General features: G+C 52.3%; 50 protein-coding genes (1 of these 50 running past the window's edge). 26 read left to right on the top strand and 24 right to left on the bottom strand.

All coding sequences use genetic code 11. The features are described 5' to 3' along the window. Positions 1-253, top strand: partial view of a LysR family transcriptional regulator gene (locus RTX30_RS18895; RefSeq protein WP_312691702.1) — the 3' portion only. It extends 674 nt beyond the left edge of the window; 253 of the gene's 927 nt are visible here — the last part of the coding sequence; its start codon lies off the left edge, out of view; its stop codon occupies positions 251-253. On the opposite strand, the gene RTX30_RS18890 is transcribed toward RTX30_RS18895, so the two are convergent. Continuing rightward, positions 250-942 (bottom strand): aspartate/glutamate racemase, encoded by a 693-nt coding sequence (locus RTX30_RS18890; protein ID WP_312691701.1) that lies wholly within the window; start codon positions 940-942, stop codon positions 250-252. The genes RTX30_RS18895 and RTX30_RS18890 overlap by 4 nt on opposite strands. A 147-nt stretch (positions 943-1,089) precedes the next feature. Between RTX30_RS18890 and RTX30_RS18885 the strand changes: the two genes are divergently transcribed. From RTX30_RS18885 to RTX30_RS18855, 7 genes are all read left to right on the top strand, one after another. Beyond that, positions 1,090-1,416, top strand: a complete 327-nt coding sequence (locus RTX30_RS18885) for a cupin domain-containing protein (RefSeq protein ID WP_312691700.1) — start codon at positions 1,090-1,092, stop codon at positions 1,414-1,416. Positions 1,417-1,918: 502 nt separating this feature from the next. Next, entirely contained in the window at positions 1,919-2,809 is an 891-nt protein-coding gene (locus RTX30_RS18880; RefSeq protein ID WP_061493306.1) for a carbohydrate ABC transporter permease, read from the top strand. Further along, the gene (locus RTX30_RS18875; protein ID WP_312691699.1) at positions 2,802-3,704 is read left to right on the top strand and encodes a carbohydrate ABC transporter permease; all 903 of its coding nucleotides are present in this window, start codon (positions 2,802-2,804) and stop codon (positions 3,702-3,704) included. The genes RTX30_RS18880 and RTX30_RS18875 overlap by 8 nt, the downstream gene beginning before the upstream one ends. 12 nt (positions 3,705-3,716) lie before the next feature. Next, on the top strand, positions 3,717-4,844 hold the full coding sequence (locus RTX30_RS18870) for an ABC transporter ATP-binding protein (RefSeq protein ID WP_312691698.1): 1,128 nt from the start codon (positions 3,717-3,719) through the stop codon (positions 4,842-4,844). A 20-nt stretch (positions 4,845-4,864) separates the two neighbouring features. Further along, positions 4,865-6,154: an ABC transporter substrate-binding protein gene (locus RTX30_RS18865; RefSeq protein ID WP_312691697.1), complete on the top strand. Its 1,290-nt coding sequence runs from the start codon at positions 4,865-4,867 to the stop codon at positions 6,152-6,154. A gap of 67 nt (positions 6,155-6,221) precedes the next feature. Next, positions 6,222-7,352, top strand: a complete 1,131-nt coding sequence (locus RTX30_RS18860) for an oligogalacturonate lyase family protein (RefSeq protein WP_312691696.1) — start codon at positions 6,222-6,224, stop codon at positions 7,350-7,352. A 313-nt stretch (positions 7,353-7,665) separates the two neighbouring features. Further along, complete coding sequence (locus RTX30_RS18855) at positions 7,666-8,877, top strand: colicin-like pore-forming protein (RefSeq protein WP_312691695.1); 1,212 nt, start codon at positions 7,666-7,668, stop codon at positions 8,875-8,877. A 20-nt stretch (positions 8,878-8,897) separates the two neighbouring features. Here RTX30_RS18855 and RTX30_RS18850 read toward each other — a convergent pair whose 3' ends face one another. The 4 genes from RTX30_RS18850 to kduI all read right to left on the bottom strand — a co-directional run bounded on the left by RTX30_RS18850 (position 8,898) and on the right by kduI (position 12,750). Beyond that, positions 8,898-9,233 carry a colicin E1 family microcin immunity protein gene (locus RTX30_RS18850; protein ID WP_312691694.1) on the bottom strand — a complete coding sequence of 112 codons (336 nt, stop codon included), beginning with the start codon at positions 9,231-9,233 and terminating at the stop codon, positions 8,898-8,900. A gap of 124 nt (positions 9,234-9,357) precedes the next feature. Further along, on the bottom strand, positions 9,358-10,776 hold the full coding sequence (locus tag RTX30_RS18845; RefSeq protein WP_312691693.1) for a sugar porter family MFS transporter: 1,419 nt from the start codon (positions 10,774-10,776) through the stop codon (positions 9,358-9,360). 315 nt (positions 10,777-11,091) lie between these two features. Then, the gene (gene kduD / locus RTX30_RS18840; RefSeq protein ID WP_312691692.1) at positions 11,092-11,853 is read right to left on the bottom strand and encodes a 2-dehydro-3-deoxy-D-gluconate 5-dehydrogenase KduD; all 762 of its coding nucleotides are present in this window, start codon (positions 11,851-11,853) and stop codon (positions 11,092-11,094) included. A gap of 60 nt (positions 11,854-11,913) precedes the next feature. Further along, a complete protein-coding gene (gene kduI, locus RTX30_RS18835; protein ID WP_312691691.1) occupies positions 11,914-12,750 on the bottom strand; it encodes a 5-dehydro-4-deoxy-D-glucuronate isomerase in 837 nt (278 codons plus the stop codon). 488 nt (positions 12,751-13,238) lie between these two features. On the opposite strand from kduI, the gene RTX30_RS18830 reads away from it, so the two are divergent. Further along, positions 13,239-14,414: an oligogalacturonate lyase family protein gene (locus RTX30_RS18830; RefSeq protein ID WP_312691690.1), complete on the top strand. Its 1,176-nt coding sequence runs from the start codon at positions 13,239-13,241 to the stop codon at positions 14,412-14,414. 263 nt (positions 14,415-14,677) lie between these two features. Here the strand turns inward: RTX30_RS18830 and RTX30_RS18825 are convergent, their stop codons facing one another. From RTX30_RS18825 to RTX30_RS18805, 5 genes are all read right to left on the bottom strand, one after another. Then, positions 14,678-15,358: an oligogalacturonate-specific porin KdgM family protein gene (locus tag RTX30_RS18825; protein ID WP_312691689.1), complete on the bottom strand. Its 681-nt coding sequence runs from the start codon at positions 15,356-15,358 to the stop codon at positions 14,678-14,680. Between the two features lie 476 nt (positions 15,359-15,834). Beyond that, a complete protein-coding gene (locus RTX30_RS18820; RefSeq protein WP_312691688.1) occupies positions 15,835-17,016 on the bottom strand; it encodes an acetyl-CoA C-acetyltransferase in 1,182 nt (393 codons plus the stop codon). Positions 17,017-17,172: 156 nt separating this feature from the next. Beyond that, the gene (locus RTX30_RS18815) at positions 17,173-17,985 is read right to left on the bottom strand and encodes a MetQ/NlpA family ABC transporter substrate-binding protein (RefSeq protein ID WP_312691687.1); all 813 of its coding nucleotides are present in this window, start codon (positions 17,983-17,985) and stop codon (positions 17,173-17,175) included. Positions 17,986-18,003: 18 nt separating this feature from the next. Continuing rightward, positions 18,004-18,672 carry a methionine ABC transporter permease gene (locus tag RTX30_RS18810; protein WP_312691686.1) on the bottom strand — a complete coding sequence of 223 codons (669 nt, stop codon included), beginning with the start codon at positions 18,670-18,672 and terminating at the stop codon, positions 18,004-18,006. Further along, on the bottom strand, positions 18,665-19,687 hold the full coding sequence (locus tag RTX30_RS18805; RefSeq protein ID WP_312691685.1) for an ATP-binding cassette domain-containing protein: 1,023 nt from the start codon (positions 19,685-19,687) through the stop codon (positions 18,665-18,667). Before RTX30_RS18805 ends, RTX30_RS18810 begins: the two co-directional genes overlap by 8 nt. A gap of 395 nt (positions 19,688-20,082) precedes the next feature. Between RTX30_RS18805 and RTX30_RS18800 the strand changes: the two genes are divergently transcribed. Both RTX30_RS18800 and RTX30_RS18795 read left to right on the top strand, forming a co-directional pair. Further along, complete coding sequence (locus tag RTX30_RS18800; RefSeq protein ID WP_312691684.1) at positions 20,083-21,453, top strand: cystathionine beta-synthase; 1,371 nt, start codon at positions 20,083-20,085, stop codon at positions 21,451-21,453. A gap of 10 nt (positions 21,454-21,463) precedes the next feature. Continuing rightward, positions 21,464-22,609, top strand: a complete 1,146-nt coding sequence (locus RTX30_RS18795) for a PLP-dependent aspartate aminotransferase family protein (RefSeq protein WP_312691683.1) — start codon at positions 21,464-21,466, stop codon at positions 22,607-22,609. A gap of 53 nt (positions 22,610-22,662) precedes the next feature. Here the strand turns inward: RTX30_RS18795 and RTX30_RS18790 are convergent, their stop codons facing one another. Both RTX30_RS18790 and RTX30_RS18785 read right to left on the bottom strand, forming a co-directional pair. After that, the gene (locus RTX30_RS18790; protein WP_312691682.1) at positions 22,663-23,985 is read right to left on the bottom strand and encodes a diguanylate cyclase; all 1,323 of its coding nucleotides are present in this window, start codon (positions 23,983-23,985) and stop codon (positions 22,663-22,665) included. A gap of 1,001 nt (positions 23,986-24,986) precedes the next feature. Then, positions 24,987-26,636, bottom strand: a complete 1,650-nt coding sequence (locus tag RTX30_RS18785; RefSeq protein ID WP_312691681.1) for an EAL domain-containing protein — start codon at positions 26,634-26,636, stop codon at positions 24,987-24,989. A 566-nt stretch (positions 26,637-27,202) separates the two neighbouring features. On the opposite strand from RTX30_RS18785, the gene RTX30_RS18780 reads away from it, so the two are divergent. The 9 genes from RTX30_RS18780 (at position 27,203) to oxyR (ending at position 40,717) form a co-directional block, all read left to right on the top strand. Beyond that, positions 27,203-27,598, top strand: a complete 396-nt coding sequence (locus RTX30_RS18780; protein ID WP_312691680.1) for a hypothetical protein — start codon at positions 27,203-27,205, stop codon at positions 27,596-27,598. A gap of 190 nt (positions 27,599-27,788) precedes the next feature. Continuing rightward, positions 27,789-29,906: a UDP-forming cellulose synthase catalytic subunit gene (bcsA, locus tag RTX30_RS18775; protein WP_312691679.1), complete on the top strand. Its 2,118-nt coding sequence runs from the start codon at positions 27,789-27,791 to the stop codon at positions 29,904-29,906. Beyond that, positions 29,896-32,217, top strand: coding sequence for a cellulose biosynthesis cyclic di-GMP-binding regulatory protein BcsB (gene bcsB / locus RTX30_RS18770; protein WP_312691678.1), 2,322 nt, complete (start codon positions 29,896-29,898; stop codon positions 32,215-32,217). The genes bcsA and bcsB overlap by 11 nt, the downstream gene beginning before the upstream one ends. Further along, positions 32,214-35,915 carry a cellulose synthase subunit BcsC-related outer membrane protein gene (locus RTX30_RS18765; RefSeq protein WP_312691677.1) on the top strand — a complete coding sequence of 1,234 codons (3,702 nt, stop codon included), beginning with the start codon at positions 32,214-32,216 and terminating at the stop codon, positions 35,913-35,915. Before bcsB ends, RTX30_RS18765 begins: the two co-directional genes overlap by 4 nt. Before the next feature lie 12 nt (positions 35,916-35,927). Next, positions 35,928-36,389, top strand: a complete 462-nt coding sequence (gene bcsD / locus RTX30_RS18760) for a cellulose biosynthesis protein BcsD (protein WP_312691676.1) — start codon at positions 35,928-35,930, stop codon at positions 36,387-36,389. A gap of 46 nt (positions 36,390-36,435) precedes the next feature. Continuing rightward, entirely contained in the window at positions 36,436-37,395 is a 960-nt protein-coding gene (locus RTX30_RS18755) for a sensor domain-containing diguanylate cyclase (protein ID WP_312691675.1), read from the top strand. A gap of 50 nt (positions 37,396-37,445) precedes the next feature. After that, positions 37,446-38,375: a UTP--glucose-1-phosphate uridylyltransferase GalU gene (galU, locus tag RTX30_RS18750; RefSeq protein WP_312691674.1), complete on the top strand. Its 930-nt coding sequence runs from the start codon at positions 37,446-37,448 to the stop codon at positions 38,373-38,375. 54 nt (positions 38,376-38,429) lie between these two features. Continuing rightward, the gene (locus tag RTX30_RS18745) at positions 38,430-39,440 is read left to right on the top strand and encodes a glycosyl hydrolase family 8 (RefSeq protein WP_312691673.1); all 1,011 of its coding nucleotides are present in this window, start codon (positions 38,430-38,432) and stop codon (positions 39,438-39,440) included. Positions 39,441-39,799: 359 nt separating this feature from the next. Further along, positions 39,800-40,717, top strand: coding sequence for a DNA-binding transcriptional regulator OxyR (gene oxyR, locus RTX30_RS18740; protein ID WP_312691672.1), 918 nt, complete (start codon positions 39,800-39,802; stop codon positions 40,715-40,717). Between the two features lie 23 nt (positions 40,718-40,740). On the opposite strand, the gene RTX30_RS18735 is transcribed toward oxyR, so the two are convergent. Next, complete coding sequence (locus tag RTX30_RS18735) at positions 40,741-41,151, bottom strand: hypothetical protein (protein WP_312691671.1); 411 nt, start codon at positions 41,149-41,151, stop codon at positions 40,741-40,743. Positions 41,152-41,739: 588 nt separating this feature from the next. Here RTX30_RS18735 and RTX30_RS18730 point away from each other — a divergent pair. After that, a complete protein-coding gene (locus RTX30_RS18730) occupies positions 41,740-42,456 on the top strand; it encodes a nitroreductase family protein (RefSeq protein ID WP_312691670.1) in 717 nt (238 codons plus the stop codon). Between the two features lie 174 nt (positions 42,457-42,630). Here RTX30_RS18730 and RTX30_RS18725 read toward each other — a convergent pair whose 3' ends face one another. Next, the gene (locus tag RTX30_RS18725) at positions 42,631-43,749 is read right to left on the bottom strand and encodes a cupin domain-containing protein (protein ID WP_312691669.1); all 1,119 of its coding nucleotides are present in this window, start codon (positions 43,747-43,749) and stop codon (positions 42,631-42,633) included. A 65-nt stretch (positions 43,750-43,814) separates the two neighbouring features. After that, the gene (locus RTX30_RS18720; protein WP_312691668.1) at positions 43,815-44,747 is read right to left on the bottom strand and encodes a LysR family transcriptional regulator; all 933 of its coding nucleotides are present in this window, start codon (positions 44,745-44,747) and stop codon (positions 43,815-43,817) included. 102 nt (positions 44,748-44,849) lie between these two features. Here RTX30_RS18720 and RTX30_RS18715 point away from each other — a divergent pair, with 102 nt between their 5' ends. Beyond that, positions 44,850-45,917: an SDR family oxidoreductase gene (locus tag RTX30_RS18715; protein ID WP_312691667.1), complete on the top strand. Its 1,068-nt coding sequence runs from the start codon at positions 44,850-44,852 to the stop codon at positions 45,915-45,917. A gap of 39 nt (positions 45,918-45,956) precedes the next feature. On the opposite strand, the gene RTX30_RS18710 is transcribed toward RTX30_RS18715, so the two are convergent. Together RTX30_RS18710 and RTX30_RS18705 are read right to left on the bottom strand one after the other, a co-directional pair. Further along, positions 45,957-47,285: a glycosyl hydrolase family 28 protein gene (locus RTX30_RS18710; RefSeq protein WP_312691666.1), complete on the bottom strand. Its 1,329-nt coding sequence runs from the start codon at positions 47,283-47,285 to the stop codon at positions 45,957-45,959. A 178-nt stretch (positions 47,286-47,463) separates the two neighbouring features. Then, positions 47,464-48,225 (bottom strand): methyltransferase domain-containing protein, encoded by a 762-nt coding sequence (locus RTX30_RS18705; RefSeq protein WP_312691665.1) that lies wholly within the window; start codon positions 48,223-48,225, stop codon positions 47,464-47,466. A gap of 110 nt (positions 48,226-48,335) precedes the next feature. On the opposite strand from RTX30_RS18705, the gene RTX30_RS18700 reads away from it, so the two are divergent. Beyond that, complete coding sequence (locus RTX30_RS18700) at positions 48,336-49,115, top strand: helix-turn-helix transcriptional regulator (RefSeq protein ID WP_312691664.1); 780 nt, start codon at positions 48,336-48,338, stop codon at positions 49,113-49,115. A 113-nt stretch (positions 49,116-49,228) separates the two neighbouring features. On the opposite strand, the gene RTX30_RS18695 is transcribed toward RTX30_RS18700, so the two are convergent. From RTX30_RS18695 to RTX30_RS18665, 7 genes are all read right to left on the bottom strand, one after another. Further along, complete coding sequence (locus RTX30_RS18695) at positions 49,229-49,471, bottom strand: cold-shock protein (RefSeq protein ID WP_409429832.1); 243 nt, start codon at positions 49,469-49,471, stop codon at positions 49,229-49,231. Then, on the bottom strand, positions 49,428-49,640 hold the full coding sequence (cspA, locus tag RTX30_RS18690; RefSeq protein ID WP_312691663.1) for an RNA chaperone/antiterminator CspA: 213 nt from the start codon (positions 49,638-49,640) through the stop codon (positions 49,428-49,430). The genes RTX30_RS18695 and cspA overlap by 44 nt, the downstream gene beginning before the upstream one ends. A gap of 354 nt (positions 49,641-49,994) precedes the next feature. Next, on the bottom strand, positions 49,995-50,267 hold the full coding sequence (locus RTX30_RS18685) for a GNAT family N-acetyltransferase (protein WP_312691730.1): 273 nt from the start codon (positions 50,265-50,267) through the stop codon (positions 49,995-49,997). Between the two features lie 11 nt (positions 50,268-50,278). Then, complete coding sequence (yjdI, locus tag RTX30_RS18680) at positions 50,279-50,509, bottom strand: 4Fe-4S mono-cluster protein YjdI (RefSeq protein ID WP_312691662.1); 231 nt, start codon at positions 50,507-50,509, stop codon at positions 50,279-50,281. Between the two features lie 74 nt (positions 50,510-50,583). Continuing rightward, a complete protein-coding gene (locus RTX30_RS18675) occupies positions 50,584-51,081 on the bottom strand; it encodes an ATP-binding protein (RefSeq protein ID WP_312691661.1) in 498 nt (165 codons plus the stop codon). A 193-nt stretch (positions 51,082-51,274) separates the two neighbouring features. Continuing rightward, the gene (locus RTX30_RS18670; protein ID WP_312691660.1) at positions 51,275-52,168 is read right to left on the bottom strand and encodes an oxidoreductase; all 894 of its coding nucleotides are present in this window, start codon (positions 52,166-52,168) and stop codon (positions 51,275-51,277) included. Between the two features lie 182 nt (positions 52,169-52,350). Next, on the bottom strand, positions 52,351-53,895 hold the full coding sequence (locus RTX30_RS18665) for a methyl-accepting chemotaxis protein (RefSeq protein WP_312691659.1): 1,545 nt from the start codon (positions 53,893-53,895) through the stop codon (positions 52,351-52,353). Between the two features lie 411 nt (positions 53,896-54,306). On the opposite strand from RTX30_RS18665, the gene RTX30_RS18660 reads away from it, so the two are divergent. From RTX30_RS18660 to RTX30_RS18650, 3 genes are all read left to right on the top strand, one after another. Beyond that, on the top strand, positions 54,307-55,443 hold the full coding sequence (locus RTX30_RS18660) for a PAAR domain-containing protein (protein ID WP_312691658.1): 1,137 nt from the start codon (positions 54,307-54,309) through the stop codon (positions 55,441-55,443). 695 nt (positions 55,444-56,138) lie between these two features. Further along, positions 56,139-57,275 (top strand): PAAR domain-containing protein, encoded by a 1,137-nt coding sequence (locus RTX30_RS18655; RefSeq protein WP_312691657.1) that lies wholly within the window; start codon positions 56,139-56,141, stop codon positions 57,273-57,275. Between the two features lie 28 nt (positions 57,276-57,303). After that, the gene (locus tag RTX30_RS18650) at positions 57,304-57,531 is read left to right on the top strand and encodes a hypothetical protein (RefSeq protein ID WP_312691656.1); all 228 of its coding nucleotides are present in this window, start codon (positions 57,304-57,306) and stop codon (positions 57,529-57,531) included. Positions 57,532-57,671 lie beyond the last annotated feature (140 nt).

The following is a 57,671-nucleotide window of genomic DNA, read 5'->3' as shown; positions in this document are numbered from 1 at the left end:
CAGTGCCGCCTCGGTCTGTGCGATGGTGCGTGCTGGCGTAGGTATTTCCGTGGTGAACCCGTTAACCGCGCTGGATTATGCCGCCAGCGGCGTGGCAGTGCGGCGGTTCAGCATTGATGTGCCGTTTACCGTCAGCCTCATCCGCCCGCTGCATCGCCCGGCATCGGCACTGGTCGAGGCTTTTACCCGCCATTTGCAGGCAGCCATGCCGCTGATCGCTCAGCCGTTGGCTGCCATGCTCACCGCACGTTAAGAGAGCATAAAGTTGACCGCATCGGCAGCATGCAGTGCCGCCGTGTCAAAGACCTTAATCGGGCAGTGTGTCTCCGGCAAAAGCAGGCCAATTTCGGTGCAGCCAAAAATCACCCCATCCGCGCCTTCTGCGGCCATCTGTTTGATCAGATTCAAAAAGTAATAGCGCGACTCGTCGGTAAAAGTGCCAAGGCACAGCTCATCGAAGATGATCTCATTGACGCGCTCGCGATCTTCCGGGCCTGGCACGCACGTTTTGATGCCGAACTGTTTTTCCAGACGCCCGCGATAGAAATCCTGCTCCATGGTGTAACGCGTGCCCAGCAGGGCGACATTGTGCAGCCCGGCGTTTTCAATCGCCCGTCCCGTGGCATCGGCAATATGAAGAAAAGGAATATGGCAGCGTTCCTCGATTTGCCCCGCGACTTTGTGCATGGTGTTGGTGCACAACACGATCGCCTGCGCGCCTGCCTGCTCAAGGCCTGCCGCCGCCTGGGCAAGAATTTCACCCGCTTTATGCCACTGCGCCGTGGCCTGGCAAGTCTCAATCTCGTGGAAATCCACGCTGTGCAACAGCAAACTGGCGGAGTGTAAGCCACCCAGGCGCGCTTTGACGCCCTCATTGATCAGGCGATAGTAGGGAACGGTCGATTCCCAGCTCATGCCGCCCAGCAATCCTATTGTTTTCATCGTGTCTCTCCGTCGGGTTTTGCACCCAGTCAATCAAAGTTGTGATCAGCTTTCAACTTCTCTGGCCTGCCATTTATTTTTACGCGAGCCTGAGATAAATTATTTGAAACGTTGTTTCATCATTTAATACCACTACAGGACAGCCCGATGTTTATCTTTCATAAAGACACACAACTTGACGATCTGGGCAACGGTGTCAGCCGCCGTATTCTGGCCCATGACGGCAAAATGATGGCCGTCGAGGTCAATTTTGAACAAGGCGCCGTCGGCCCAATGCATAACCATCCTCATGAACAACTCACTTATGTTTTATCCGGTGAATTCGAATTTACCATCGGTGATGAGAAACATATCGTCACGGCAGGCGATACTCTTTATAAGCAACCGCACATTATGCACGGCTGCGTATGTCTGAAAGCCGGCACCCTGCTGGATACCTTCACCCCGGTGCGCGAAGATTTTTTAAAATCCTGATCCCCAACTGAACAACGCCCTCATTTTTGAGGGCGTTTTTCTTCATATGACCGTCATACAATACTTCGCCCGATAATCATTTAAGATTTAAATGATTTCATTTTGCGATATTTTATCAGCGTTTCCTTTCTTATCCCGCGGCCATTTATTTCTGGTGAAACCCGTGTTTTATCGGCAAAAATGACACCCACCTCACCTTATTGAAACATCGTTTCGACTTTGATCACATTTCACGAATTAATCGAATGACGGAAAATTAAAACTCAATAAAATATTTTAAAACGATGTTTTACAAATCAAGAATGTCAGTTCGCAGCATTTTAAAACCCGGAAATTTGCTAATGATTTCGGGCAGTTAAAGATTCATATCACATTGATTACGCGAAACATTGTGATCAAGCGCACACGCAGAACCTGTTTTTACCCCTGTACGCCCAGGCGGCGGGGGAAAGAAGTTAATCTCCGAATCCGTATTACACCATTGTTCGCCAGGTAGGTATGTATGAATGAAAACAGACTACTGGGATTGGCCTGGATATCGCCTTACGTTATTGGGCTGATAGTCTTTACGGCATTCCCATTCATCTCATCGTTCTTCCTCAGTTTTACTGAGTATGATCTGATGAGCCCGCCGGTATTTAACGGCATCGAAAACTACCGCTACATGTTTACCGAAGACACCCTCTTCTGGAAATCAATGGGCGTCACGTTTGCGTATGTATTTTTGACCATCCCGCTGAAGCTCGCCTTTGCGCTGGGTATTGCCTTTGTTCTGAACTTTAAATTGCGCGGTATCGGCTTTTTCCGTACCGCTTACTACATTCCTTCAATTCTTGGGAGCTCAGTGGCGATCGCCGTGCTGTGGCGCGCGTTGTTTGCTATTGATGGCTTGCTGAACAGCTTTATCGGTGTGTTCGGCCTTGATCCGGTTAACTGGCTGGGCGAACCGTCACTGGCCCTGATGTCAGTAACATTACTGCGTGTGTGGCAGTTTGGTTCGGCGATGGTCATCTTCCTTGCTGCGTTGCAAAACGTGCCGCAATCGCAGTACGAAGCAGCCATGATCGACGGTGCCAGTAAATGGCAGATGTTTATGAAAGTTACCGTACCGCTGATTACGCCGGTGATTTTCTTCAACTTCATCATGCAGACCACGCAGGCGTTCCAGGAATTTACCGGCCCGTATGTCATTACAGGCGGCGGCCCGACCTATTACACCTATCTGTTCTCGCTCTATATCTACGACACAGCCTTCAAGTACTTCGATATGGGCTACGGCGCAGCGCTGGCCTGGGTTCTGTTCCTGGTGGTGGCGGTCTTCGCCTCTATCGCCTTTAAGTCGTCGAAATACTGGGTGTTCTACTCTGCCGATAAGGGAGGCAAAAATGGCTGATATCCAACACGTCACGCCGGGCATGCAGGAAGCTGAGCGTGAAGTGGCGCGTACCCTGCGCCGCGAGAAAGTGAGCGCGTGGATCCGCTATGTGATCCTGCTGTTTGTCGGCTTGTTGATGCTCTACCCACTGGCATGGATGTTCTCGGCATCGTTCAAACCGAACCACGAGATCTTTACCACGCTGGGCTTGTGGCCAGAGCACGCCACCTGGGATGGTTTTATCAACGGCTGGAAAACCGGCACGGAATACACCTTTGGCCATTACATGCTGAACACCTTCAAGTATGTGATCCCGAAAGTGATCCTGACCATTATCTCTTCCACCATTGTGGCGTACGGTTTTGCCCGCTTTGAGATCCCGTGGAAGAACTTCTGGTTCGGTACGCTTATCGCCACCATGCTGCTGCCCAGCACCGTGCTGCTGATCCCGCAGTACCTGATGTTCCGTGAAATGGGCATGCTCAACAGCTATATGCCGCTGTATCTGCCGACGGCGTTCGCTACTCACGGGTTCTTCGTCTTTATGTTGATTCAGTTCCTGCGCGGTGTACCGCGTGACATGGAAGAAGCCGCGCAGATCGACGGCTGTAACTCCTGGCAGGTGCTGTGGTACGTGGTGGTGCCAATCCTGAAACCGGCGATTATCTCGGTGGCGCTGTTCCAGTTTATGTGGTCGATGAACGACTTTATCGGCCCGCTGATTTATGTCTACAGCGTGGATAAGTACCCCATCGCACTGGCGCTGAAAATGTCCATCGACGTGACCGAAGGCGCACCGTGGAACGAAATTCTGGCAATGGCGAGTATCTCCATTCTGCCGTCCATCATTGTCTTCTTCCTGGCACAGCGCTACTTCGTACAGGGCGTGACCAGCAGCGGAATTAAAGGTTAAGAGGGAAATATCATGGCTGAAGTTATTTTCAACAAACTGGAAAAGGTGTACTCCAACGGCTTCAAAGCGGTACATGGTATCGACCTGAAAATCGCCGACGGTGAATTTATGGTCATTGTCGGCCCGTCTGGCTGCGCCAAATCCACTACCCTGCGTATGCTCGCAGGTCTGGAAACCATCAGCGGCGGCGAAGTGCGCATCGGCGAAAAGATCGTCAACAACCTCGCGCCAAAATCGCGCGGAATCGCGATGGTGTTCCAGAACTATGCGCTCTATCCGCATATGACCGTGCGCGAAAACCTCGCGTTTGGCCTCAAGCTCAGCAAGATGCCGAAAGACGAAATCAACAAACAAGTGGATGAAGCGGCAAAAATCCTTGAGCTGGAAGAGTTGATGGATCGTCTGCCACGCCAGCTTTCGGGTGGTCAGGCACAGCGTGTGGCGGTAGGTCGCGCAATTGTGAAAAAACCGGACGTCTTCCTGTTTGATGAACCGCTTTCCAACCTCGACGCCAAACTGCGCGCCTCAATGCGCATCCGTATTTCTGACCTGCATAAGCAGTTGAAGAAATCCGGTAAACCGGCAACCACCGTTTACGTCACGCACGATCAGACCGAAGCGATGACCATGGGCGACCGTATCTGCGTGATGAAACTTGGCCATATCATGCAGGTAGATACCCCGGATAATCTCTATCACTTCCCGAAAAACATGTTCGTGGCGGGCTTTATTGGCGCGCCGGAAATGAACATCAAACCGGCGAAGATAGTGAAAAAAGACGACCAGTTACACATCACGGTCGGTCACGACACGCTGGCGCTGAATGCCCGGCAGCAGGAAAAAGTTGCGGATTATGAAGGCAAAGAGGTGTTCTTTGGCGTGCGTCCGGAGTTCGTCTCCGTCGCCGATCAACCTTTTGCTGATGACTGCGGCTCAGGCGATCTGGTGCGAGTAGAAAACATGGGACACGAGTTCTTTGTTTACCTGAAAGTGGGCGACTACGAGCTGACTGCCCGAATCCCTTCTGATGAAGCTAAGCCTATGATTGAAAAAGGACTTCACCGGAAAGTGTACTTTAAGTTTGATATGAATAAGTGTCATATTTTTGACGCCAAAACGGAACAGAACATCTCTCTGTAAATAAAAACTGGAGTATAAAAATGAAAAAAGTGCTATTAGGCGCCGTTATCTCCGCAACCCTGGGCATGTGCGCTGTACCCGCAACCGCCGCTGATAATGTAGACCTGCGTATGTCCTGGTGGGGGGGCAACGGTCGTCATCAGGTGACATTAAAAGCGTTGGAAGAATTCCATCAACAGCATCCAAATATTACGGTCAAATCTGAGTACACCGGCTGGGACGGGCACCTCTCCCGTCTGACCACGCAGATCGCGGGCGGTACCGAGCCGGACGTGATGCAGACCAACTGGAACTGGCTGCCGATCTTCTCAAAATCCGGTGACGGTTTTTACGACCTTAACCAGGTGAAAGACATCATCGATTTGAGCCAGTTCGACGCAAAAGAGCTGAAATCCACCACCGTGGACGGCAAGCTGAACGGTATTCCCATTTCCGTGACCGCACGCGTGTTCTACTTTAACGATGAGCAGTGGAAAAAAGCCGGTGTCGCCTTCCCGAAAACCTGGGACGATCTGTTAGCTGCGGGCAAAACCTTCGAGAGCAAACTCGGCAAACAGTACTACCCGGTTGTCCTGGAACACCAGGATACACTGGCGCTGCTGAACTCCTACATGGTGCAGAAATACAACATTCCTGCCGTGGACGAGAAAGCGAAGAAATTCAGCTACACCAATGAGCAGTGGGTGGAATTCTTCCAGATGTATAAAAAACTGGTCGACAGCCACGTAATGCCGGACTCGAAATACTATGCCTCGTTCGGCAAGAGCAACATGTATGAAATGAAACCGTGGATCGAAGGTGAGTGGGCCGGTACCTATATGTGGAACTCCACCATCACCAAATATTCCGACAACCTGAAGCCGCCAGCCAAACTGGTGCTGGGTGATTACCCAATGCTGCCAGGAGCAACGGATGCGGGTCTGTTCTTCAAACCGGCGCAGATGCTGTCGATTGGTAAATCCACCAAGCACCCGAAAGAAGCGGCGCAGGTGATTAACTTCCTGCTGAACAGCAAAGAAGGCGCAGAAACGCTGGGGCTGGAACGTGGCGTTCCGCTGAGCAAAGCCGCGGTGAAAACGCTGACCGACAACGGGGCGATCAAAGATGGCGATCCGGCTGTTGCGGGCCTGCGTCTGGCGCAATCACTGCCGACCAAGCTCTCGGTTTCGCCGTACTTTGACGATCCGCAGATTGTGGCCCAGTTCGGCACCGCGATTCAGTACATCGACTACGGCCAGAAAACGGTAGAAGAAACCGCTGCCGACTTCCAGCGCCAGGCTGAACGTATCCTGAAACGCGCCATGCGCTAACGTTTTACCGTCACACCATACCCTGCCCATTTGGGCGGGGTATTTTTTTATCTAAGGAGAGAACGTCATGGCAAAAGGCAAAATCATCCCGCTCACCTTTCGTAGCCGAAAAGATACGAAAACCGGGCACGAAGTCATCCGGATGACGCCTCCACATGTGATTTGTCACCGTAATTACTTCTATCAAAAATGCTTCACCCGCGATGGCGGGAAACTGATTTTCGGCGGCGCATTTGAAGGCCACTGGAATTACTACTTGCTGGATATTGCCCGTAGCCAGGCGACACAGCTCACTGAGGGTGCCGGCGATAATACATTCGGCGGCTTTTTATCTGCCGACGATAGCGCGCTCTGGTACGTGAAAAACACCCGCGAATTACGCCGTGTCGATCTGGCCTCGCTTGAAGAACACATTGTTTATGAGGTCGATGACGAATGGGTGGCTTACGGTACATGGGTCGCTAATTCTGACTGCACGAAACTGGTCGGGATTGAGATAAAAAAAAGTGACTGGCAACCACTGACTGACTGGCAAAAATTCCGCGATTTCTACTTCACCAACCCGGAATGTCGGTTGATCCGCATCGATCTACAGAGCGGCAAGCGCGAAACACTGCTGCAAGAGAAACGCTGGCTTGGTCACCCCATTTACCGCCCGTTTGATGACACTACCGTGGCGTTTTGCCATGAAGGCCCGCGCGATGCGATTGATGCACGCATGTGGCTGATTAACGAAGACGGCAGCAACTTGCGTAAGGTGCGACAGCACAACACGGGCGAAAGTTTTACCCACGAATTTTGGGTGCCGGACGGGTCCGCGCTCTATTATGTGGCGCACCAGGAAAACGATGCGAAACGCTATCTGTTCAGTGCCGATCCGGCCACGCTGGAAAACCGCCAGTTAATGGCCATACCGCCCTGCTCTCACCTGATGAGCAATCACGACGGTAGCCTGATAGTCGGTGATGGCGCACCACACCATACCGGCGATATTCACCTTAATGATCCGTTTATCTGGGTATTTGACGTTAACAGCGGCGAGCAAAAAGCCATTTGCGAGCATAACAGCAGCTGGAAAGTACTCGACGGCGACCGCCAGGTTACGCATCCGCACCCGTCATTCTCGCCGGATAATCAGTGGGTGCTCTACACGTCTGATGCCGAAGGCATGCCCGCGCTCTATTTAGCCCAGGTCTGAGTTATCCCTCCGCCCTCTCCGCTGCGATGAGGGCATTTTGATGTTTATTTGCGCATTTTTCACCTCTCGTTTTATGCCGTTTTCCAGCCTTTCATGTTTACCCAAAAACCACACAACTCATTGTTATTATTATATTTTTTATTTATTCCAGCCTATTGACGGGGTGAATATCTCAGGCGTAGCATCGCCCTTGCTGTAGCAAAATACCTGTTTTTATATACAGCACTTTCGGTGCAAAAGACGTTCTCTGATTTCAAAGATGCGCACCGGATTTCTCAACCCACAATCAAAAATGACAAACGAGGAAAACAATATGCCTGGATTTAACTATGGCGGTGGCGCTGGTGATGGGACCAACTGGAGTTCAGAACGCGGCTCTGAGCCGTCGCCTGGCGGCGGTTCCAACGGACATGGTGGCGATCGTGATAACGGCGGCTCGGCAAACGCCACGCCAGCCCAAAAACAGTTATCTGCCATCCAGAATGATCAGGCGCTTCGCCAGAAGCTGGCGAACCTGATCCTGGCAGCCCGTACCATTAACCCCTTATCCAAACTGAAAATTGAACAAGTGAAACCCAATGGCATGCTCAGCATTTCTGCGGAAGGGTTAACTGCCGATCAGGCAACGGACATTGGTTTGTCTGGCCTGGTGATGGGCCTGCAGAGTAATGGCGTAACGGTCGCCATTGGCGATTTCAACTCTGGCCATCCGCTACAAGGCAGCCAGCCGAAGAATGGTAAAGGCGGGTTCAATGCTGATGCAATCGCCGCATCATCGGTAGGCCAGTTTGTTACGGTGTTGCAGGGTGTATTGCCTTCTGGCTACTGGCTGAATAACGGCAAAGTGATGACCAAAGTTCGCCGGGAGATCACCACAGGCGGCGGCGGGAAAAACGGCAATGAGCATACCCGAATTGTAACCGTTGAAGTAGAAGTCCCCGCCCTGACCCAGGCGTATAAACAGGGTGAAACCCAACGGGCGGACGTGAAAGATGCGGTGAAATTTACCGCCGATTTCTACAAAGAGGTCACGGCGAAATTTAGCGAACAGTCGGCTAAAGTTGCTCAGGAACTGGCCGCGGCCGCGAAAGGCAAGAAGATCCGCAACGTTGAACAGGCACTGGCCGCTTTTGAACGTTATCAGGGGGTGCTGGAAAGTAAGTACAGCGTGGCCGACCGCGAAGCGATTGCAAAAGCGCTGGAGTCTGTCAACCGCGCCAACATGGCCAACAGCCTGGCAAAATTCAGCAAAGGCTTTGGTTATGTGGGGAAAGCCATCGATGCGTATGATGCGATTCTGGTCGAACTGCCGAAAGCGATCCGCACCAAAAACTGGCGTCCGTTCTTTGTGAAGGTGGAAGCCATCGCGGCAGGTAACGCAGCAACTGCGCTGACCGCGTTTGCCTTCAGCGCCATTACAGGTAGCGCGCTCGGTATCCTTGGGTTTGCCCTGATGATGGCCCTCGTCGGCGCGCTGGTTGATGAAGCCTTTGTCACCAAAGCGAATGCGCTGTTAGGCGTATAAAAGCAAGCAAAAGGCCGGTATTAACCGGCCTTTTTATTCAGCAATAAATAGAGCAAGTAACCCAGTCCGAGCGGGATAGCAAACAAAAAGCACGCGCCGTAATACAAGGCATAGAGGCCGTTTTTGCCAGGCGTCTCTGTAAAATACCCCCGCTGCCAGAACGCGCGCGTCGTAAATCTCAGCGCCAGGGTTTCAACCCCTTTTTTGGCAAACGGGTACAGCGGGCAACTCAAAAGCGACAGCACAAAAAAGTATTGTGAAACGCGATCCTGCATATCCTGGCTCCATGCCCAGGCAAAACCAGCCAGGAAAAAGAGCCCCCAAAAAATATTTTTGCAGTAGTATTTCGCGGTCATAACGCGCCAGATCCCAATGATGTACCAACCGTAACTGATTAATATCACCATAAAAAGCGGCAACGATGCACGTGCTTTTCACCCGCAATGTGAGCGTGACACCCGTCAGCGCCACGCTCCTGGTTTATACGCCGATATTGCGCAGTTTTTCTCCCGCCATCAGTCGGCGTTCAATATGCTCGAGCGTCACGTTTTTCGTTTCCGGGATCAGCCAGAACGTTACGCCGACAAAGGCCAGGTTCAGCGCGGTGTACAACCAGAAGGTTCCCGCGGCACCAATCGCATCCAGCAAGGTCAGGAACGTCGCGCCGATGATCATATTCGACACCCAGTTGGTTGTGGTTGAACAGGTGATGCCAAAGTCACGGCATTTTAAAGGCTGGATCTCCGAACAAAGGATCCACACCACTGGCGCGGCACTCATCGCATAGCCAGCGATACAGATCATCGTCATGCCGACCGAAAGCCAGGACAACCCGCTGGAAGCCGTCCCGTTATCGAACTGCATCAGACAGTAGCCGAGGATCAACGTCCCCAACGCCATCACGCTAAAGCCAATTTTCAGCGCCGGTTTACGGCCCGCTTTGTCTACCGTAAACACGGCAATAAAGGTGGCAAACATAAAGGTCAGCCCGACCACCAGCGTGGCAATCATCTGCTGTTCGGTGGTGGTGAATCCCGCCATTTTAAAGATTCGCGGCGCGTAATACATGATGATATTCATACCGGTGAACTGCTGCATTGCCTGCAACAACATGCCGAGGAATACCGCGCGACGCACATTGCGGTTGGCTTTAAACAGCTGGAACCCGCCCTGCTTTAATTTCAGGCTTTCGCGGATCTCATTCAGTTCTTCACGGGCTTTTTCAGAGGTGTCGCGCAGCATGCGCAGCACTTCTTCCGCCTCGATATGCCGCCCTTTTTGCGCCAGCCAACGTGGACTGTTCGGCAAAAACACCACCAGAATAATTAATAACACCGCCGGTAACGCCAGCACGCCAAGCATGGCCCGCCAGTTGCCACTGTAGCTAAATGCCGTATCGGACAGGAACGCCAGCACAATACCCAGTGTTACCATCAACTGATACATGCTGATCATCTTGCCACGCACGTTTTCACTCGCCATTTCGGAGAGATAGAGCGGCGCGGTGTAAGACGCGATCCCCACGGCAATGCCCAGCACGATGCGCGAAATCAGCAGGACTTCCACACTCGCGGCAAACGCAGAACCGAGCGAGCCGGCAACGAACAACACAGCCCCCACCATCAGGCTGTATTTACGCCCCAGACGGAACGACAGCCAGCCGTTAAAGAGCGCACCCAGCGCCGCGCCGAGCATCATGCTGCTGACCACCCACTCCTGCAACCGGCTACTTAAGGTGAAATGATCGGTGATAAACGGCAACGCCCCGGCAATCACGCCGATATCCAGGCCAAACAGCAGCCCGGCAACTGCCGCAGAGACAGAGACAAACAGGTTCATGCGCCGGGTGTCACGTAGCGCACGCGGTAAAACTACAGACTCATTACTGATAGATGCCATTTTCTTCCTGCCTGCACAGAATAAGATGTCTTATGAAAGTAAGTCAGCGAGAGAGTTATGTGTCAGTCAGTTAAACGCGAAGATATGGATAAATCCGCTGTGGCAGGGTGTTTTGTGATGGAGTTTACAATTTTGAAAATAACGTTTAAGTCATAAACTATTTTTAACACCTTAATTAATAATCATTTTTTAAACAAAGCCTGCTAATTAAGACAAAAGGATATGGATTTTTTAAGCAGCTCCATATGGACAAAGAATATGCAGGTATAAAAAAACCTGCCCGCGGGCAGGTTTTCAGCAGAGGCACGCAGGCTATTAACGCGCCAGCCAGCCACCGTCCACCGCAATGGTGTAGCCGCTGATGTAATCAGACGCTTGTGATGCGAGGAACACGACCGGCCCCATCAGGTCGCTCGGCAGGCCCCAACGGCCAGCCGGGATACGATCAAGGATCTCCGCGCTGCGCTGTTCATCTGCACGCAGTTGTTGGGTGTTGTTGGTCGCCATATAGCCCGGCGCGATGGCGTTCACGTTAATGTTATGTTTTGCCCATTCGTTCGCCAGCAGACGCGTTACGCCCATCACGCCGCTTTTGGACGCAGTGTAAGATGGAACGCGGATCCCGCCCTGGAAAGAGAGCATGGAAGCGATGTTAATGATCTTGCCGCCGTGACCCTGCGCGATAAAGTGCTTTGCTGCCGCCTGGGACATAAAGAACACGCTCTTAATGTTCAGGTTCATAACGTCGTCCCAGTCTTTCTCGCTGAAGTTGATCGCATCTTCGCGACGGATCAGACCAGCGTTGTTAACCAGAATGTCGATCTTGCCGAATTCAGCAACGGCGCGTTCCAGCAGGGCCGGAATGCCGTCAATCTGACGCAGGTCAGCAGTCAGGCTCAGAAAACGGCGGCCCAGCGCCGTCACGCGTGCAATGGTTTCCGTGGGTTCAACAATATTGATGCCGACGATATCACAGCCCGCTTCCGCCAGCCCTAATGCCATCCCCTGACCCAGACCGGTATCGCAACCGCTCACTACCGCAACCTTACCTTGAAGAGAAAATGCATCCAGAATCATATGTATTCCTTAATCTATCAGCGCCTGTACCGGACAGGCATGGTTATACGCTGTCCGCAACTAGCGCAGATCTTTTACAGCAACGTGGTCCATGTCATCAAAGACCTGGTTCTCGCCCACCATCCCCCAGATGAAGGTATACGCACGCGTACCCACCCCCGAATGGATTGACCAGCTTGGAGAAATCACAGCTTGTTCGTTATGCATCACCAAATGACGCGTTTCCTGCGGCTGGCCCATCATATGGAACACGCAGGCGTCTTCTTCCATATTGAAGTAGAAATACACTTCCATCCGGCGCTCATGGGTGTGGCAAGGCATGGTGTTCCACAAGTTGCCGGGTTCCAGTTCGGTCAGCCCCATGCTTAACTGGCAGGTTTCCAGCACATCCGGTACGAAGTATTTATTGATGGTACGGCGGTTACTGGTCAGCGGATCGCCAAGCGTGACTGGCGCAACATCAGCAGGGGTAACTTTCTTCGTCGGGAAGGTCATGTGCGCGGGTGCGCAGTTATAGTAGAACTTTGCCGGTTTGGCGCTATCGCTACTGGCGAAGACGACCTCTTTCGCCCCTTTACCCACGTACAACGCATCGCGGTGGCCAATTTCGTAGCACTCACCATCCACCGTAATGGTGCCTGGCCCGCCAATATTGATAACACCCAGTTCACGACGCTCAAGGAAGTACGCCACGCCAAGTTGCTTACCGACTTCGCCGCCGACAGAAACGGTCTTTGTCACCGGTTTAATGCCGCCGACAATGATGCGGTCAATATGGCTATAGACCATGGTGTATTCATCATCAACGAAGACTTTTTCGACTAAAAACTCATTGCGCAGGCCCTGGGTATCCAGCGTTTTTGCATGCGCACTGTGGATGCTTTGTCTGACTTCCACATTAACCTCCGAAGTAAATTTTGACCGAAATAGCGTCAAACGAAACGTAGAAACGGCGTTCCGTTTCATATATTCGAACATCTTATCCCGGCTGAAACGTGTTTTCAATGTTAACTAAAACAACGTTTCACTTTTTCTGCTACTTCTTGCAAGATCTGTAAGTGCGATCACGAATGTTAAGTATTGACAGCGAGAAAGCGCGTTTACTTTTTTAGCCTTCCCATAAAATTAATGATAACAAACAGAGAGTTAATAACACCTTTGAGTTTTGACAGACGATCGGCATTTTTCCTGTCTAAAATCTAAGTCGGTGATTTTCCACTCTCATTTTTCAACTTACCGTGGCGCTTTTATTACAAAGTGCGTTAGCTATCACACATATTGAAACGATGTTTTGATAAATTAACACTTAGTTTTTAAACTTGTTAGCCACTGAGGTCATCATTGGGGCGCTCGCTTGCCCGGCAGACCTGTTAAAGGAGTGAAAAATGGCGAAAGGCATGCGGGTAAAACTGGATTATGCTGTTAGCCGCGATCCGGATACCGGCGCGGAAATCACCCGCTTAACACCATCGGACGTGACGTGTCACCGTAACTACTTTTATCAAAAGTGTTTTTTCAACGATGGCAGTCATCTTTTGTTCGCCGGTGAATTCGACGGTCACTGGAATTACTACCTGCTGGATATTGCCAACGCCGAAGCCGTGCAGTTAACGGAAGGCGCAGGCGATAATACGTTTGGCGGCTTCCTCTCGCCCGATGACAGCGCGTTATATTACGTAAAAAATGACCGCACTCTGCGCGAAGTAAACCTGCAGACGCTGGCCGAGCGCGAAATTTACCGCGTTCCGGACGCCTGGGTCGGTTACGGCACCTGGGTGGCGAATAGCGACTGCACGAAACTGGTCGGCATTGAAATTGCAGCCAGCGACTGGACGCCGCTCAATGACTGGCAGCTGTTCCATGACTTTTTCCATAAAGGCCCGCACTGCCGCTTGCTGCGTGTCGATCTGCAAAGCGGCGAAAGCAGCGTGATCCATGAAGAGAAAAACTGGCTGGGTCATCCGATCTATCGTCCGTTCGACGATCACACCGTCGCCTTCTGCCATGAAGGCCCGCACGATCTGGTCGATGCACGGATGTGGCTGGTGAATGAAGATGGCAGCAACGTGCGCAAAGTAAAAGATCACGCGGAAGGCGAAAGCTGTACACATGAATTCTGGGTGCCTAACGGCTCTGCGCTGGTTTATGTCTCCTATTTGAAAGGTCAGCAAGGTCGCACCATTTATCGCTTCAACCCGGATAGCGGCGTAAACGAAGCGGTGATGGCCATGCCGGCATGCTCACATCTGATGAGCAACTTTGACGGCACGCTGCTGGTTGGCGACGGTTCCGGTACGCCGGTGGACGTAAAAGACACCAGCGGTTATACCATCGATAACGATCCGTATTTGTATGTGTTTGATGTGGCGGAGAAAGGCTATTTCCGTGTCGCCCGTCACGATACGTCATGGGCGACTGTCGCCAATAGCCGCCAGGTAACCCATCCGCATCCGTCGTTTACCCCCGACGACAGTGCGATTTTGTTTAGTTCAGATAAAGACGGCAAACCGGCGCTCTATATCGCGAAACTTCCTGAGCAACGCATTATGTTGCAAGCATAACGTTTGAGTAGTGTTTCTGTAACTGGCCTTGCCCTCCTCCTGGAGGGCTTTTTTTTATAACAGATATTCTGCGCTGCGGGCTCGTTGCGTTTATTTATTCCCCCTCTTTTCTATGACGCGGCCCAACCACCCCGTGCAAGACAATTTAATTGACGCAAAGGGAGCAATAATAAATCCGCCAGTGAATGGCATTTCATCGCAATAAAAAATCCCCGGCTAACTGCGCCGGGGAAGATTTGAGGGTAAACAGGTTATTCAGACAATCAGAAAGAGTAAGCAACACCCAGGCGGAAACGGGTCTGACGTTCGTCAGTGCTTTTCACGCCCACGTTGCCCAATTCAACATACGGGGACCAGTTTTTATCAAGTTTATAAGCCACTTTGGCGTTATATTCGTTGGAGTAGGTTTTGTTGTTTTCGCGAATAACGTCTTCGGTGCTCTTGGCATAAACATAGTTCAGCTCAAAGCGGAAATCGCCCAGCGCCCAACCTACCCAGGTGTCGAATTTGTTGACTTTATTATCAACGGTGCTGGAATCCGGGTTGCGTGTGTACTCATAACGATAGCGGCCAGCAATGTAAATGCCGTTATCAAAGCTGTATTGCGCGTGGATGTACGGCTTATAAATAGAGTTAGTATCTTTGCTTTCGATATTAAAACCTGGTGTTAACGCAAAATTTTTGGTCGCAGCCCAGCGCCAGTTAATCGACTCTTCATGGCCGTTACCCACAATTTCAGTTAAGGGTTTATCGGCATCATCACCGCCGGATTTCCATTTTGCTTCCACACCGAAACCCACGCCGTTGTCGAAACGGTGAGATACCGCGACACGGTCAGCGTTAGAGCCGCTGTCGATGTATTCATGACGTAAATCTACGGTTACTGCCTGTGAAGCGAAGGACGCGCCGAGGAGTGAAGCAAGGGCCAGAGTTTTCTTAAGCATGAGTCACCTCTAATAATTAAAATTATGTTCCATTTTTATGGAATTACATTTTATTTTTTTGATAACTTTATTTTAGTGATCTCGATCGTAAATATTTGTAGAGAACGGAACTATGTAAAACGGCGTGATGAATATCAATAAATTTCCCATAATACCCATAAAAAAACGGATGAAGATCACATCATTTTTTTATTAACCGAACACTTACAATTACCAATACAAATTAAAAACAGATTGCAAAACAGCAATCTACATGAAGGATGAGCTAATAATAAGTCTGCTTACTTTAATGATTCCAAATTGTAAACAAGGCAACTATGTTTATTTTTGGAACTTAAGAAGTGTTTTAGAACCACGGAGGGAAATTATTAGAGGAAGTGGTTACAGTTTCATTTTAATTGAAATGACACATGAGATCGACATCACAAATAATAAAGCCTTCCGGGAGGAAGGCTTTATTTGACTTAAGCGGTGACTCAATCGCGCTCAATGGCCAGCGCCACGCCCTGGCCACCGCCGATGCACAACGTCGCCAGCCCTTTGCGGGCCTGCCGTTTTTGCATCTCATGCACCAGCGAAACGAGAATACGGCAGCCTGATGCACCGATAGGGTGGCCCAGTGCAATGGCACCGCCATTCACATTCACCCGTTTCTCATCCCACTCTAGTATTTTCCCCACCGACAGCGCCTGCGCGGCATAGGCTTCGTTCGCTTCGATCAGATCGACCTCATCCAGCTGCCAGCCTGCACGCTCCAGACAGCGGCGCATGGCATAGACCGGCGCGATGCCCATTAACGCTGGATCAACACCGACGCTGGCAAAAGCACGAATCCGCGCCAGCACGGGTAAGTTGAGCGACTGCGCCTTTAGCTCACTCATCATTAATACCGCTGCCGCACCGTCGTTGATCGGTGAGGCATTACCTGCCGTAACCGAGCCTGTTAATTCAAAGGCGGGAGCCAGTTTTGCCAGTGCTTCGGCGCTGGGATCGGTGCGTGGCTGTTCATCGGTATCGACCAGCACCGTCCGGCCATCGGCGGTCAGGGTCTGCAACGGGACAATTTCATCGCGAAAGCGGCCTGAATCAATGGCGGCACGCGCTTTATGTTGCGAACTGAGCGCCCATTCATCCTGGCGCTCGCGGCTGATGCCATACTCCCGCGCCAGATTTTCCGCCGTCATGCCCATATGGTAATCATTGAAAGCATCCCACAGGCCATCATGCACCAGGCTGTCAATCAACTGGCTGTTACCCAGTTGTGCGCCGGTGCGGCTGTCGGTAAGCACATGCGGAGCACGACTCATATTCTCCTGGCCGCCAGCAATCACCACATCCGCCTCACCGCACTGAATAGCCTGCGACGCCAGGTGTAAGGCTTTTAGCCCGGAGCCACACACATCATTAATGGTGATAGCAGAAACCGTGTTCGGCAGGCCGCCTTTGATGGCCGACTGGCGCGCAGGGTTTTGCCCGGCACCGGCGGTTAACACCTGGCCTAAGATCACTTCATCAATATCTTGTGGCTGTACGCCGCTACGCTCCACCAGCGCCCGCACAACCTGGCTGCCCAGCTCAACGGCAGAGTGACGCGATAATGCCCCCTGGAAACAGCCGATTGGCGTGCGGACAGCCCCCACGATCACGACCTCTTTCATCCCTACCTCCGCCATTAATGAACCTGGCAATAGTAGTGCATTGTTAATGAGTATTAACGAGGATGTTTTAAATTGGTGAGATTAATCACAAGGAAAGCCGGGTCAGGAAACACGCGGGGAGACGCGCGGCCAGAAATGACCGCGCGAAAAGGCAAATCAGTTATTCACCGGGATCACTGCACCTTTATATTTCGTGCGGATCCAGTCCTGGATCGCTTTAGAGTGCAGTACGTTCACCAGCGCGACGATATCTTTTTTCTTCTCGTCACCACGGTGCACGGTAATGATGTTGGCATACGGGTTGTTCTCACCGCTTTCTACCGCGATAGGATCGTGTACCGGATCCAGACCCGCATCAATAGCGTAGTTGGCGTTGATGACGACAGCATCGCCTTCATCATTGTTGTACATTTGCGGCAGCAGTGCTGCTTCGACGTTCGGCAGGAATTTAAGCTTTTTCGGGTTCTCCACGATATCGTCAATACGCGCAGTGACTTTATCAATCCCCGGTTTCAGCTTGATCACCCCTTCTTTCTCGAAGATAGAGAGAATGCGCCCCTCTTCCGAAACCGCATCGCGCATAATGATTTTGCCGCCTTCTGGCAGTTCTTTAAGCGATTTGTATTTCTTAGAGTAAATGCCGATTGGCTCAATATGAATGGCACCCGCACTGACAAAGTCATAGGTTTTGTCGCCCGCATGATCTTTGATAACGCTGTTCAGGTACGGAATGTGCTGGAAGTAGTTGGCATCCAGCTCCCGGCTTGCCAGCGCTGTGTTCGGCAGGATGTAGTCCTGGAACGGTTTGATTTCCAGATCGATACCCTGTTTTGCCAGAATGGGTTTCGCCTGCTCAAGAATTTCAGCGTGCGGCACATTGGATGCGCCCACAGTCAGCGTGTCCGCCCAGGAGGAGAGGCTCAGAACGCTCAGGGTGGCTGCGGCAATCAGTGTCAGTGTCTTTTTCATGATGGTGGTTTCCAATAATTATCGTTTATCTAACAGAGAAGTCAGCACGTCGCCGCAGAACTGGATGATGAAGACGATGATAAGGATCGTCACCGTCGCCACCAGCGTGACGTCGTTGTGGTTCCGCTGGAATCCTTCCAGATAAGCAAGGTTGCCCAGACCGCCCGCGCCGATGACCCCGGCCATGGCGCTGTAGCTCACCAACGCAATCAGCGTCACGGTAATACCGGACACCAGCGCAGGTGATGATTCGGGCAGCAGCACCCGAAAAACCAGTGTGCTAAGACGGGCCCCCATCGCGCGGGTCGCCTCAATCACCCCTTTATCCACTTCGCGTAGCGCAATCTCGACCAGGCGCGCATAAAATGGCGCCGCACCAACAATCAACGCAGGTAACGCGGCGTTCGCACCGAGAATGGTGCCCACCAGGGTTTTGGTAAAAGGGATCAATAACACAATCAAAATGATGAACGGGATCGAGCGAAAAATGTTCACCACAATCGAAATCACGCTATAGAGCACGCGGTTCTGGAACAACCCGCCGCGTGCCGTCAGAAACAGCGCCAGTCCCAACAGGATGCCCAGCACAAAGGTCGCCGCGCCGGACAGCGCCGTCATATACAGTGTCTCCTGCGTGGCCGCCCAGAGTTGGGCCCATTTCAGATGCGGAAAAAATGATTCAGCCATGGGTAACGACCTCGCTTTCAATATCCGTCTTGCTTAAGTCCGCGAGGATATTATTCAGTTGCTCCGGGGTCGCTTTCACGTTCACCCATAATTGCCCGAAAACACCGTGCGCCGTTTGCGACATTTTGCCGTGCAGAATATTAAACGGCAGACCGTAGCGCAGGGTCAGTTCGCCAACAATCGGCTGATGCGTATTGTGCCCGGTAAACGTCAGCTTAATGACTGTTCCCTCCAGCTCGCGGTTCAGTTCCGGATTGAATGTCTCTTCTTCTTTATACTGACTCACCTGACGCACAAACTGCTGGGTAATGGGTTTTTGCGGATGGGTAAAAACGCTTAACACATCGCCCTCTTCGACCACCTGCCCGTTCTCCATCACCGCCACGCGATCGCAAATCTTGCGCACCACATGCATCTCATGCGTGATCAACACAATGGTCAGTTTGAAGCGACGATTAATATCCAGCAGCAGCTCAAGAATTTGATCGGTCGTCTGCGGATCCAGCGCGGAAGTTGCTTCATCACACAGCAGCACGTCCGGGTTATTGGCCAGCGCACGGGCAATGCCCACCCGCTGTTTCTGGCCGCCGCTGAGTTGTGACGGGTACGCATTTTCACGGCCTTTCAGCCCCACCAGCTCAATCAGTTCCGCCACGCGGGCGTTAATTTTGGCCTTTGGCGCGCCGGCAATCTGCATTGAGAAAGCGATGTTTTCGCGCACGGTACGCGACCACAGCAAATTGAAATGCTGAAACACCATGCTGATTTTCAGGCGTGCGCGGCGCAGCGCTTCACCGCGTGCGGCACCAATATCCTGACCGTTGATCACCACGCTGCCAGACGTTGGCTTTTCCAGGCCGTTCAGCAAGCGGATCAGCGTACTTTTTCCGGCGCCGCTGTAGCCGATAATTCCGTAAATTTGCCCCTGCTCAACCGTCAGATTGACGTTGTCGACGGCGGTAATCGATGCCTTTCCCTGGTCGAAAATCCTGGAGATATTCCTCAGAACGATCATGCGTTGGTGTTTCCGTTTGGCGGTTTAGCAGTATGGATGTCCAGAAGATAATAATCAGCCGTAATTATATTTCAAATAACCAAATGGACATTACTTATAACCAAACACGCTAACCCCGGCGAAACACGGCTTTAACCCGTAAGGATTTATTTCGCATTGCATTCCCTTAAAACGCATAACACCAGGTGCGAAGGCAGGAAATTCGCTGCAAATCAGCGCAAAAAAGACCTTTTTTGGCTATCGACACATCTGGACGACTATATGGCTCTCCTTCCTGATGGCTAAACAGAGCTTTATATTTCTGTTCGTTCTAAAGACCAAATAAACATTCTTTAAAAGCGAAAAATGACAGACCTATCATCCGCTCATCACGATTGTTTACGGGTGAAAACACAATGTCAGTCTTCCATTCAGTAACCGAATTGATCGGCCAGACGCCTCTGCTGCAGTTACATAAACTGAACAGCGGGCCGTGTGAATTATTCCTTAAACTGGAGAACCAGAACCCCGGCGGGTCGATAAAAGACCGGGTAGCGCTGTCGATGATTACCGAAGCCGAACGCACAGGTTTGCTGCGCGCCGGCGGCACCATTATTGAAGCCACGGCGGGCAATACCGGGCTTGGTCTGGCGTTAATTGCTGCGCAAAAAGGGTACTCGCTGATACTGGTGGTGCCAGACAAAATGAGCCGCGAAAAGATCTTCCACCTGCGTGCATTAGGGGCGAAAGTGATACTCACCCGCTCTGATGTGAACAAAGGCCATCCGGCCTATTATCAGGATTATGCCCGCCGCCTCGCGCAGGAGATCCCCGGCGCATTTTACATCGACCAGTTCAACAATGACGCCAATCCGCTGGCGCACACCACCACTACCGCACCGGAAATTTTCCGCCAGCTCGACGGCAAAATTGACGCCATCGTGGTGGGTGTGGGTTCCGGCGGCACACTGGGCGGTTTGCAAGCCTGGTTCGCCGAACACTCCCCCCATACCGAATTCGTGCTGGCGGATCCGGCAGGATCGATCCTTGCCGATCAGGTTGAAAACGGCCATTACAACGAACCCGGCAGCTGGCTGGTCGAAGGCATCGGCGAAGATTTTATTCCGCCGCTCGCGCATCTCGACGGCGTGCGCCAGGCCTTTCGCGTCAGCGATCGCGACGCCTTTGCCACCGCGCGGGAACTGCTGCAGCAGGAAGGGATCCTTGCGGGTTCCTCCACCGGCACGCTGCTGAGCGCCGCGCTGCGTTACTGCCAGGCGCAAACAACGGCCAAACGGGTGGTCACGTTTGCCTGCGATAGCGGCAATAAATACCTGTCGAAAATGTTTAACGATGACTGGATGCGCCAGCAGGGTCTGTTAACGCGACAAACGCAAGGCGATCTCACTGATTTTATCGCCCTGCGCCACGATGAAGGCGCGACCGTTACCGCCGCCCCGGAAGACAGCCTTGCGGCAGTACTGGCGCGTATGCGTCTGTATGACATCTCGCAACTACCGGTGCTGGACAATGGCAAAGTGGTCGGCATTGTCGATGAGTGGGATCTGATAAGCCATGTCCGGGGCGACAGCGCACGGTTTGCTCTGCCGGTAAAAGCGGCCATGACCCGTAATGTAGAAATCCTCGATAAGCACGCGCCGGAAAGCACGCTGTACGCCATTTTTGATCGTGGTCTGGTGGCGGTCATCGCTGACCAGGGCCGCTTTGTCGGCCTCGTCACCCGCAGCGATGTACTGACGACCTGGCGCAACCGTCTTGAACAATAAAGGAAATAAAATGAAAACACTGGCAACCGAAAGCGTCCACAGCGGCACCTTCCACGATCAACATGGCGCGGTTATGCCGCCCATTTACGCCACCTCCACCTTTGCGCAGCCCGCGCCGGGGCAGCACACGGGCTATGAATATTCGCGCAGCGGCAATCCTACCCGCCACGCACTGGAAACAGCCATCGCCGAACTGGAAGGCGGCACTCGCGGTTTTGCGTTTGCATCCGGTCTTGCCAGTATTTCAACAGTGCTTGAGCTGCTGGATAAAGACAGCCACCTGGTGGCAATCGATGATGTCTACGGCGGCACCTATCGTCTGCTGGAAAATGTCCGTCGTCATAGTGCCGGTCTACAGGTTAGCTGGGTGAAACCGGACGATCTTGCCGGGCTGGAAGCCGCTATCCGACCGGAAACGCGCATGATTTGGGTGGAAACCCCGACGAACCCGCTGCTGAAACTGGCAGATCTGCAGGCGATTGCCGCGATTGCCAAACGCCACAATGTGCTCAGCGTGGCGGACAATACTTTTGCCTCCCCCGTGATCCATCGCCCGCTGGAACTCGGCTTTGATATTGTGGTGCACTCTGCCACCAAATATTTAAACGGTCACTCCGATGTGGTCGCCGGTCTGGCCGTGGTGGGCGATAACCCGCCACTGGCAGAGAAACTCGGTTATCTGCAAAACGCCATCGGCGGAGTGCTTGATCCCTTTAGCAGTTTCCTGACCTTACGCGGCATCCGCACGTTGGCGCTGCGCATTGAGCGCCATAGCAGCAATGCGCTGGCGCTGGCACGCTGGCTGGAGCAGCAACCGCAGGTCGAGAAAGTCTGGTTTCCGTGGCTGGAGTCACACCCGCAATATCACCTGGCGCGCAAGCAGATGGCGCTACCAGGGGGCATGATCTCGGTGGTCATCAAAGGCGACGATGCACGCGCTGCGGCAATTATTCATGCGTTGAAGTTATTTACGCTGGCGGAAAGTCTGGGCGGGATTGAAAGCCTGGTCAGCCAGCCTTTCAGCATGACGCATGCCTCTATTCCGCTGGAACAGCGGCTGGCTAACGGTATTACACCGCAGCTCATCCGCCTGTCGGTGGGCATTGAGGATGAAAAGGATCTGATAGCCGACTGGCAACAAGCTCTGGCATATTGATGCACCCCGCAGCGCCTGCACCGTTCGCAGGCACTGCGGGTAACGCCATGCTTTCAGGGGACGGTATGCACATCCCGCGCGGAAACCACCTGGTTACGCCCCTGTTTCTTTGCCGCATAAAGCGCGGTATCCGCCCGGTGGATCAGACCGCTGGCAATCATATGCAGCGGTTTGTCATCATCGCGGGCATAGTCACCATGCAGTGTCGCCACGCCAATACTGATGGTCAGAAAACCGGTCGGGCTGGCGTCGTGCGGTAGCTGGAGTGCATTAATATTGCTTCTGACGACTTCAGCCACGCCCAGCGCCTGAGCCAGATCGGTGCCAGGCAGGATGATCAGAAATTCTTCACCACCGTAACGGCTGACATTATCGCCACTGCGCAGGCGTGCAGATGCCAGCGTTTTGGCAACGATGCGCAGGCAATCATCTCCCGCCTGGTGCCCCTGGGTATCGTTGTAGTTTTTAAAGTAATCAATGTCAGCCAGGCAGACCGACAACGGGAAATTCTCCTGAATGGCGCGCGTGATTTCGGCCACCAGACACTCATCCATATAACGACGATTGAACAACCCGGTCAGGTGGTCGTGCTGGGCGTACTGTTGCAGGACTTTGTTCGCGCTGGCCAGTTTCTGCTCCGCATGGCGGCGTTCAGTAATATCAACCCAGGTGACCGACAGGCCAATCACATTCCCCATCGCGTCATGCACCGGTACCGACTGAATGTCGTAGCAGCGGTCGAACCAGCCCAGTTCTCGCGAGGGCAGCGCTTCGCCGTTGTCTGCCAGTTCAAAATCAGTACGAAAAAAATGCCAGTAGTCCGGCATTAAGCGCTGAAAAAAGATGTCGCTCCCCTGCGTTCCCCGCTCGCCCAGCAGTTTTGCCATCGCTTTGTTCGACATCACCAGCCTCCCCTGGCGGTCAATCATACAAAGTGCAACCGGCGTGGTTTCATAGATGGTTTCCAGCTGCAGTACACGTTCCCCCAGATAGGAGATGTTGCGATCGATTCCACGATAGCCCCGAAGTTCACCCTGCGCGTCAAAAAGGGGGACCCCGCTGGTTTCGAGCACCACGATGGTGCCATCCCTGCGCTGATTGCGGTTAACGAGCCCGGAGAAGGCGCGTTTTTCCGCCACGATGGCGCCGAAAGCGCCAGCCACCCGTTCGGCTTCGCCAGGCGGCATAAAATCAAAAGGCGTTTTGCCGATCACCTCTTCAGGCGACACGCCCAGCAACTCTGTGACAACATCAGATGACCAGGTATAACGCCCCTGCGCGTCGACTTCCCATACCCAGTCAGAATTATTATTAAGTAATTCAAAGAGATGTTCAGCATCTTCATCCCGGTGGTCTGTACGTTTTTTTTCACTCATGATTTTTGTTCCGCATGACCCGCTATGCGCTTAACAACGGCCTGGTGACGTAGTGAAAGCGAAAAATGCCAGCAACTGCTAAAGCCGCACTCCTTGCCAGAATGACCTTCAGTCGCAAACAATTCACCACATAAATAACTATGCGTCATGCCTAAACTGCAGGCTAACCCGGTGAAAGTGAATCAGATTTGCACTTATTTTGCGCGATCATTGTGAAATGCTTCGCCGATCGCGCCGCGCGATAATGGTCTGTACGCGCCCCCATCCATTACGAGAGGTAATAATAGCCCTGGCGCGTGACAATACGTCAGGCTTTTTCGTTATCCTTTCAGACGATTTGACGACCTGTTCACACAAGCGTCGTTTTTCAGGCTGGCAACAGTAAATCACCGTTATTTATTTGTTCTCAGCCGCCGAAAACCTGGAATTATAGACCTCACCTATCTTAATAAAATTATTGTCCCAAACGCAAATTTCCGCATGGATTTTTATTTTTTTCACGGTAATATAAATTTAATTCGCTTAACATGTTGCCCACGAATAAGAATAAAAAGGTAATCATCGCAACTCAGCTATATATAAAAGCGGATTAATTAAAAGCATCTATAAAAGAAAAAATAAAGGCTGATCGCACCTGCTGCGGCGGCTTGCTCTGCATGCAACCGTCCCTGTAATGCGCCCGTACCGCAAGGCCTGGCGTGGATTGTCATCAATTCCGGGTAATATGAAATATGAATATTGAAAACAACAAAAATAAAACAACCAGCGTAAACCCTGCGCGACAGGCGCATCGACATATGTCATGGGGAATGCTGGGATTTTGTTTATTACTTGTCGTTTTGAAGTTTTTTAGTTAATTCTGCAACAAACAGAAAATATATAGACGGGAAAAACTCGAGGGGATGAAAATAATCCCCGGCACTGGACGCGCACCGGGGGTTATTCCGGCCTGATAATCCTTTCAAGCCTGGCCACTGCTACCGTGCAAACTCACTCTTTGATTAAATCATTTCGCTTTGTGGTCGACTTTGCAGCCACCCCGCCAGCGCCGCCGCTGTGAGCGCGCGTGAATAAAGATATCCCTGCGCTATATCACATTGCAGATCGCGTAACTGGTTACGCTGCTGTTCGGTTTCGACCCCTTCGGCCACCACTGTCTGGTGCAGGCTTTGACCGATTTTTACCACCGTCGTGGCAATGGCTTTCATTTTGCTGCCTTCGCTCAGGTCGCGCATAAAGCTCTGATCGATTTTCAGTTCGGTCATTGGCAGGTGCGCCAGACGCGACAGGCAAGAGAAACCCGTACCGAAATCATCCATCGACAGGCCCACCCCCAACTCGCGAACCGCGCAAATCACTTCCATTGTTTCCGGGCGCTTGTCCATCATCACCCCTTCGGTGATCTCAATGGTCAGGCAACTGGCCGGAATGCGGTACTGCCGTAATAAATAAGAAATGTAGTTAGGCAGACTGCTGTTATAGAAGTTGATTGGCGACAGATTGACCGACACAACCGGCACATCAATGCCGTTATTGCGCCACTCCGCCATCTGGCGGCAAGCTTCATGGAGTGTCCAGCGGCCAATGGCCTCGATCTCGCCAGTCTCTTCGGCCAGGGCGATAAATTTTCCTGGGGGAATATCGCCAAGTACCGGGTCCGTCCAGCGTGCCAGCGCTTCTACGCCATAAAGCTCGCCATTTTTCAGCCAAACTTGCGGTTGGTAATGCAAATGCAGCAGATTGCTGGCAATCGCCAGTTTCAGCGCCGCCGCCAGCTTTAACCGTTCCTGATCGACCTGGTTCATTTCAGGGCTAAAGAACAGATATCCCCCGGAAGCCGCCGCTTTCGCCAGGTGCGAGGCGTGGTTCGCATGCTTCAGCAGGCCATCGCGGGAAACACCGTGATCGGGATAAAGGCTAATGCCGGTACTGACCGTCACATTCAGCGCCAGGTCGGCAATTTTGAACGGCATGCGGAACAGGGCCTGGATCTTCTGCGCAATACTGGTGGCACGGCTGCTGTCGCAATCCGGGATCACCAGCACAAACGCATCGCTGTCCGCGTGGCTGACAAACCCCTGCCGGGAAAACTCACTTCTGAGTCTCTCCGCAATGGCCACCAGCACGTTATCCCCGGCGGCGTAGCCGAGTGCATCGTTAACGTCTTTAAAATGATCCAGATCGAGGAAGAAAAATGCCGCACGGGCAATCTCCTCGTTGGTCATCATTTGCTCGATATACTGATGCAATGCGCTGCGGTTCGGCAGCCCGGTCAGCCGATCAAAGGTTGAGAGTTTAGTCACTCGCTCCTGGTCAATGTGCACCACAATTCGACAAGGTGCGCCTGAATCCACCGGGTTGTCATAACTGATGGTCGCCGCCAGCGAAGTTTCTTCGCCGGTTGCCGTAATGACGGTCAATGCCCGTTCATTCTCTGCATTACCAGACAGTACATCGATAGCGCCAAACAAGGGAATTGTCGACGCTTTACAACCGAGGACCGAAATCCGCGGGTAGCCCCATAATTTCTCAGCGGCGCGATTAAAAAAAAACACGGTTTCCGTACTATCCAGTAGTACGACAGCATCGTGAACATTTTCGAGTGCGGCGAGCATATTCTGAGAGCCGAAAATATCATTTTCAGAATGCATAATCGTTTTTCTTAAAGAAGTGTTCGGACACATCCTAATTGAAAGTAATACCAGGTTCAATATCACACAGCAGCTATATTAATTGAGAATGATGATTTATAGACACTCTCAATATATATACTTTCATTTATCGCTAAAGAATAAAAAATAATTTCCGATAAAGACAAAGTGAACAAAAAGCAGGAAATTATGAATAAATTGTGAAGAATTGATGCCAGTCAATTATTAATAAAAAGTCTGACCAATGATCTTTACAATAATTTCCGCCTCTCGCTCCCCGTCACCCCACGTCTTTCGCGGCTTTGCTCTGGCTTACAGTAATAAATAAGCCAGGTATTCATAGATGCGCATAATAAATGCATTCTAATTTATTGATACCCTCACTTGACCTGTGCTACCCCCCACCGACAGTATATAAGGAAATTCTCAATTAAAGCGGATATCTGAGATTTCCAATTGACTATCAGGCATTTGCTTTGGGCGCTAAGTTTTATAGCACGGCAAATAGAGAAATTAATCTTGCTTATTATAGCTCGTATTCAACACATCGGGGTCAGGCAAATACTATGTACGATGATTTAGGTTCTTTGGCTGAAAAACTGAAGATGTCCGGTGTTTCTTTTCAGGAAATGAATGAAGAAGATGGTGAAACTATGCAAGCAGTAACCACAACGGCAGTCGCATCCGACGTTAACGATCAACCGCAGGAAACCACCGTCGCTGAAATCCCGGCAGCCAGCCGCAAAGAGATCAACCACGCTGCTGCGCCAGCGGGTGTGCCGACGAATACCATTTCGTGGCCTAAAAGCAAACCGGTAGCTGCGCCGAACGCCTTCAGCGCCCCCGCGCCCGCTAACGCCATCATGGAAAGCGTGGCTGCCATCAGCCGTCCGGCGGAATTTGAGGCGCGTGAGCGTAACCCGGTGCGGCTGGATATGTTATTTACGGTCATTGGCAAATAATACCGTTAAGCCATGTCTAATCCAATCATGGCAATAATAAGCACGATTTCTCATGACCTGCTGTCAGGTGATGTTGTCTGGCTATGGTTATTTGTATAACCGGCAGGATAAATCATGAAGTTTACAGGTAACCGGAAACGTAATTGTGCCGGCGTACCTTTATTATTTTTCTGTGCAAGATGATACCAATATGAAAAAAATCATCGGAATTATATTCACGCTAATCTTGCTATCATTATCCCTGCTGGTGATCATCACCCCGATGGGCAGTGATAAACAATACCTGTTCGGCCTTAGCGTCGTGGCTGCTGTTTTTGTTCTGGGTCGGATAAAAAGCAAAAAAGCCGTGCTGGCCATGCTCACCCTTTCGGTGCTGATGTCAACACGATATATCTGGTGGCGCGCCTCTACCACCCTGCATTTTGACTCTACGCTGGAAATGCTGCTCGGCAGTTTACTGTTCGCTGCAGAAATTTATTCGTGGACGATTTTGCTACTCGGTTATATTCAAATGGCATGGCCATTAGAGCGCCCTATTGCGCCGTTACCGCAGGATAAATCAACCTGGCCGACGGTCGATATTTACGTGCCTTCTTATAATGAAAGTCTTGAAGTTGTTCGCGATACTGTGCTCGCTGCGCAGTGTATTGAATATCCGCAAGACAAAGTCAAAGTCTACATCCTTGACGATGGCAAACGCGATGAATTCCGCGATTTTGCGGCTGAAGCTGGGGTGGGTTATATCACCCGTCCGGATAACAGTCACGCCAAGGCGGGCAATCTTAACCATGCGATGACCGTCACTCAGGGTGAACTGATTTGCGTGTTTGACTGCGACCATGTAGCAACTCGCGTCTTCTTACAGGCCACCATTGGTGAGTTCTTCCGTGACGAAAAACTGGCATTGATTCAGACGCCGCACCACTTCTATTCCCAGGATCCGTTCGAACGTAACCTGACCGCGGCAAAACGTGTGCCGCACGAAGGGGCGCTGTTTTACGGCCCGGTGCAGCAGGGGAATGATAACTGGAACGCCACCTTCTTCTGTGGCTCATGTGCCGTTATTCGCCGCGCAGCGCTGAACGAAGTGGGTGGCTTTGCCGTCGAAACCGTTACCGAAGATGCCCACACTGCGCTGAAACTGCAGCGTCGCGGCTGGAACACCGCCTTTCTTGATATTCCGCTGGCGGCAGGCCTGGCAACAGAACGTCTGGCGCTGCATGTTAACCAGCGTATTCGTTGGGCGCGTGGTATGACGCAGATCTTCCGTATTGATAACCCGATGCTGGGGCGTGGCCTGAAACTGACGCAGCGCATCTGCTATCTCAATGCGATGCTGCACTTCCAGTACGGCCTGCCGCGCGTGGTCTTCCTGACCTCACCGCTGGTTTTTATGTTGTTTAACCTCAACATTATTTCCTCATCGGCGACGCTGATTTTCGCCTACGTATTACCGCACCTGATCCTCTCCACCATGGTGAACTCACGCATTACCGGGCGCTATCGCTATGCGTTCTGGGGTGAAATCTATGAAACGGTGATGGCGTTCCACTTGATCCTGCCAACGCTGTTAAGCCTGATTTCGCCGCGTCTGGGGAAATTTAACGTTACCGACAAAGGCGACCTGACCGATAAAAACTATTTTGATGCCCTGACGGTTCGCCCGCTGATCATCACCACCATTTTGATGGTTGGCAGCATGATTTGGGTCGGCGTGCGTTACTTTATGCATGACTATGCCGGGATCGACCCACGCGTGATCCTGTTCAATATCGCATGGGGCACCTTCAGTACCATCATTCTGCTGGCATCAATTGCAGTGGCGAAAGAGACGAAACAGATCCGCAAAACCATTCGTATTTTTGCCCGTCTGCCGGTAACCGTCACCTTCTCCGACGGCTCTCAAATGCACACCCGCACCTTCGATATCTCGATGGGTGGCGCACGCGTGGCGCTGGTCAAAGGGGAAGATTTAACCCGTAAAACACCGGTGCAAATCGACCTCGGGCTGGGCAGCGAGATCGCCCATGTGCCGATTAGCGCGGCTGGCATGGGCGTGGGCGATATCCGTCTTGAGTTTGACACCCTGCCGTTAAATGAGCGCCGCAAGCTGGTGCGCGTGGTACTTTCACGTGCCGATGCCTGGTACCGTCCGCCGCATGCGCCGGATCGTCCGCTGGCCTCGTTTATGGGGATTTTGCAGTGCGTGTATGAACTGTTTTTTGGCCCGAAGAAACGCGCCAATGGGTTTAACAGCCAGATGGCCACGGTCGCGAAAAAACAAAAAGAGGTTAACAATGCGCTTTAACCCCATCGCACTCGCCACGCTACTGGCGTGCTCAGCCAGCAGCACCGTTTTTGCCACGACGGACAGCGACGCGCTGCCGGAACTGCCGCTGCCGGTGACGCTGCAAGGCGCGTCGTCTTCCCAGCCGCAACCGGCCACGCCGATGAACGTCAGCAACCAGAATATTGCCAGCACCCTGAACTTTGGCGACATGGGTGCCACTGGCGGGCTGACGCTCTCCGGTATGCAGTTGCAAAATGGCGTGTCATTTAACTTGCCCGGCGATCTGGTGATCACCGACGCCCACATCAGCCTGAATGTGGAAGTGAACCGCAGCGATGTCAGCGGTGAAAACCTTCAATTGATGCTTAACGGCCAGCCGCTGGGCGCGATCCCGCTGGATCAGTTGCAACAGGATAAAGGTTACTGGAACCTGGATGTGCCGGCGTCGATGATCGCTTCCAGCAACAATCTCAGCTTCCAGCTGAAAACCGGCGACGACATCATTAATAACGCCTGGAGCTGCCAGCGCACTCTGCCTGCGGATTACAAAGTCACACTGCAGCCAGAATCGTCCCTTAATTACCAGGGACTGTGGCTGAACGTGCGTAAAACGCTGGGTACTTTCCCGCGTCCATTCCTGGATGTGAAACAGACCAAGGATCAGGCCGTTAGTATTGCCTGGCCGGATAGCCCGGACGCCGACGTGATGACCGCCTCGGCGATTGTCGCCTCGCAATTTGGCACGCTGAGCAATGGCCGCCCTGCTCGCTTTGAAGTGCAGTACAACGCGCTGCCTGCGGGCAACGGCATTCTGGTGGGTAAACCGGGGCAAACCATCGGCGGCGTCACGCTCCCGCAAACAAACGGAGCGGCACTGCAGGTTATCGATAACCCGCAGAACCCGGCCTATAAACTGCTGGTCATCAGTGGCCATAACGAGCAGCAACTGCGCCAGGCTGCCTGGCGGCTGACGCAACCTGCCCTGCCAGACAGCGACACGCTGGACGTGCCGGCACTGAAAATGGCACAACGCGCCGCATACGATGCACCGCGTTGGATCAACACCGACCGCCCGGTGCCAGTGCGTTCGCTGGTTGGCGATGATGGCGCGTTGGTAGCGCACGGTGTCTGGCACGGCGAGAACCATTTGCCGTTTCGCATCGCGCCGGATCTGTTTATGTGGGATGGCTCCGCCGTTCCGCTGCATCTCAACTACAGCTTTGCACAGAAAAACTGGATTGACGATCAGGACTCCTTCCTGAATGTCAGCCTTAACGGTGAGTTCCTGAAACGCCTGCCTGTCAGCAAAGAAGGGATTTTCGCGCCGGTAATGGCCATGTTGGGATTATCGCAGCGCCAACAAAGCGCAGTGGTGAATATCGATCCGCGCGCGATCCTCGGCAGCAACCAGTTGGGTTTCTGGTTCGGTCTGAAAGCGCAGAAGAATGCGCCCTGTAATGCAATGGCGGATGAAAACATTCAGAGCCGCATTGACGGTGATTCGACTCTGGATTTTACCCGCGCCTGGCACTACGGCAAACTGCCGAACCTGGCCTGGTTTAGCGGGGCCATGTTCCCGTTCACACGCCATGCCGACCTTGCGCACACCACAGTGCTGATGCCCACCCATCCGACGGTAGAAGACGCAACAGTACTGCTTAATTTGATGGCGCAGTCGGGCCGTGATACAGGCGTGACCGCAAACTATCTGCGTCTCTATACCGGCGTGCCCGGCCAGGATGACGCTCAACAGCAATTGAGCGACAGCGATGTGCTGGCAATTGGCAGCCTTAGCAACCATGAGCAACTCGCCCCGCTATTGCAGGGCAGCGCCTTTATGCTCAATGGCAACAACCTTGAGGTCAACACGACCAGTGCTGTCAGCCGGGTACTTTCGCTGCTCAGCGGCGACGCGCCGCGCACCGATATGGATGCGGCGGAATACCTGAGTGACAACAACCAGTGGCGGGGTCTGTTGAGCATGCGTTCACCATGGAACCCGCAACGTGTTGTGGTGGTGGCGACCGCGACGGATGACCATCAACTGGCGTTACTGCCTGCGGATATGAGCAAAGCGGCATTTCAGTCTGCCGTAGGCGGTGATTTTACCGTCGTGAGCAATGCGGGAGATGTTCGCAGCTGGCGTGTTGGCGAGCAGTTCGTCAGCGGTAATTTGCCAGGTTATCTGCGCGTGTTGTGGTTTGCCAGCGAGCACATCTTCTGGCTGGTGATCCTTGCCTGCCTGATTGCTGCCGTTTCCGGCCCAATGCTGTTTAAGGCGCTTTCGCGCCATGCTCAACAACGCCTGCAGGATAAAACGAAGAAATGAATACGCGTAAACAGTTAACGCACGCTTTTTATCTGCTGTGTCTGATAGGGGCCAGCCATCCGGCTGTGGCTGCCGACAACGCCGAGGCGGCGGGCAACGATGCGGCGGTGAAAAAACTGCTGGCGCAGGCTGGCTACTGGCACAGCAAAGCGCACGACGATATGGCGATGGAAGCCCTGCAAAAAGTGCTGGCCGCCGACGAGAAAAATATCGACGCCATGTACCTGATGGCGCTCTATCAATTGCAACAGGGTAACGTTCAGCAGTCTGAAGTCTGGCGCAAAAAAATTGTTGAGATTTCACCGCAGGATCCGCGTCTTTCGGCTCTTACCAGCGCCAATACCTTGCGTAATATCCCGCAGGACAAAATGAACGCAGCGCGCTCACTGGCGCGTCGGGGGCAAATTAAAGAGTCAATCGCCGCGTGGCGCGCGCTATTTAATGGGAACCCGCCGCCGGACGACGTGGCGCTGGAGTATTACCAGACCATGGCAGGCGACAACGCCACATGGTCAGAAGCGGTGGCCGCTATGCGCCAGCGTGCCAGCATCATGCCGGATGACGTGCCAACCAAAACGGCGCTGGCGATGGCGTTGACCTACCAGGAACCTACCCGCCGGGAAGGGATCAACCAGCTGACGACGCTGGCGGCAGATAATAAAGAAGCCGACAAAGCGCTCCAGCAGGCGTTGCTCTGGCTGGATGCGAAATCTTCCGATCTCCCGGCGTACAGTGCCTGGGCACAGCGCCACCCGGAAGATAGCGCCCCGATGGATCACTACCGCAAGAGCGTGGAAGGCGATGCCACCAAAGCCGGGTTTGATGCCTTAAACGGCGGCGATCTGGGCGGCGCAAAAGATAAGTTCGCTGAAGCGCTGCAAAACCGTGCCAATAACGGTAATGCGTTGGCGGGTTTGGGCTATGTGGCGCTGCGTCAGAATAATTTCGGCGATGCAGAAAAATACCTGCGCCGTGCCTCGCAGGAAGATACCAATAACCCGAACAGCCTGCAGTGGGCGAAAGATGCCGACAACGCGCGCTACTACAGCGCGCTCAACCAGGCGAAAAGTCTCAGCCAGAAAGGGAGCTACGAGCAGGCGCTGGCCAGCCTTGATGGCAGCACCAGCAATGACGCCAGCCAGCAACAAGCGGCGGAGATGCTGCGAGCCGATATTTTACGTCGCCAGGGCAAGCTGCCGCAGTCCGAAGAGGTATATCGCCGCCTGCTGGAGCAGCACCCGCAGAATACCGATATCCGCACCGGTTTATGGTGGGTACTGAAGCAGCAAAACAAACAAGCAGAAGCCGACGCCATGCTGCGGACATTGCCAGCTAACCTGCGTACCCGCTACGCCTCGGTCGGCGACAACGGCGACAACGATCGCAAAGCGGCACAGGCAGCTTTGCAGGCCGGTAACAGCTCACGCGCGATGCAGATTTTGCAGGCAGCCTCGGCGAAATACCCGCAAAACGTCTGGCTGCAACTCGACTATGCTCGGGCATTGCGCAAGGCCGGGCAGAAGCAGCAAGCCAGCACGTTGATGTCTGGTGTGGCAACGCGCGGCGATGCCAACAAAGAAGCCCTCTACGCGGCGGCGGTTTACGCAGCGGAGGACAGCGACTGGTCGCGGGCGCAAAGCCTGCTTAACCGCCTTCCACGTAACAGCTTTAGCGCTGATATGACCGCGCTGAATACGCGTGTGCAGATCAATCAGCAACTGGATATTGCACGCAATTATCTGCGTCTGGGCAACACCACCGCAGCACGCAACTCCTTACAGGCACTGAAACGTACTCCGCCGTCCTCGCCGGTTGACGTGGGCCGCCTTGCCGAAATGTTAATGCAGAGTGGCGACAGCGCAGGCGCGTTGCAACTGGTGCGCGACAACCAGGCGCAGGGGCTGCACGGCTCGGTGGTGGATTATGCCGGGCAAATTCGCGTACTCAACCAGGCTGGTCAGTTCGCGGAAGCGGAAAGTATTCTCAATGCGCCAGCGCTGCAAAACGGTGCCAGCCAGCAAGAGATGAATGCAATCCGCACCGGGAGCCTGATCACCCGTGCCGATCGTCTGCGTGAAAAAGGGCAAATTGCAAAAGCATGGAATCTGTTGATGCCGGAGCTGCAGTCGAATCCCACCAATACCGACCTGCTGTTAGCGGTGGCACGCGTCTATCAGGCCGATCATATGGACGACAAAGCCAGCGAAATTTATCAGTACGTGTTGCGTAAATCCCCACGCGACAAGCAAGCATTGACCGGCATCGTCAACCTGTCGCTGGCCCGCGGCAATAGTGATGATGCCCGCCGGGCCTTTGCCTCGCTGGAACCGAGTCAGGATGCCGATTATATGCTGCTGGCCGCGCGCGTGGCGGCCGCCAACGGAGAGAACCAGCGTGCCCTGTCATTGCTACGCACCGCGCAGTGGCGTCTGCAACAAGGCGGCGACGACGACAGTGATGAGCTAAGCGACGTGATGTCGCTGCCATCGCCAACCCGCCAGGCACAACAGACGGCAATGAGCGGCATCAACACCCTGATGCAGGACCTGCAAGAGAAAAGCGCCACCTGGACCAGCGCAGGCGTTTCACTGCGTAGCCGTGATGGCGAAGCGGGCCTGAGCGCGTTAGATGAAGTTCAGGCCCCGCTGATCCTGTCCGGCGCGGTGGGTGACAGCACGCGCCTTAGCCTGAACGTAACGCCGACATCCCTGAACGCGGGTGAATCGTCGGGTGAGTCGGCCAACCGCTTTGGTACGGGGGCGCTGGATCATGCCGCTAAGCTGGCTGCAGCCTCGGCAAGCACCAGCACGACCACTACCTCGACCAATGCCGACAGCCAGGGAAGCCAGCAGGTCAATGGCGTGGCCGCCAACCTCAGCCTGAGCGGCGAAAGTTATAAGCTGGATATTGGCAGCACACCAACCGGCGGCGAATTTACCCGTCTGGTAGGCGGTGTGGAGTGGGATCCGAAACTGACGCAGCACGGTTCGCTGGCGCTAAAAGCGGAGCGTCGCGCGGTCACCGATAGCCTGCTCTCTTACGTGGGGGTGAAAGATAAAAGCACCGGCGAAAGCTGGGGCGGGATCACCCGTAACGGCGTGTCTGCGCAGTACGCGTGGGATAACGACTTAATCGGCCTGTATACCCGTCTGGGCTTTGATACCTGGGTGGGGACGAACGTGCCAACAAACCACTCCGTCAATGTGCTGGCGGGCAGTTACCTGCGTCCGTGGCATACCAACGACAGCGAAATGAAGGTCGGGGTTAACGTCAATTATATGAATTTTGACCGCAACCTCAGCTACTACACCGTGGGTCAGGGGGGCTATTTCAGCCCGCAGGACTTTATGGCCGTCTCGCTGCCGGTGTCTCTGACGCGCAAAATCAACGACTGGGATATGACGTTAAGCGGCTCCGTAGGTTACCAATCTTATAAACAAGATAAGAGTAACTATTTCCCGGGCCACAGCAGTCTGCAATCGCAGTTAAACAGTTATGCCAGTGCCGATGATGACGTTGATGCCGTCTACAAAGCGACATCGAAAAGCGGCATTGGTTACACCCTGGGCGTGGATGCACGTTACCACCTCAGCGACAAGCTGGCGCTGGGTGCCAACCTGGGGTACGACACCTTCGGCAGTTATAACGAAGGTAAAGCGTTGGTTTATTTCAAATATTACGTCGATCAAGACAAATAACCCGTGGGATACATGATGTTTAGCAATCAGGACACTTACTTACAACGCAACTATCAGGCCGGCTGGCACGATCTGGTGTATCTGTTCTTCAGTGAATATACCGAAGGCCGCGGCGATAAAGATCCCGACGCCCTGAGACGCATTGGTCAGATGATGGCCCAGTGGTATCCCATTGATAACGCTGCAACCGTTAATGAACTGGAAGTCAGCATCAACCGGGTGCTTGAGCTGTTTAACTGGGGTTTTGTGAAAATGGCGCCCGCGCAGCGTGAGCTGATCCTGCTGCACTGCGCCTGGCCGCATGCGCCGGAATACCGCGACGAAGCGGCGTGGCGTCGCGCCAGTGCGTATGTGCTGGAAGGCGCATATTCCCAGTGGCTGGTTTCACAGGGTGCGGGCAACCAGGTGCCGGTACGCTGGAAAGACAACGCGACCGAAGATGTGCTGATTTTCCGTTACGCCATTGGCGAATGATTTCGCAAGGGCATTTCCACCATATAACAATCATCAGGTAACCATAATGTTTAATGAGATCGTGGTTTCAGGAAGGAAACTGGAAATCGAAAAAGTTAACTATATGGAGGATAATGCCTTTGTTTCACTGGTTCTCGACACGTCCGGGCGAATTATTCATGCCAGCCAGTTATTCTATCAACTCACCGGTTTTAACCGTGAAGAGGTGATTGGCCAGATCCTTTTTCAGTCCGAAGAGGAAACAACCGCCATCTCACTGACCACGGCCATTAGCCTCGCGCAACAAACCGGTGATAACTGGCAGGGTGAAATTTCGCAGCAGAAAAAGAACGGCGAGATGTTATGGCTCGACACCAGATTGCTGCCGCGCCGTGATGATAACGGTGAAATATTCGCATTTATTCTGTTGGGGTTTGATATTACCCGACACATGACCATACGTGAAAAATTGCATTTCCGCGCGCATAACGACGCGTTAACTAAGACGTTGAATCGCCAAGGTTATTATATTCGCAGCCGCAAAAAGATCCGCGCGGCTAATGCGCGCGGCGCGCAAATTGTGGTGGCGATCCTCGACCTCGACAATTTTAAAACCATTAATGACGAACTGGGTCATGCCGCCGGCGACGAAGTACTCCGTTGTTTTATCAGTCGGGTAAAACAGTGTATTTCACGCGGTACGTTATTAGGTCGGCTGGGCGGTGATGAATTTGCACTGACCTATATCGACGGTGTTGATGAACCGACTGGCCGTGGCGTATTACAATTAATTGTTGAAGCCACGCGGCAGCCGATGTATTTACAATACTTACAACAAACCGTGGAATTATCGGTCAGTATTGGCGTTGCCAGTTATCCTGAGCATGGACCAAATTTTTCATCAATATTAAAAGCAGCCGATACTGCCCTCTATCGGGTTAAAGCACGCGGCGGCGACGATTTTATTAATTATCAGGTTCCAGGCATTAATGAGCCTGGTAGCATTATTAACACCGTCGTGTGTTGATATTTTTTATTACTACAAACAGCAATGATTTTTTCCCAGAGGAAATAAATATGTTAAAGGCTGTAATCCCAGTCGCTGGCCTCGGTACGCGTATGCTCCCGGCCACCAAGGCCATTCCCAAAGAGATGTTGCCGATTGTGGATAAACCCCTTATCCAGTATATCGTGCAGGAGTGCTACGCTTGCGGGATCCGCGAAATTGTTCTGGTGACTCACTCATCGAAAAATGCGATCGAAAACCACTTCGATACCTCTTTCGAACTGGAGTCGTTGCTGGAATCACGTGTGAAAAACCAGCTTCTGGAAGAAGTCCGCACTATCTGCCCCGCCGGCATGAACATCATGCATGTGCGTCAGGGCCAGTCAAAGGGGCTTGGCCATGCGGTATTGTGCGCCGAACCGCTGATTGGCGATAACGACTTTGTTGTTGTTCTGCCGGATGTGCTGATAGACGACAGCCAGAGCGACCTTACGACAGATAACCTGGCGGCGATGATCCAGCGTTTCACCACTACCGGCGCCAGCCAGCTGATGATTGAACGTGTGGCGCATGAAGATGTGTCCCGTTACGGCGTTGTTGACTGCGGCGGCATTAACCTGAACGAAGGCAGCTTCGGCCAGGTGCAGGGCATGGTAGAAAAACCGCCAGTCGACGAAGCACCGTCTGATATGGCAGTGGTAGGTCGTTACGTATTGTCGAAAGAGATTTGGCCCCTGTTGCGTAAAACCCCTATCGGCGCAGGCGGCGAGATCCAACTGACCGACGCAATTGCCATGCTGCTGGAACGCGCGCCTGTAGAAGCCTATGCCCTGACCGGTAAGTCGCACGACTGCGGCGACAAAATTGGTTATATGAAAGCGTTTGTGGAGTATGGCCTGCGTCATAACGCAACCGGTCCTGCTTTCCGTCACTGGCTGCAGCATGAACTGGCGCTTAAGCCCGTTGCGGAAGTCGTTGACCGGATCGCCGAAGCGGTGTAACGCCGGAGCACGTGTTACCGGGTTTACTGCCCTATCTTCATAACAGGAAATCTCATGTTTAGAACCACCTGGCTCATGCCGTGCTTAATGCTTTCGCTGGCCATGATCTCTTTTTCAGCCCGCAGTCAGGACGGCAACTGGGTGCAATTTAAACAAAATTACCTCAGCCAGGACGGCCGCATTATTGACCATGAAAATGGCGATATCAGTCATTCGGAAGGTCAGGGATATGGCATGTTATTGGCGGTGATGAACGATGATCCCGCCAGTTTCGAGAAAATATGGCGCTGGACGCGAAATACCTTATTACGTCCTTCGCTTTGGCTATTTGCCTGGCGTTATGATCCGAAGGAACGAAAAGTTACTGACGATAATAATGCCAGCGATGGCGATACACTAATTGCCTGGGCATTATTACTGGCCGGGAATAAGTGGCACGACCAGAGTTATCTTAGCGCCTCGGAAAATATTCAAGAGGCGCTAATCAATTGTCTGATTATTGAACAAGATGCGCATACTTTACTGTTGCCAGGTTTAAGTGGATTTACTAAAGACGAAGGTTATATTATTAACCCTTCTTACTTTATCTTTCCTGCCTGGGATAGTTTCTGGCAACATAAGCATAACGATATTTGGTTGAAACTAAAAAAATCGAGTCTCGATTTACTCAATAAAGCGCAATTTGGTAAGACGCAGTTGCCGAGTGACTGGATTTTTGTCAAGAATAATGGTGAAGTCGTGCCGGCTGAAAACTGGCCGCCGCGATTTAGTTATGATGCAATTCGTATCCCGCTGTATTTGAGCCTGAGCGAAACGCAACAACATTCGATGGAAAATTTCCGTCATTTTTGGGCGAATTATGCCCGAAACGAAACACCCGCGTGGGTGGATGTCTCCGGGGAAGGACAGGCGAACTACGTTATGTCTGGCGGCATCCTGGCGGTACGCGATGTCACGATGGGCGATTATCAACATATGGATAAGTCTCTCCGCCCCGGCGAAGGATATTATTTGTCGGTGCTGCATATGCTGGCACTGTTCGCGGCGTCGTTGAAAGCAAATTAATGGCGTGCAATCGCCTGTAATACTGAGTTTCGCGCCAGCGTCGTTGACCTGGCGTACCTTAACGATTTCGTCACAAAGCAGTGCCCGGCGTGGGGACGCGCAGGAATCTGGCAGGAAGCCTTTGAGTATTAACCGATAACCGGCCTGGAATACAGGAACACCGGTTCGTAATGCCGTTTCCGTCTTCGCGGAGCGGCGCGAGCCGGGGGACAATGAATAATAAAAACCACATACATCTCATGTCCAAGCATGAGGGAGAAACTTGATGACAGAGTTGAAAATAATAACACGTCATTTACACAGCACGTTGTTACAAGCGGATCGTCAACCAAGCGGCAATTTCCGTCCTGGGGATCATAATGAACATCCGTAACCTTGAGTATCTCGTTGCGCTGGCCAAGCACCGACATTTTCAACGCGCAGCGGAAGCCTGCAATGTCAGCCAGCCGACGCTCAGCGCACAGTTGCGTAAGCTGGAAAATGAACTGGGCCTGCAACTGCTCGAACGTACCACTCGCCGCATCCGCTTCACGCAAACCGGCCTGCGACTGGTGGAACAAACGCAGGTGGTGCTGCGCGAAATTGAAGCGCTGAAAAACATGGCCAGCAGCAGCCATTACCAAAGCCTGATGCAAACGCTTGATATTGGCATCATCCCGACGCTTGCCCCGTATATCTTTTCCCATATGAACGCGGTGTGCCACGAGAACTTCCCGGAAATCGAACTGGAAATTCATGAGGCGCAAACCAACCAGCTGCTGAACATGCTGGAGTCCGACGCCATAAAATGCGCGATCATGACCTCCAATAAAGACACCAGCAAATACGTAGAGTTACCGCTGTTCGATGAACCGCTGGTGCTGGGCGTCAGCCATCAGCATCCGTGGGCGCGAATGGGCGAAATCGATATGGGACACCTGAAAAACAGTAAGATCCTGATGATTGATGATGGTAACTGCCTGCACAGCCAGGTGTTGCGCTATTGCTATCAGTTTGAACTGGAGCCGGACCCGCGCTTTGTGGCGATGCACCTCGAAACGCTGCGTCGCGGTGTGGCTTTTAACCGTGGTGTCTCTTTCTTCCCGCTGCTTTCAACGCAACAACAGGGCGGTAACGAAAATATTCGCTATCTGCGCTGCGTAAGTCCGGAACCGAAACGTAAAGTGGTGCTGATTTTTCACCGCAGCGACCCAATGCGTAAAAAGTACGAGATCCTGCGTAATGCCATTGCCCGCTATATGGAACGTTACATCATCGACAATAACGTTCTGGCGTGACGTTAGCAGCGCTGCTCATAAATTCAGGCAGCAGACTCTTCCTCATCTTTGCGACAATCATGCGCCTGCATGGTTGTCGTTTTTTTCATTAAGCCGCGCATGATGTCGTCCGGCAACACAGTCCCCCGGTGATACATCTCTTCAATTAACAACCAGACAGTGACCAGAGAAATGGTGTAATCAGCAATGGTCGCCGGCACACTCATCGCAGCCATAAAGGGGAAACGCGCGCACAGCTGGGTTCGATCGTCTTCGGTTACGGCATCATGGTAATAAGGCGAGGAAAGCAGACGATACGCTTCGGCCTCTTCAACAGAGGAAGCCCAGCACAAACGAACGGCGATGGTTTTTACAAACGGCGGAACCAGCACATTACACTCGGGGCGCGGTTCCAAATCTAAAGGAAGGCGGCTACGGTGTGATTCTGCTTTCATTTTTTCCTCAATACCTGGCGTCCAGGGGGATGTTCCGTACTCTGAGATATATCCATCGACCGCGGAGAAATTTTCTTTAGGGTTAATATTTAAAATAGAGAATAAACTGAAATTTATCTATACGGAATGTCTTAAAAACTAAAAAAATCTTATAAAAAGCAAAAGGTTAAATCATCATCAATTATTGACGAGATCGATCCTAAAGTGCGAATTTCATTTGTTCCATATATTAAAGCCCTCACTCTATAAAAGTCCGGTGAATATTTTTGTTGGAACTGCGCCAGTAACGTGAAAATGTATCACTGAGTGGGTCACAGACCGGGGCGTTTGTTGCCCCCGGAACCGCTGAGTGAATCTCGGGTACTACTTTTCGACTGCGCGCCCAACGGGCAGGAAACCACGCGAGCACGGTACGGGTAGCTTGCCGCGTGATCGACAACGCATTTTATTGCTCGCGCCTCGCAAGCGCGGTTTTGTTGCAGTAAATACCGCTTTTAATCGCATCTTTTCGCAGGATCGATCTTTAACGGCCCATGCTCTGATAGAGGGCTATTACCAGGTTAACGCTCACGACAGGAAAAGTGAACCATGCACCCGTTTCAGCAAATACTTCATTCGACTCTCGCGCGCACGGAAGGAACGCCGCCGTCGGCAGCGCCGCACGTACAGCCGGAACTGGCGTTACACACTCTGCCAGTGAGCGTTACGCCGGAGGATTTCCTCTCTCTCGCTAAAGCCCGTCGGACCATTTATCTGTTGGGTAAATCCTTACCCATCGGCGAAGATAAAGTGGTGGAAATCATTAAAGAAGCGATTCGCCAGGCCCCTTCCGCGTTCAATTCGCAAAGTTCAAGGGTGCTGATCCTGCTCGGGAAAGAACATGATCGTTTTTGGGAACTGGTGCGTGGGCAATTACGTAAGGTGATCCCTGCGGAGAACTTCCACGCCACGTCAGATAAGCTCGACGGTTTTGCCGCCGCCGCCGGATCGGTGCTGTTTTTTGAAGATCAGGAAGTGGTCAGCCATCTGCAAAAACAGTACATCGCCTATGCTGATAATTTTCCTGTCTGGTCAGAGCAAAGCAGCGGCATTGCGCAATACGCGGTGTGGCTGGCGCTGGCGGAACAGAATATTGGCGCCAACCTGCAGCACTACAACCCGCTGATTGATATGGAAGTTCGCCAGACATGGGCCATCCCTGAAAGCTGGAAACTGCGTGCGGAGATGAACTTTGGCAACATTGTCGGCCCGGCCGACGAGAAGACTTTTATCGATGATGAGAAACGCTTTATTGTCGCGCGCTGAGGATAACGTTTCACCACATTAGCCTGTGCGCTAATAATTCCCGGTTAGCATGCCAGTTACGCTCGGGCCTGCAGTATCACTTTTGAACTGCACCGAACCTGAAGCGTTCCGGCAGCGTGCATTCACCAGGCCGCCATCCGGCACCAGCCCGATGGCGGCTTTGCTTTAGCGGGGCTAATCGAAGTACCAGTAGCCCTGATTCACCAGCGCAGTCAGCTCGGCGGCGAATGCCGGGTTGTCCAGTGCCTTACCCAGCTCATTCAGGCCAATCGTGGTGTAACGGCAAAGGGCATCTGCCGCTTGTGCATCGGCGGTTTCCAGCTCTTCGCTATTAATAAAGAAGCGGCCACCCACGTTGAGTACCCGTAACCCGCTAAGACGGGTCAATACCTGCCCATCTTGCAGCGCGCCAACCACGTCTTCTACGCTGTAATCGTCCGGTTCCGGCGCAATATCCAGCTCATGACGCGGCGTGGTAATAAAGCTGCCGAACCACTGTTTAAAATGTTCCGGCTGGTTGATCATCGCGATCATCATGCTGCGGACGCGCTCCAGCTCATACTCCTCGATTCTGCCCGGGTGTTCCCGGCAGGTTAAGTCCGGATCACTGTAGTGCTCGCCACCGAGATCGTTTTCCAGCGCGTAGTCTGCAAAACTGCTGATCAAATCGCGGCCATTCGGCCCACGGAAACCAATTGAGTAGTTGAAGGCAGTCTCATGGGTAAAACCGTCGTGAGGGAATCCTGGCGGAATATACAGAATGTCGCCAGGCTCCAGATCTTCATCAATGATCGGCGGGAAAGGGTCAACATGCAGTAGCGCAGGATGCGGGCAGAACTGACGCATTGGTAACTTATCGCCCACGCGCCAGCGGCGGCTCCCCATCCCCTGGATAATAAACACATCATATTGATCGATATGCGGGCCTACACCACCGCCCGGCACGGAATAGGAGATCATCAAATCATCAAAACGCCACTCCGGCAGCACACGAAACGGCTTTACCAGTTCCGCAGAGGGCGCATGCCAGTGGTTTACTGCCTGTGCCAGCAAGGACCAGTTCGTTTCGCCTAAATGATCAAACTGCTCGAAGGGGCCATTCCATGCCTGCCACTGGCCATTCACATGGCTGACAATGCGGCTGTCGACTTCCGGCTCCATCGCCAGACCAGCCAGTTCGTCCGGCGTTATCGGATCAACAAAGTCCACGAATGCGCGCTTCAGGACAACGGGTTTCTTTTGCCAGTATTTTTCAAAAAATTCTGGCCAGTTAAGGTTAAGTTGGTAAGCCATAGATCCACACCAGTGAGAAGGGAAACGTGGGGGATTATAAAGAGTGATCTCCCCTGCCCGCCTTGTCATTGGTCAAGAGCTTGTACGGGTAACGGCGGTGCAATCACCAGTTGGCTAAATGCCGCAAGCAGCGCATCCACCTTCGGCAGTAACTGCTTGCGACGCGGCCACACCAGCGTTAACGCCAATCCGTCAGGCTGCAGGTGAGGCAAGACAATACGCAACGCTCCGCTTTCCAGCTGGCGGTGCACCAACCAGGTGGGCATCTGCGCGACGCCGAGTCCTGCGCAAATCGCCAGGACCTGGGCATCGACATCGCCCAGAGCCATGCGGTGCGCGACGGTACGCCATTGCGGGTGACCGTCTTCCGTGGTGAACAGCCAAGGCTTGGTCGTGCCATCTACGCGCTCATAAAGAATGGCCTGGTGCTCCATCAGCGCCGCTTCGTTCTGCGGCGTCCCTTCTCGTTGCAGGTAATCTGGCGAGGCGCAAAACACCATCTTCTCGCGACCAAGACGTCGGCAACCCAACGATGCAGGCAACGCCTCCGGCTGCCCGATACGTACCGCCACATCAATGCCCTCTTCAAACAGATCAACAAAGCGATCCGAGAAGGTCAGGCTCAGTTCTATCTCCGGGTGCAGCTGGCAAAATGGCATCAGCACTGGCATCACGCCGAGCCGACCGTATGTATTCGGCACGGCCAGGCGTAAGCGCCCGGACGGAATCGTGCGGTGCGCAGCCAGCACCGATTCAGCTTCAGCCAGTTCCTCCAGGATACGCACACATGTCTGGTACCAGGCATGCCCGGCATCGGTCAGCTCTAGCCGGCGCGTGGTGCGTTCCAGCAGACGCGAACCTAACCGTGCTTCCAGCCGGGCCACGCTTTTACTGATGGCCGACCCGGTCAGATGCAGCCGTTCCGCCGCTGCTGTAAAACTCCCCTCCTCGACACAGGTTACAAAGGGAACAATGTCTTTCAGTCGCTGATCGCGCATCGTATTTATGAACCAAAGTTGATAATCATGCGAATTAATACCAGAGATAAGAAAAGAATTCTCTATTAGGCTCTTTATAGGCAAACATTGGGGAGAAATTCTGTGCAGAAAACAGCATTAATTGTCGGCATTAGTGGTGTGATTGGCCGCGCACTGGCGGAACAACTCACTGGCGAAGGCTGGCGGGTTTACGGTCTGTCGCGCGGACGCGGTGAAGTCCCCGCCGGGTGCATCAGCCTGATTGCGGATTTAACGGATGACCAGGCAGTAATCACGGCGCTGCGCGACATAACGCCAGACGCGCTGTTCTTTAGCGTCTGGGCGCGCCAGCAAAATGAGCAGGCCAATATTCGCGTTAACGGCGCAATGGTCAAAAACGTCATCCATGCGCTGGGTGAGCGACTCCGTGGCGCGCACGTTGCGCTAGTGACCGGCATGAAACACTACCTTGGCCCGTTCGAGGCATATGGCAAAGGCAACGTGCCGGTAACCCCCTTCCGTGAAGAGCAGGGCCGCCAGCAGGTGGAAAACTTTTACTACGCTCAGGAAGATGAAGTATTCGCCGGTGCAGAAAAATATGGCTTCCGCTGGAGCGTTCACCGCCCGCATACCATCATTGGTTATGCGCTGGGTAATGCCATGAATATGGGGCTAACGCTGGCGGTCTACGCCACGTTATGCAAGGAAAAGGGCTGGCCATTTATCTTCCCCGGTTCGCCCGAGCAGTGGAACGGCGTGTCGGATGTCACGGATGCGGATGTGCTGGCGGAACAACTGAGTTGGGCGGCGCAAAGCCCGAATGCGGCCAACGCCGATTTTAATGCCGTAAATGGCGATGTGTTCCGCTGGAACTGGCTGTGGCCAAAACTGGCAGATTATTTTGGCATTGAACCGGCGGATTACCCGACCAGTATGCTCCCGCTGGAAGGCCGCATGCAGGAAGCCGCCACCGCCTGGCGCGACATTGCACAGCGCTATCACTTGCGCGAAAACGATGTCAGCAAGCTCGCCTCCTGGTGGCATACCGATGCCGATCTCGGCCGCCCGATGGAAGCCTTTGCGGATATGAGTAAAAGCCGCAAAGCCGGGTTTACTGGCTATCGCTGCACGCTCGATTCGTTCATGACGCTCTTTGACCGACTGCGGGAAGAACATATTATTCCGCGTTAACCCGCTTGCCCGGCGCCCGAAACGGCGCCGGGCGCACCGTCAGTTTAGCGTCAATGCTGTCTGCGGGCCCTGCTCTACTCTCGCTCCCTCCTGCGCAGTGATATGCACATCACTGCCTGTGCCAGAGACATAACGGGCCTGCACCCCATACTTGGAAGAAATATCAATATGTTGCAGCGAAACGCCCTGCACCAGCGACTCCGGCAAGCCGCTAAAAATCATGGCATGATTGGCATTGGTGGCGGTGAGATACGAAATATTCACGCCGTTGATTTTCGGCGTGGTGGCGGTGATAGCGGCGTTATCAAGCGGCGAAATTAAGGTGTTACCCTGCGCACCCGACTGACCACTGTAACTATTGGTGACCAGCACTGGCGTGGCGACATGGGTCATCGTCAAATGGTCCGCCACCAGCGGACCAATAGTATTGCCACGATCGCGGGCAGATTTAATGCGCAGCCCATTTTCCGTGTTCAGGAAAGTGACATTGCTGACCGTGACCCGCCCGATCCCGTTGGCGGTTTCGCTGCCCAGCGAAATACCGTGTCCATCGCGCATGATGGAATCGGTGATGGTGATCTCCTTCGCGGGAGCGCCCGTGCCGGGAACCAGACCCGATTTGATCGCGATATTGTCATCACCTGTGTGAATGTCGACATTCGAAATATGGACATTACTTGAGGAGACAATATCCATGCCGTCAGTATTCGGCGACGTGGTCGGGTTGCTGATGTTCACCTGATGGACATCAATATTGTCGCTATTGCGGATAACGATGTTCCACATAGGCGAGTTGGTCAGATGAAGCTGCGCGATCTTACCGCCCTTCACTTCATTGAACTCCACAAACCATGGGCGTGGCGCGCCATTAGCCAACGGGATGCCGGGGAAGCGATCGGTAAATGCTTTGGTATTGCCGCTGCGCACTTCTGCGCGGATCTTTAGCGCTTCCGGCCACCAGCTTTGCTCGCCATCGCCATCCAGCGAACCGCCCCCCGTAATGGCCACATTCTTCACCTGGCTGGCAAAAATAAAGGCTTCGTTGGTGCGTGCCGGGTGACCAATAAAGGCCGGGATGAATTTCCCTTCCTGGTTGCTGGCTTTCAGCGTTGCCCCTGGCGCTATATTCAGGGTGATATTGCTACGTAGCTGGAGCGGGCCGCTTAGCCAGACCCCGGGCGATAACAACACAGTACCGCCACCACGCTGGCTGCATTGCTCTATTGCTTGTTGGATAGCATCGGTGTTGAGGGTTTTTGCATCGCCCTTACCCCCAAAATCGTCAGGAATACAGTGGGTAGGCGCGGCCTGCGCCATCGCAGATGAAAAAGCGCCACAGCAGATCAGCGCAAGCAGAGATTTGTTCATAGGTCCTCGATTGATAAGTCAATTGCCAAAGTCCATTGATGCGGTAATTTACTTTAGGGCATGAAATGCACGAGAACTATTGTGCAAAAGCACTTATTTATGGCTGATTTATAAAAGATTTATTTACTAACAGCCTGGATGCCTGGTGCGCCCGTCCAGCCGGGCGCACCGGGCATCATCAGGCCCGGGTCTGAAACATAAGGGTATCGGTAGTAAAAGACCCCTCATCACCGATCAGAAAGTGCTGTTTTACCTCTTCAGACGTGTGGCTTTGCAAGTAGCGAATCGCCCCGCGCAACACCTCCGGCGTTTTCATGCGTTCCACCCACGAGCTGTACTCCAGCGCCAGCCTGTCCGAAACCATTTTTTGCACCGTCATGCCGCTTTGCTGAGTCATTTGCAGCCACTCTGCAGGGGAGTAGTTGCGCACATGAGACGGGTCGCGCAGCACCTCAATGGTTTGCAGCCAGATGTCGAGAACCGGGCGCCCCGGCGACGCGATATCCATCAGAATAAATTTTCCACCCGGTTTCAGTACGCGTTTCACTTCGCGCAGCGCCAGCGCCACATCATGCCAGTGGTGGGCGGAATAGCGGCTGATCACGACGTCAAAGGCGGCGTCGGTAAACGGCAGCTTTTCTGCCGCGCCATGCACGGTGGTGACATTACCAAGCTGGCGTTCGACGGCCGCGTGACGCACCACCTCAAGCATTTTTTCCGACAGATCATATGCTGTTACGGCGCGTGTTACCCCGGCCGCCACAAAACTGGCGTGCCCGGCACCACAGCCTAAATCCAGTACGGCACTTTCGGTATCGTCTGCCAGCCACTCTGCCAGCCGGGTTAAATCTGCCCCCTGCGCATGAACCTGACTCTGCAAGTAAGCCTGCGCCTGATCGCCAAATTGCTTTTGGGTTAACTCATGATGATTGACTGCCATTCTCTTTTCCTTTTTCAGCACGACAAAAAAACCTGCTCTGAGGCGACTATACGGGGCTGTTTATATTGGTACAATATTGGCATTTATACTGGTATTAGCGAGTACCCCCCATGGAAAATACCCTCTTCGCCGGGCCAAAAACGCTTGGCGCGTTCCTGCGTTCGCAGCGAGAAAACACCCAACCTGCAGACATTGGCTTACCGGCGCAGGGCCGGCGGCGCACCCGCGGGTTACGCCGGGAAGAGGTGGCACAGCTCAGCGGGATAAGTACAACCTGGTACACCTGGATTGAGCAGGGACGGGACATTGTCGTGTCTGCGCAGACGCTGTCGAATATTGCCAGCGTGTTGAAAATGAAACCGACAGAACGTAAGTATCTCTTCCACCTGGCAATGCAAAACGATCCGCAGGAAGAACAGGTCGTCACGGTAGAGGAGGACGTGCTGGCAACGGTCACTCAGATGGCCTGCCCCTGTTATTTACTTGATCTCACCTGGAATATGCTGGCCTGGAATCAGGCCGCCGAAGCGCTGTTTAGCGGCTGGCTGGGTAGCGTGCCTGCACCCAACATGATGGATTTTATGTTTCGTTATCCGCAGGCCCGTACGCTGGTGGCCGACTGGGAAACGCGCGCCAGCCGTATCGTAGCGGAACTGCGCGCCGATGCAATGCACTACCCTCATGACCAGGATCTGAATCACTTTGTGCAAAGCCTGAGTAATGACAGCGATCTGTTTCGCAGTTTCTGGTCACGCCAGCAGGTGGTGGTGCGCGAAGGTGGAGAGCGCGTGTTTAACCATCCCCTTCAGGGCGAGCTGCACTATCGACAGATGACCTGGCAACTGACCAGCAATCGTTCTGTCAAAATGATAATGTTAATGGCGGTGTAATTCTTCCCCCTCCGACTGCTGTGACGGGAGCGCTTATGGCGTGAAGAGAGAGAGAATATATTTTGAACCAGCAGGAATAAAAAAATCAGGCCAGTAAACTGACCTGATTTTTATTATTTGCGGAAATCGAGCGGCATCTGAGAAGAGTGAATCCAGGCAGAAAAATTATTAAATGCAGTCATGGATGACTTACAAAAAATACATTTTGCGCCAGACGGATTCTTTTCAGTGACATCGAAACTGGAAATCCGATATTGCGTTCCGCTACAGCAAGGGCAGCGGAAATGAGTACGATGAGTAATCTTTAAATCCTTAGCGGGCGACGACGTTTGCCGCAGCCGGGCCTTTCGCACCATTTTCAATGGTGAATTCAACTTCTTGATTTTCTTCAAGAGTACGATAGTTATCGCTCTGGATAGCAGAGAAGTGTACGAACACATCTTTACTGCCGTCTTTCGGAGAAATAAAACCGAAGCCTTTCTCAGCGTTGAACCATTTTACGATACCAGTCATTTTAGTAGACATACTTATTACCTTCTAATTTTGTTAGCCTTTTCGGCAGCAATGGTCTGAGACATTATTTTTATCAGAGTGTAAAGCGAAGACCCAAATAGAAGTAGCAAGGTGGTACTTAGAGATGAGAAAGACTTTAGTGAACTGCTGGAGATAATGATTATCAAACCGACGACGCATTAACGCACGGCAGAGACATGGATGCAAGCCCTATTTTAAATTTATTTTCCATGTGTCTGTTTTTTTTACTCTCCGCGTACCATTTACCGTGGCGGCAAACGGCCAGTCATACAGGGCCGCCAGCAAGATAGCCCTGTTCATGCAGAAGCATGAAATAGCTGCACTGGCGTTAACCAGTGCAGGGATTTATGCACGAATGTCATCGTATTCGCGTGTGTTATCAAATTCGTGTTTGGCGAACGGGCACAGCGGAATAATTTTGCGCTTCTCAGCACGCATTTTTTCTACCACTTTCGCGACCAGTTGTTTGCCTACCCCCTGCCCCTTCAGGCTCTGATCGACATCGGTATGCTCAATAATGCTCAGATGATCGCCCGTGGGCACAAAAACGATCTCCGCCACCTGGCTCCCTTCGGCATCATTCACATAGAACTTGTTATGACCTTCCAGTATTTCCATCATTGTCTCACTCAGTTATGGCGGTACTTCAGCGCACCGCTCGGGCAGGTATCAATAATTTTCACTACTGTGGCAGCATCTACTTCATCCGGGATGATCCACGGTTTGCGTTTCAGGTTGAAGAGCTTAGCGCTGCCGCGCACGCAATTTCCAGCATGCTGACAAACGTCTGTGTTGAAGTAGACGTCGATTTTCTCTCCGGTATAGACCCGGTAACCCGCGTCCAGTAGTTCCTTATCCATGACATTGCCCCGATTATTATTGGTGTTGAAAATAAGCATAGCTCTGACGGGAGACTACAAGGTACCTGCCTGTCTCAGCAATATCGGCGGATCTGAAAGCCTTCATCTGCTGTCGGTTCGACGAAATAGCGTGTGATCTGCTCAAACTGCTGCTCAGTGGCAGCGAAATCATGCTGGCCTGCGGCATTTCTCTGGCGTAGCCGCGCTTTGCACACCTCATCACTCACGTCGAGATAATGCAGCAAATGTTCTGCGCCAGAAGCGTTGATGATGCTCATCATCCACTCTCTGCTGGCAAGCGTATTGGCCGGGAAATCCAGCACGACATTAACGCCAGCATGCAGTAATGCAATGACATGCGGTTTGATGGCCAGTTTGAGTTTCGCGGAGTACTGAACATAGTCCTGCACAGAGTGCATAAGATCGCTAAACAGCGGCGATAACCAGCTGTCCTCGCTCAACACAATGGTGCCTGGTGTTTTACTCAGTTCGGCGGCAAGGGTCGATTTACCTGCGGCAATTTTGCCACACAGGATATGCAGTGTCGGTCGGGATGGATGAAGGTCAGTCATTGAATACCTCACAGGTTGCGTACCAGCAAGGCCCCCGCCGTGCTGGCGGGAAAAAGATGAACGCTATCCCACCCTTCGTATGACGGTGTAAATAATGCTCACAATAAATAATGGGGCTGAATATGTTTTGCGCATGTTATCAACGTAACAGCAATTCAGCCGCATCACCAGCGCTGAATGGCAACCCTGCTGGTCAGCCCGGACCGTCGCTGCCTGCCGCAAGTAGCGGCACAATCACATCACTGAATGGTGTGGGGATGCCGTGTTTTTTGCCGTACCGCTGTACCACACCATTGCGGATATCCCATTCCAGAGGGCGACCCGCCTGGCGGTCAGCAAGAATGGATGTGCCAAGGTCAGCCGGCGCGCGCTGGAACCCGGCCACAATCTCCTGCGGAACATCGTCACTCAGGGTTGCGCCCTCTGCGCGTGCGACCGCAAGGCATTCCCGCAGGTATGCCAGCGCCAGCGCAGTGATGTCCTCGCGTGCGAACATCCCGGCGCGACGCCCGGACAGCACCATCAGCCCTGCTGCCGCATTCTGTAATAACTTGCGCCAGGCAACGGATGGGAAATCGGCGGAGACGTCAACGCTGCAACGCGTCCCGGCTAACGCCGCCTGCACCCGCGTGGTGGCGGGGGTATCGGGCAAGGTCAGGCGCGGTTTGGCGCGCAGCCAGACAGAGGCATCCGGTTCACGTTGCGCGGGAAACCACACGACTGAAGGCAACACCGTCGCGCCCGCCACATACGGGGCAAACTGTGTTTTCTGCTCGACACCATTTTGCAGCGCACAGACCACCGTCTTTTCGTTGCACAACGCTTTCAGCCATGCCGCGCTAGCCGCCAGTTGCGTCGTTTTTACCGCCACAAAAACCAGGTCGAACGGCTGCGTGATAACGCTGGGATCGGTCAGCACCGGGCCGGGTACCACAATGCGCCCCTCATCGTGACGCAGCACCAACTGCGGGTGCGCGGTACGACCACACACGGTAGGAGTGCGGCCAGCCTCATGCATCGCTGCCACAATGGTGGTGCCTATTGCGCCCGGGCCAATAAGGGCAACGCGGGGATTCTCTGAAGCCATATCACTCTCCTGAAGATCATTAGCTGACGAATAATCTCACTCAATATGATACTAACCAGCGGCGATGACAATGCAGGCGAGCGTTAATGCTTTGATCAAGCAATAACGCTGTTTTACGCAAGCGCAGAGAAAGGAAAAATGTGGATCTGCCTGGCAGACCCACGCGGAGAAGATGACGGGTATTATCTGCCGGTGTTAAAAAAGGCCACGGTTTCGGTTAACCGGCGGGTTTGCTCTTCCAGCGCGCTCGCCGCAGATACAGCCTGTTGCAGTAAGACTGAATTTTGCTGTGTCACCGCATCAATTTGTACAATTGCTTCGTTCACATGGCTAATGCCTTTGCTCTGCTCATCCGTGGCGACCGAAATTTCCGACATAATATTCGACACGCGCTGCACTGCGGTAATCATCTCCTCAATGCTGCTGCCAGCGACTTTAATTTGTGAAGAGCCACTCTCAACGCGCGCGACAGACTCCTCAACCAGGCCTTTTATCTCCTGTGCCGCCTGAGAACTACGTAATGACAGACTGCGCACTTCCCCTGCCACGACGGCGAATCCTCGCCCCTGCTCACCGGCTCTTGCGGCCTCAACTGCGGCATTCAGCGCCAGAATATTGGTCTGAAATGCGATGCCGTTGACCACCTCGATAATGCTGGCAATTTTCCCGGCGCTTTCAGAAATACCGTTCATCGTTTCGTTCATGCTCTTCATTGCCACACCGCCACGTGAGGCAATATCCACGGCTTCACTCGCCAGTTGGCGTGCCTGCCCGGCGTTTTCTGCGTTCTGTTTAACCGCTGCGGTAATCTCTTCCATACTGGATGAGGTTTTTTCGAGCGAACTGGCCTGCCGGTCAGAATGCATCGCAATTTCCTGGTTCCCGGCGACGATATCATGCGTGCTGGTATTGATGATCTCCGCCCCATCGCGAATATCTTCTATCACCGCAGTCAATTGCTCACGCATGACCCCCATTTCATGGATCAGGCTTGAACTGTCGCCGGCTTTTTTATTTACCGCCAGGGAGAGATCGCCCGCGGCAATGCGCGCAGCGACATCAACCGCATAACGCGGTTCGCCCCCCAGCGTGCGCAATGTCCCGCGGTTAATGACATAAACCAGAACAGAAAGCAGAATACTGATCGCCACAAACAGCATCAGGTTGTGGTAGAGCGACACCAGAAATGCTGCGTCGATATCATCCACGTACAACCCGGTGGTGACTATCCAGCCCCATGGCGCCCAGGGGATGTTGTACGCAATTTTCGGTTGTGCTTCCTGCTCCCCCGGACGGGGAAACACATAAGCCGTAAAACCAGCCTGATTCCCTTGGGTGACGGACACCATATCTCTGAAAATATAGACGCCATTTGCATCGGCAATATCTGGCCCTTTTCCAATCAGTTTGGCGTTGATGGGATGCATGATCACCTGCGCCTGATTATTCAGAATCGTAAAATAACCGGTGTCGCCATAGCGCAGGTCTTTAATTAGCTGCAGGGCTCGCTGTTGCGCTTCTTCCTGTGATATCAATCCCTTGTCAGCAAGGCCCGCCTGGGTTTTAACAATACTGAGCGCGAGTTGCGACACATGCTGCAGCTCGTTTTTGCGCAGTGCCAGTTGGTCATTTTTAACGGTCAGAGAACCAAAGAAGAGGGTTCCGGCCAGGCATATCAACGCCACGAGAAGAGGGAGCCACAGTTTTTGCGCAAGCGATAGTTTCATGGCATCGGTACCTGTTGTTGTTTTATAGGGCGGGTAAAGCAGCGGTCATAAAATGGCGGCCGTGCCTTTTTCTGTTATCGGTAAATACAGAAGGCAGATTAATGGAAAGATGTAATATATATCTTTGACTTAACCGTTTTAGGTTATAGAAAAGTTAACCACCTGATAAATAGAATTTTAATGGAGGATAAAATTATTCCCTGATGAAAAATTAATGCATAATTTTGAACAAGCTCACAACTTATCCTTCCTGCCTGGAAATTAATAAAGGTTCATCAAACCCGTTCTGATTAATCTCCCGTAATAAAACATCGTTTTAATGAAACGATAATTGCTTCATCCGGGATGATTATTCGCAGAAAGGCCGCAAGGAAAATTTGCGTAATAAGTAAAGGGAATTAAGGGGATCATATGGTTTCAGTCAACAGAGGCTTCATCGTTCACGGTAAAAACATTGGGCTACATGGGGATAAAACGTCTACAGGGGCTGAATGTTATGCAAGCCGGAGCGGATTTACCGTTATGGGGAGACTAAAACTCTGCATTGGCGATAAAACGTCTCCCTGCCCAAAATGCGGGAAAGTGGGTGTGATTGTCACCGGAAATCACCGACAAACAAACGGCGAAGCTGTAGCAGTAGAGGGATCTGTCATCCACTGCGATTGTCCGAGTGGTTCAAATTTCCTTATCGCGCCTGGCACCGTTGAGGTTAATCCCCCTTCCGGGGCTAGAGCGCCTGTAGAGCCAGTGCAGCACGCACAGGCAGCGAAGAAGCAAAACAGCTTTGCTGACACCTGCAAGCCAGAAGATAACCATTTATTGAACGGCGTTTACATCTGGACTGAAACCAAAGGGGCTGGTCATGCTTTTGTTTCGGTGCATGAGAATAACCATGTCTACCTTTATACCTATGGGCGCTATGGTAGAACGAATCCAGGAGGGTTTACGGGTGATGGGATTTTAAACTTTCTGCAAGGTGAAGATGCGAGAGCTTACTATAGAGCCGAACTATACCGGATGGGTGCAAGAGTATTCCGTATAGATGACGCTGACCCGGTGAGAATACGAAAATTTTTCGAAGTGCTATGGAACAACGCAAGGCCAGCTATCCAAACGGAAAAAATGCATGAAACAACAAGAAGAAGAGGCCGTACCATTGATGAATATGATGTTACTGGGAGCAATTGCACTACACATTCAGTAGCAGGTATCAAATTTGCTGGCTCGACGGTTTTCGAACACGGGTATACATCATTAACGACGCAGCTACCTATCGAAGCCGAAGAAGACTTCACCGTTCCTGTATCTCTGCAAAAATACCTCATCGCAAAGGGTAGCAACATGTCCTCAATGCTTGTCATTGAGATGACGAGCAAGTTCCAGGAGCAATACCCTAATTCAGGCAATTTGCGACCAATCCAGGAAACTTACGGGGGTGTCGTTCAGCATGTTGCAGCGGAAGGTGCAGCCACTGGAGATTCATTATCTCCTTATTCCGGCGGTACTGTGGGCGGAGTATTAGGTGGATCTTATGACAATGACGAGTAGAACCAAAACCATCCTCAGATGGTGTGGAATTGGCACTGTATCGCTTTGCTACTATATTGCGCTGGCATTATCGTCTTTCTCTTTTTCCGCATTCAGCGAAAATGAAAGCATGCTTTTCTCAGGTCCAATTCCATTAAAAGAGTACCAGGCATCAATAGACTCGCTCATGCAAGCAACGGATGGCGTTTTTAATGTCGCCCTCTTTGGTTTTACGATCTGCATCCCTCTAATCTTAATAATTTTTAAAAAGGTAAGGTGATGCTAAGACGTTGTGGATCAGGTGGGTGAGTATCGCACTAATGTGCATTGCCTATTACGTTATAGTGCTTTACTTCGATCTTGTCTTCGCTGTTAACTTTTCAGAGACTGTCAGCGAGGGGGGATTTAACCCCCTCCCAGCTGACCGTGTTTCTCTTGAAGCTTTAGGTTATAGAAAAGTTAACCACCTGATAAATAGAATTTTTATTGATGGTAAAATTATTCCCTGAAGAAAAATTAATGCATAATTTTGAACAAGCTCACAACTTATCATTCCTGTCTGGAAATTAATAAAGGTTCATCAAACCCATTCTGATTAATCTCCCGTAATAAAACATCGTTTTAATGAAACGATAATTGCTTCATCCGGGATGATTATTCGCAGAAAGGCCGCAAGGAAAATTTGCGTAATAAGTAAAGGGAATTAAGGGGATCATATGGTTTCAGTCAACAGAGGCTTCATCGTTCACGGTAAAAACATTGGGCTACATGGGGATAAAACGTCTACAGGGGCTGAATGTTATGCAAGCCGGAGCGGATTTACCGTTATGGGGAGACTAAAACTCTGCATTGGCGATAAAACGTCTCCCTGCCCAAAATGCGGGAAAGTGGGTGTGATTGTCACCGGAAATCACCGACAAACAAACGGCGAAGCTGTAGCAGTAGAGGGATCTGTCATCCACTGCGATTGTCCGAGTGGTTCAAATTTCCTTATCGCGCCTGGCACCGTTGAGGTTAATCCCCCTTCCGGGGCTAGAGCGCCTGTAGAGCCAGTGCAGCACGCACAGGCAGCGAAGAAGCAAAACAGCTTTGCTGACACCTGCAAGCCAGAAGATAACCATTTATTGAACGGCGTTTACATCTGGACTGAAACCAAAGGGGCTGGTCATGCTTTTGTTTCGGTGCATGAGAATAACCATGTCTACCTTTATACCTATGGGCGCTATGGTAGAACGAATCCAGGAGGGTTTACGGGTGATGGGATTTTAAACTTTCTGCAAGGTGAAGATGCGAGAGCTTTCTATAGAGCCGAACTATACCGGATGGATGCAAGAGTATTCCGTATAGATGACGCTGACCCGAAGAAAACGAGACAATTCTTTGAAGACCGATGGAGCAAGGGTGAACCAGCGATTCAAACGTCGGAGATGAATGAAACAACAAAGCGAAGAGGCCATACAATCGATGAGTACGACGTAACAGGGAAGAACTGTACCACTTATTCTGTTGAAGGGATCAAGTTTGCTGGTTCAAGAGTATTCGAACACAATTACACATCGACCACGACGCAGATTCCTATCGAATCCGAAGAAGATTTCACGATCCCTGTCTCATTGCTGCGTTATCTTGAGTCAAAAAGCTCAAACTTCTCATCTATGGCAGTTATTGAAATGACGGGCGAGTTTAAAAAAGTGTATCCCAATAAGGACAACTTATCGCACTTCCAGAAATCGCCAAAAGGTAAAATTCAGCATATTGCAGCGGGAGCCGCCGCTACTGGAGATTCATTATCTCCTTATTCCGGCGGTACTGTGGGCGGAGTATTAGGTGGATCTTATGACAATGACGAATAGAACCAAAACCATCCTCAGATGGTGTGGAATGGGTATTGTCACCCTGGGCTACTTCCTCGGGCTGTTCATCGCCTCACAAGCATTCTCGATTTTCTTTGAAAATCAGCTCCTCGTGTCAAACCCTGTTCCATTAAAAGAGTATTACCAGGCTGTTGATTCACTTGCTGAAGCTACAAATGGTGTTTTTGATGCGGCGGTTTACGGTTTTGTGATCAGTGTACCTCTCATTCTACTTATCTTTAAAAAGGTGAGATGATTTGAAAGGCTGCTTAGGATGATAAATAGAACAAAATCTATCCTTCGATAGGGAGGCATTGTCTTAGTATTCGCCATCTACTCTATGACCTGCTCCCCATTGATTAATACACATCGATGTTAGTAATGTCTTCATAAGCC

The sequence above is a fragment of the Kosakonia sp. genome, assembly GCF_032052965.1.
Taxonomy (GTDB): Bacteria; Pseudomonadota; Gammaproteobacteria; order Enterobacterales; family Enterobacteriaceae; genus Kosakonia.
Note: the sequence above shows the minus strand (reverse complement) of the source record. Positions and strands in the feature narration are given on the sequence as shown.

Bases quoted from the DNA above. Each gene is read 5' to 3' on its own strand.
- RTX30_RS18890 (WP_312691701.1), bottom strand. From the start codon at position 942: ATGAAAACAATAGGATTGCTGGGCGGCATGAGCTGGGAATCGACCGTT.
- RTX30_RS18885 (WP_312691700.1), top strand. From the start codon at position 1,090: ATGTTTATCTTTCATAAAGACACACAACTTGACGATCTGGGCAACGGT.
- RTX30_RS18880 (WP_061493306.1), top strand. From the start codon at position 1,919: ATGAATGAAAACAGACTACTGGGATTGGCCTGGATATCGCCTTACGTT.
- RTX30_RS18875 (WP_312691699.1), top strand. From the start codon at position 2,802: ATGGCTGATATCCAACACGTCACGCCGGGCATGCAGGAAGCTGAGCGT.
- RTX30_RS18870 (WP_312691698.1), top strand. From the start codon at position 3,717: ATGGCTGAAGTTATTTTCAACAAACTGGAAAAGGTGTACTCCAACGGC.
- RTX30_RS18865 (WP_312691697.1), top strand. From the start codon at position 4,865: ATGAAAAAAGTGCTATTAGGCGCCGTTATCTCCGCAACCCTGGGCATG.
- RTX30_RS18860 (WP_312691696.1), top strand. From the start codon at position 6,222: ATGGCAAAAGGCAAAATCATCCCGCTCACCTTTCGTAGCCGAAAAGAT.
- RTX30_RS18855 (WP_312691695.1), top strand. From the start codon at position 7,666: ATGCCTGGATTTAACTATGGCGGTGGCGCTGGTGATGGGACCAACTGG.
- RTX30_RS18850 (WP_312691694.1), bottom strand. From the start codon at position 9,233: ATGACCGCGAAATACTACTGCAAAAATATTTTTTGGGGGCTCTTTTTC.
- RTX30_RS18845 (WP_312691693.1), bottom strand. From the start codon at position 10,776: ATGGCATCTATCAGTAATGAGTCTGTAGTTTTACCGCGTGCGCTACGT.
- kduD (WP_312691692.1), bottom strand. From the start codon at position 11,853: ATGATTCTGGATGCATTTTCTCTTCAAGGTAAGGTTGCGGTAGTGAGC.
- RTX30_RS18830 (WP_312691690.1), top strand. From the start codon at position 13,239: ATGGCGAAAGGCATGCGGGTAAAACTGGATTATGCTGTTAGCCGCGAT.
- RTX30_RS18825 (WP_312691689.1), bottom strand. From the start codon at position 15,358: ATGCTTAAGAAAACTCTGGCCCTTGCTTCACTCCTCGGCGCGTCCTTC.
- RTX30_RS18820 (WP_312691688.1), bottom strand. From the start codon at position 17,016: ATGAAAGAGGTCGTGATCGTGGGGGCTGTCCGCACGCCAATCGGCTGT.
- RTX30_RS18815 (WP_312691687.1), bottom strand. From the start codon at position 17,985: ATGAAAAAGACACTGACACTGATTGCCGCAGCCACCCTGAGCGTTCTG.
- RTX30_RS18810 (WP_312691686.1), bottom strand. From the start codon at position 18,672: ATGGCTGAATCATTTTTTCCGCATCTGAAATGGGCCCAACTCTGGGCG.
- RTX30_RS18805 (WP_312691685.1), bottom strand. From the start codon at position 19,687: ATGATCGTTCTGAGGAATATCTCCAGGATTTTCGACCAGGGAAAGGCA.
- RTX30_RS18800 (WP_312691684.1), top strand. From the start codon at position 20,083: ATGTCAGTCTTCCATTCAGTAACCGAATTGATCGGCCAGACGCCTCTG.
- RTX30_RS18795 (WP_312691683.1), top strand. From the start codon at position 21,464: ATGAAAACACTGGCAACCGAAAGCGTCCACAGCGGCACCTTCCACGAT.
- RTX30_RS18790 (WP_312691682.1), bottom strand. From the start codon at position 23,985: ATGAGTGAAAAAAAACGTACAGACCACCGGGATGAAGATGCTGAACAT.
- RTX30_RS18785 (WP_312691681.1), bottom strand. From the start codon at position 26,636: ATGCATTCTGAAAATGATATTTTCGGCTCTCAGAATATGCTCGCCGCA.
- RTX30_RS18780 (WP_312691680.1), top strand. From the start codon at position 27,203: ATGTACGATGATTTAGGTTCTTTGGCTGAAAAACTGAAGATGTCCGGT.
- bcsA (WP_312691679.1), top strand. From the start codon at position 27,789: ATGAAAAAAATCATCGGAATTATATTCACGCTAATCTTGCTATCATTA.
- bcsB (WP_312691678.1), top strand. From the start codon at position 29,896: ATGCGCTTTAACCCCATCGCACTCGCCACGCTACTGGCGTGCTCAGCC.
- RTX30_RS18765 (WP_312691677.1), top strand. From the start codon at position 32,214: ATGAATACGCGTAAACAGTTAACGCACGCTTTTTATCTGCTGTGTCTG.
- bcsD (WP_312691676.1), top strand. From the start codon at position 35,928: ATGATGTTTAGCAATCAGGACACTTACTTACAACGCAACTATCAGGCC.
- RTX30_RS18755 (WP_312691675.1), top strand. From the start codon at position 36,436: ATGTTTAATGAGATCGTGGTTTCAGGAAGGAAACTGGAAATCGAAAAA.
- galU (WP_312691674.1), top strand. From the start codon at position 37,446: ATGTTAAAGGCTGTAATCCCAGTCGCTGGCCTCGGTACGCGTATGCTC.
- RTX30_RS18745 (WP_312691673.1), top strand. From the start codon at position 38,430: ATGTTTAGAACCACCTGGCTCATGCCGTGCTTAATGCTTTCGCTGGCC.
- oxyR (WP_312691672.1), top strand. From the start codon at position 39,800: ATGAACATCCGTAACCTTGAGTATCTCGTTGCGCTGGCCAAGCACCGA.
- RTX30_RS18735 (WP_312691671.1), bottom strand. From the start codon at position 41,151: ATGAAAGCAGAATCACACCGTAGCCGCCTTCCTTTAGATTTGGAACCG.
- RTX30_RS18730 (WP_312691670.1), top strand. From the start codon at position 41,740: ATGCACCCGTTTCAGCAAATACTTCATTCGACTCTCGCGCGCACGGAA.
- RTX30_RS18725 (WP_312691669.1), bottom strand. From the start codon at position 43,749: ATGGCTTACCAACTTAACCTTAACTGGCCAGAATTTTTTGAAAAATAC.
- RTX30_RS18720 (WP_312691668.1), bottom strand. From the start codon at position 44,747: ATGCGCGATCAGCGACTGAAAGACATTGTTCCCTTTGTAACCTGTGTC.
- RTX30_RS18710 (WP_312691666.1), bottom strand. From the start codon at position 47,285: ATGAACAAATCTCTGCTTGCGCTGATCTGCTGTGGCGCTTTTTCATCT.
- RTX30_RS18705 (WP_312691665.1), bottom strand. From the start codon at position 48,225: ATGGCAGTCAATCATCATGAGTTAACCCAAAAGCAATTTGGCGATCAG.
- RTX30_RS18700 (WP_312691664.1), top strand. From the start codon at position 48,336: ATGGAAAATACCCTCTTCGCCGGGCCAAAAACGCTTGGCGCGTTCCTG.
- RTX30_RS18695 (WP_409429832.1), bottom strand. From the start codon at position 49,471: ATGGTGCGAAAGGCCCGGCTGCGGCAAACGTCGTCGCCCGCTAAGGAT.
- cspA (WP_312691663.1), bottom strand. From the start codon at position 49,640: ATGTCTACTAAAATGACTGGTATCGTAAAATGGTTCAACGCTGAGAAA.
- RTX30_RS18685 (WP_312691730.1), bottom strand. From the start codon at position 50,267: ATGGAAATACTGGAAGGTCATAACAAGTTCTATGTGAATGATGCCGAA.
- yjdI (WP_312691662.1), bottom strand. From the start codon at position 50,509: ATGGATAAGGAACTACTGGACGCGGGTTACCGGGTCTATACCGGAGAG.
- RTX30_RS18675 (WP_312691661.1), bottom strand. From the start codon at position 51,081: ATGACTGACCTTCATCCATCCCGACCGACACTGCATATCCTGTGTGGC.
- RTX30_RS18670 (WP_312691660.1), bottom strand. From the start codon at position 52,168: ATGGCTTCAGAGAATCCCCGCGTTGCCCTTATTGGCCCGGGCGCAATA.
- RTX30_RS18665 (WP_312691659.1), bottom strand. From the start codon at position 53,895: ATGAAACTATCGCTTGCGCAAAAACTGTGGCTCCCTCTTCTCGTGGCG.
- RTX30_RS18660 (WP_312691658.1), top strand. From the start codon at position 54,307: ATGGTTTCAGTCAACAGAGGCTTCATCGTTCACGGTAAAAACATTGGG.
- RTX30_RS18655 (WP_312691657.1), top strand. From the start codon at position 56,139: ATGGTTTCAGTCAACAGAGGCTTCATCGTTCACGGTAAAAACATTGGG.
- RTX30_RS18650 (WP_312691656.1), top strand. From the start codon at position 57,304: ATGGGTATTGTCACCCTGGGCTACTTCCTCGGGCTGTTCATCGCCTCA.